We start from the raw sequence: 57,671 nt of genomic DNA, 5'->3' as shown, positions 1-57,671 counted from the left end.
TAGGACAATTTTTCTTCCCAGCCGTTTTCATCAATGATACTGAGGAAAACATTCAGGCTACCGAACGATTAATAAAAGAGCACAATATAGGTGGATTGACTTTTTTTCACAGTAGAGCTAGTGCTGCGACGAATTATGAAACTACAAAAAAAGTGGTCCTGAACGATGGTAGTTTTCAGCGTTTAAAAGAACTCATAATCAGATATCAAAATTGTGCTACGACTCCGTTATTGATGAGTATTGATGCCGAATGGGGATTGGCTATGCGCGTAGAAAAAACACCACAATATCCGTATGCAATTACCCTCGGCGCTTTGCCTGACAATAAAAAAAATCTGGTTTATGAAGTGGGCAAACAAATAGGTTTAGACTTAAAATCAGTTGGGATTCATTATAATTTAGCGCCATTGGCGGATATCAATAACAATCCGAATAATCCTGTAATTGGCTACCGTTCTTTTGGTCAAGACAAAGAAAAAGTAACTAATTTTGCACTGGAATATATCAGAGGACTTAATGATGCTGGTGTTTTAGGCTGTCTAAAACATTTTCCCGGACACGGAAATACTAATGTTGATTCGCATTTGGGATTACCTATTTTAAAAGAAACTCTCGAAGAATTAGTAGCCAATGAACTGGTTCCGTTTATAAAAGGAATTGAGAACAAAGTCGATTCGATTATGATTGGTCATTTGGCAGTTCCTGCTTTGAACGAAGGAAAAAACACTTCGGCAACGCTGTCAAAATCCGTGATTGAAACCCTTTTGCGCAAGCAATTGGGCTATGATGGTTTAGTGATTTCGGATGCTTTGAATATGCACAGCGTTTCTAAATTATACGATCAAAAAGGGCAACTGGAATGGGAAGCTTTTAATGCTGGTAATGATATTTTGTGCTTTGCCGAAAACGTACCCGAAGGAATACAGGAAATCCTAAAAAACGCAACTCCGGAACGGATTGAAGCTAGCTTTAACCGGTTGTGGAAATGCAAACAAAAAGCAGGTATTATAGACAGAACTTCTAAATTACCGCATCTTTCCCGGAATGCTTTTGATTTTAAAACTACTTCTGAATTAAACTCAAAAATTGCTCAAAATTGCATTACTAAAATAAAAGACACCCGCAATACCGTTACGCTTTTTGATGCAAAAAACAGAGCGAATCTAGCCAAAATAAGTCTGTATAAAAACACTGAAAATTCTTTTTTTAAAAATTTATCGGCTGCATTGCCTTGTCCTGAATTTTGCTATGAAAGAGGAGATACCATAGCCCTGAATGAATTAGATGAACTGCTACTTGATTTTGATACTATTCTTATTGCTTTGTTTGTTCCAAAAGCCAAACCAATGAATAATTTTGATATCGAGGATTTTGTATTGCAGTATTTAGAAAAATTATTTATTTCAAAAAAGTGTTTTTTATATGTCTTTGGAAACCCGTACGCATTACAGATAATTCCTAACTTAAGTGCTACTGCAGGAATCGTTCAAGTGTATCAGGATTTTTCGGAATTTCAAGAAACAGCAGCACACCAATTACTGGAAAACATGGAGTGTAAAGGAGCTCTACCGGTGCAAATATCAACTATTGAATAGACTCATAAAATATTTGATTTTCTCTAAAAAGGACTACGGATTGTGAAAAATAACCAAAAAATAAATTCCGAAATATTTTAAATACCGAATGATTTAATTTGAAAGTTCTACTAATAAAAGCTACAAAAAACCAAAAATGATACAGTACCCACTTTAGGATATAAGGCTTTTTTTTATCTATATTGCACATCCAAACACTATAGAATGGATGTGAAAATCAACAAAAATAAAGAATTATCAATAGGACAAGCGTTGGTTCCTGTTCTAGCGCTCATCATGCTGCTAGGTTTTAATGTATTCGTTTACGGTGATGATGCTTTGAGCGGAAGCAATCAATTTGTACTCTTGCTGGGTGGAGCTGTTGCAGCAATTATAGGTTTTTTTAATAAGGTTACCTATCAAAAAATGATTGATGAAGTGGCTGAGAACATCAAATCAACCGTAGGCGCTATCCTGATCTTACTTATGGTTGGAGCATTAGCGGGAACTTGGTTGGTAAGTGGCATTATTCCTTCGATGATTTATTATGGGTTACAAATTTTGAGTCCAACGGTATTTTTGCCTGCTACATTGCTAATTTGTTCTATAATTTCTATTGCTACCGGAAGCTCCTGGACCACCAGTGCTACGGTAGGTATAGCATTAATTGGTGTTGGTGGCGCATTGGGTTTTGATTTAGGAATGGTTGCAGGGGCCGTTATTTCCGGAGCCTATTTCGGAGACAAATTGTCGCCCATGTCAGACACAACAAACCTCGCCCCTGCTATGGCCGGAACCGATTTGTTTACGCACATCAGATATATGATGATAACAACAATTCCTACGTATATTATTACTCTAATTTTGTTTATTATTCTGGGTTTGACAGTGGATATTAAAGGAAATGTGGATATAAAAACACTGCTAAATGATATTGAAAGTTCTTTTACTGTTTCGGGATGGTTATTTATAGTTCCCGCTGTTGTTATTGGATTAATCATAAAAAAAACAGAACCGCTAATTGCTCTTTTAGCAGGAACTCTTCTGGCTGCTGTATTTGCAATTCTATTTCAACCTCACATCATCAATCAAATTTCTGGTGTCAACAACATGACTTTACAATCCGGTTACAGAGGAATAATGGATGCCATAACAACTACAGTAAGCATTCCTACTACAAATGAAACCCTTGCGGATTTATTTACTTCCGGAGGAATGCAAAAAATGCTGGGAACTATATGGTTGATTCTTTGCGCAATGGTTTTTGGTGGCATTATGGATGCAATTGGCGCATTGGCAACAATTAGTAAAGCCCTCTTAAAATTAGCACACACCACTTTTGGTTTATTTGCGTCTACCGTAGGAAGCTGTTTGGCATTAAACATTACAGCTTCGGATCAATATTTAGCCATTGTAGTTCCGGGTAAAATGTTTGCGAAAGCCTATAAAAATAAAGGTTTAGCCCCTGAAAACTTAAGTAGAACATTAGAAGACGCCGGGACTGTAACCTCGGTATTAATTCCTTGGAATACCTGCGGAGCGTACCAATCAGGAACATTAGGTGTGCCAACATTAGACTATCTTCCTTTTGCCTTTTTTAATCTTTTAAGCCCTTTTATGACTTTATTATTTGCTGCTTTCAATATAAAAATTAGGCAATTGGTTTCTGATAAAAATAAAATATCGGATTAAAACTTATATGTAGTAGCAAAGAAATATTAATTTTAGTAGCAACACTTTTTTTTGATGGATTTATAATAATAATAAATTATCACTTCATAGCAAATTATAATTAAAAGTCGCTTTGAAAAGCCGCGATTCGAAGTACTTTTGCACCATCAAACAATTACAACAAAAAATAAAAAATCATGTCATTAGTAGGTAAAAAATTCCCTAACATTGCAGTTGATGCAATGTCAGAAATGGGAGACAATTTAAAAATAAATATTTTAGAGGAGGCAACAAAAAACAATAAAAAAGTACTTTTGTTTTGGTACCCAAAAGACTTTACTTTCGTATGCCCCACAGAACTACATGCTTTTCAAGCTGCTCTACCAGAATTTTCAAAACGCAACACAATCGTTATTGGTGCTTCTTGCGACACTAACGAAGTACATTTTGCTTGGTTAAATACTCCTAGAGATAACGGTGGAATTGAAGGTGTTACATACCCAATTCTTGCCGATACTAACAGAAATTTATCTAATATCCTTGGGATCCTTGATATTGATTCTACAAGCTATAGTGATGAAACTGACTCCATAATCGTTGAGGGTTCTAACGTAACGTACAGAGCTACATATTTAATTGACGAAGAAGGAAGAATTTTTCACGAAAGTGTGAATGACATGCCGTTAGGCAGAAATGTAGATGAATATTTGCGTTTAGTGGATGCTTTTACCCATTTTCAACAAAAAGGAGAGGTTTGTCCAGCAAATTGGGAAGAAGGAAAAGATGCGATGACGGCTACAAGAGAAGGTGTTGCTTCATATTTAAGCAACTAAAACAGAAATTAACCTCTAATTTAATGATGAAATAAATTTTTAAAATTTATTTCATCATTAAATCTTAAAAAAAAACATTATGTTAATCGATTTAAACGAAGATACTTTACAAGATTTAATTACAAAAAACGAAAAAGTAGTAGTTCAATTTTCTGCTTCTTGGTGCGGAAATTGCAAAATCATGAAACCTAAATTCAAAAAAATGGCTGCTGAAAATGAAGCTATAACTTTTGTTTTTGTAGATGCTGAAAATTCACCTAATTCTAGAAAATTAGCTAATGTTTCTAATTTACCAACATTTGCAACATTTGTTGGAGGAAAATTATTGAATGAAACTCAAACGAATAAAGCCGATGTTTTAGCTGAATTAGTAATTGAAATTTCTACAAATTAAGCTACCATGAAATTACCGGTAATAAAACATTTAACTCAATTTATTGAGGAAAATGATCAAGATTATGTGATTGAAACTATTGAAGTTTTAGAGGCCCTAACAGAACTTCCATCGCTAAAAGATGAGGAATTAGATGTGATTGGTGAATTAATTTCAAACATGTATGGTGCCATTGAAGTCCATAAAATGATTCAAAACGGGACTGATAAAAAAGAGGCTTTAAATACCTTTATGAAACGAGTTTTAGGATCCATAGATAAATAAATTCGATCCGTCACAAAAGCGCTCATTATCCGAAAACATTTGGAATGAGCGTTTTTTTTATATCTTTTTTACAGTCGACTTTCTATTTAACTGCTCTAAAATCTTAAATCTTAAAACCTTATTCTTAAATAATTTTCATACTTTTGAACCACATTAAAAAACAATCATTATGGCATCAATAACATTAGGAGGAAATCCAATACACACTTCAGGAGAATTACCAAAAATCGGGACTAAATTAGCTGATTTTAAATTAGTTAAAACAGATCTCTCTATAGTTTCGCTTAGTGATTTTCAAGGTAAAAAACTAGTTTTAAACATTTTTCCAAGTATAGATACAGGAACTTGTGCAGCCTCCGTAAGAAAATTTAACGAAAGTGCCGGTACTTTAGAAAATACAACTGTATTATGTGTTTCTAGAGATTTGCCTTTTGCCCAAAAACGTTTTTGTGGTGCTGAAGGACTTGAAAATGTCATTAATTTATCTGATTTTCAAGGTGGTGAATTTGGCAAAGTAAATGGTTTAGAAATCACTGATGGCCCTCTGGCCGGATTGCATTCCAGAGTAATCATTGTTGTTGATCAAAACGGAATAGTTACCCATACGGAACAAGTGGCTGAAATTGCAGACGAGCCAAATTATGAAGCGGCTTTAGCTGTACTTTAATTTCTACTTGATGGAGTTTCAAAAAGATACCACTTTCATTACGGGAAGATTAAAAAGCGTCACTTATGCATTTAAGGGCGCTTTAAAATTGATCCGCACAGAACATAGTGTAATGGTCCAATTTTCAATAGCCATACTGCTGACTATTGCTGGATTTTATTTTAGTATTACTACAACAGAATGGCTGTTTCAAACGCTAGCAATAGGATTAGTTATTAGCATTGAGGGATTGAATACGGCTGTAGAAAAAGTAGCTGATTTTATCCATCCCAATTATAATGAAAAAATTGGGTTTATTAAAGATATTGCCGCAGGAGCGGTCTTTTTTGCTGCTTTAACAGCAATAACAATCGGTTTAATTATTTATACACCAAAATTCCTGTAAGAATTAGTACAACTCGAATGGCAAAAACAACAAAAATACCTCCTTTAAATAAAAAAAATGATTCTAAGACTCCCGAGCATAGTCCTTGGAGGGTGACTAAACAACATAAAATTGTTTTTGGCTCACTGTTAGTATTGTTTTCAATTGCTTTATTATTTGCTTTTGTTTCCTTTTACATTTACGGTCAAGAAGATCAAAGCGCAGTTCATTCGATTGCGGATCGTACGGAAATTGTTCAAAATTGGTTGGGGAAATTTGGCGCTTTTTTAGCTGATTTACTAATTTATAACGGTTTTGGAGTTGCTACATTTATATTTGTACGGTTATTTTTCTTAACTGGAATATATTTAATACTAGGATTACCTTTAAAAAAACTAAAAAGCATTTGGTTTTGGGATTTATTTGTGAGCGTCGTTTTGTCAGTTTTGTTTGGTTTTTTTGCTACTTCAGTACCTGAATTAGGAGGTGTAATTGGGTATGAATTGAATTCTTTTTCACAAGATTACATTGGAAAAACAGGCACTTTATTACTTTTATTATTTGGATTAATTATATATGTAATTTTCAAGATTAAAATTTCACCAGAAAAAATCCAATCCTTTTTTGATCAAACAAAACAAGAATTAAAGACTGATTTAGCAACAATAAGTCCTATTAAAAATGAGAATAGTAGTTATAATTTAGAAGAGTTTGCAGTAACCGAAGAAGAGGACAGTATTCATCTGAAAACTAATGGCAATCAATTTGAAATTAATAAAGAAGCATTAAAACCTACAATAAGCAACGCATCAAATATTAACCGGGAACCCGTTGCCAAACCTCTCGCTATGGAAATCACACCAGTAGCAAAATCAGAGGTATTAGCGGCACCCATCGATACTTTTGTAATAGAAACAGCTCCTGAAGAAGATATAATTGAAGAAAATTTAGCCTCGCGACTAGTTGCTGATTTTGGATTATTTGATCCAACTTTGGATTTGTCCAATTATAAATTTCCTACAATTGATTTATTAAAAGAATATTCAACAGGAGGAATCACTATCAATCAGGAAGAATTAGAAGAAAATAAAAATAAAATTGTAGATACGCTTCGCAATTACAAAATTGAAATTGCTCAAATAAAAGCAACTGTTGGTCCATCGGTTACTTTATATGAAATTGTTCCGGAAGCAGGAATTCGAATTTCAAAAATCAAGAGTCTAGAAGACGATATTGCGCTTTCACTTTCGGCATTAGGCATTCGGATCATTGCCCCTATTCCTGGGAAAGGAACCATAGGGATTGAAGTTCCTAACAAAAACCCCACGATGGTTTCGATGAAAAGTGTTATTGGTTCCGCTAAATTTCAAGAAGCCGAAATGGAATTACCTATAGCTCTTGGAAAAACCATTTCGAACGAAACTTTTGTAGTTGATTTAGCTAAAATGCCCCACCTATTAATGGCCGGTGCTACTGGACAAGGAAAATCTGTTGGATTAAATGCTGTTTTAACTTCCCTTTTGTACAAAAAACACCCCGCCGAAGTTAAATTTGTTTTGGTAGATCCTAAAAAAGTGGAGCTGACCCTTTTTAATAAGATTGAAAGACACTATTTAGCCAAACTTCCAGACATGGATGAAGCAATTATTACTGATAATGCAAAAGTAGTTAATACCTTAAACTCCCTGTGTGTAGAAATGGATAATCGCTATTCTTTGTTGAAAGACGCGATGGTGCGAAACATTAAAGAATACAACGATAAATTTAAAGCCCGAAAATTGAATCCAGAAAATGGCCACCGATTTTTACCGTATATCGTTCTTGTAGTAGATGAATTTGCCGATTTGATTATGACTACCGGAAAAGAAGTAGAAGTTCCTATTGCTCGCCTGGCACAATTAGCGCGTGCCATAGGAATCCATTTGATTATAGCGACGCAAAGACCTTCGGTAAATGTAATTACAGGTTTGATAAAAGCTAATTTCCCTGCCCGAATCGCCTTTAGAGTTACCTCAAAAATTGACTCCAGGACCATTCTTGACACACAAGGTGCCGACCAATTAATAGGCCGAGGCGATATGTTATACACAAACGGGAATGATGTAGTACGGGTACAATGTGCGTTTATAGACACTCCAGAAGTAGAAAAAATAACGGAATTCATTGGTGGTCAAAAAGCATATGCTACCGCTTATTTACTTCCAGAATTTATTGGAGAAGAAAGTGGCATTAATCTTGATATGGATATCTCTGATAGAGATACTTTGTTTAGAGAAGCAGCCGAAATAATTGTCAATGCACAACAAGGCTCCGCATCATTGTTACAAAGAAAACTAAAATTAGGGTACAATAGAGCGGGCCGATTGATTGATCAACTGGAATCCGCAGGAATTGTTGGGCCTTTTGAAGGAAGTAAAGCGCGTAGTGTAAACATTCTGGATATGAGTTCTCTTGATCAATTTTTCAACAATGAACAAAACAATTAACAACATGAAAACAAAGATTCAAAACTCAAGTAAAAGCAAACAAATGAAGCTATTCAAAAAAAGCAATCTAAAGAACTTGAGTAAAAGACTTATTTTTATTACCACTTTACTACTTTTTAGTTTTTCGATACAAGCTCAGGATAAAAAAGCGAAAAATCTTTTAGACCAAGTTACTGCAAAAGTAAAAAGCTACAATACTATCATAATTGATTTTAAGTATTCCTTGAATAATACAAAAGAAAACATTAATCAGGAAAGTAAAGGAAATGTTACCATGAAAGGGAATCAGTATGTTTTAAATTTTATGGGAGTGACTAAGATTTATGATGGAAAAAAAAACTACACTATCGTTCCTGAAGATGAAGAAATCACAATTTCAACGGTCAATGATAAAGATGACAATGCAATCACACCTTCTAAAATGTTAACATTTTTCAATACTGGTTATAAGTACAATATGGATGTTTTACAAAATGTCAGAGGTAGAAAAATTCAGTATATAAAGTTGATTCCGATTAATTCTAAAGACCAAAGAAAAGAGATCTTATTAGGGATTGACGTACAAACGAAACACATCTACAACTTAATTGAAATTGGTAAAAAAGGAACAAAAACAACATTAACGGTTAATTCTTTCAAAACCAACCAACCTTTGTCAAAAAATCAATTTACATTTGCAAGCAATAAATATCCAAATTACTACATCAACAAATTAGATTAATTTATTAGGTGAAAATTCTCGACAAATACTTATTAAAAACATTTCTGACTACATTTACCACAGTATTTGTAATTCTATTTTTTATATTTATACTTCAAACCGTTTGGTTATTCATAGCTGAATTAGCAGGAAAGGATTTAGATTTACTCATGATCATAAAATTCCTTGCATTTTCAATGCCGAGGATTGTGCCTTTAGTACTTCCCCTTTCGATACTACTGTCCTCTATAATGACATTTGGTAATTTAGCAGAAAATTATGAATTTGCTGCAATGAAATCTTCCGGAATTTCTTTGCAAAGAGCCATGAGAAGCTTAACTGTATTTATTGTTTTATTAAGTATAGTAGCCTTTCTGTTTTCGAATAATGTGATTCCTTATGCGGAGTATAAATTTATTAATTTCAGGAAAAATATTGCCCAGGTAAAACCAGCCTTGGCGATAGCCGAAGGACAATTTAATGATGTTGGTTTTTATAATATTAAGGTAAATAAAAAAACAGGTGACAACGGTAACATCCTTACGGGTGTGACTATTCATAAAAAATCAAACGTTGGTGACGGGAGTAAAACAGTCATTAAAGCCCGAGATGGCGAATTAATAAGTAGTGAACAATCTAGCATTTTACAATTAGTACTAAATGATGGCTTTTACTACGAAGACATAGTTCCAAAAAAATATGAGGATCGCAGTAAAATGCCTTTCATCAAAAGTTCGTTTAAAAAACATATTATCAACATTGATTTATCAGAACTTAATAGTGTAGACGTCAATGACGAAAGCGTCGCTAACACTAACACCATGCTTACTGTCAATGAATTAAACTATACGTTAGATTCATTAAACAAAAATTTAAAAAATGATATTATTTCATTTTCGGAAAATAGCAATGCCCGAATACGAATTCCTGACAATACTAAACCAAAGGAGTTCAAAATAGAAAAATCATTTCCTGAAGATATTTTATCCTTGTATACTAGAGAACAACAAATAGAAATTTTAAGAATAGCGACCAGTACTATTAGTAGTACCGTGTATTCAATTGATACCTCTAAAACTGAATTAGAAAATAAACAAAAAAATATCAATAAACACTTACTAGCTTTTTATGATAAATTTGTAATTGTATTTGCGTGTTTTCTAATGTTTTTTATTGGGGCGCCTTTGGGAGCAATTATTAGAAAAGGAGGACTGGGGCTGCCAATTGTTTTTGCAATTTTAATTTTTATAACCTTTCATTTCATAAATACTTTTGGTAAAAGAATAGCTCAAGAAAACGGAATGTCACCTTTTTTAGGTGCTTGGTTATCTTCGATATTGTTATCCCCATTAGCAATTATACTAACTTACAGGGCTACCAATGATATTGGATTGATAAATATGGATGTTATTCTGGCTCCATTTCAAAAAATATTAAAAAAAATATTTCCATCACAAAATTAACAAAACGAATGACTACAAATAATATACAACTCAACACAATTGAAGAAGCGATAGAAGCTATTCGTCAGGGAAAAATTATTATCGTAGTAGATGATGAAGATCGTGAAAATGAAGGTGATTTTTTAGCAGCAGCCGAGAAAGTAACACCTGAAATGATTAATTTCATGGCCACACACGGCCGAGGACTCATTTGCGCGCCATTAACAGAAAGCCGCTGCAAAGAGCTAGGTCTTCATGTAATGGTAAGTAATAACACCGACCCAATGGAAACTGCTTTTACTGTTTCGGTTGATTTAAGAGGAAACGGAGTGACCACCGGAATATCAGCAGCAGATAGATCAAAAACAGTTTTATCTTTAGCCAATTCTGATACCAAACCACATGATTTAGCAAGACCCGGGCACATCTTCCCATTGATTGCCAAACAAGGAGGCGTACTAAGAAGAACTGGTCATACGGAAGCCGCCATTGATTTTGCCAGATTAGCGGGTTTTAAATCCGCTGGAGTAATTGTAGAGATTATGAACGAAGATGGGACTATGGCTCGATTGCCTCAATTGGTAAAAGTAGCTAAGAAATTCGATCTAAAATTAGTTTCCATTGAAGCTCTTGTAGCTTATAGAATGCAGCACGACAGCCTAATTATCAAGAAAGATGATTTTGATATACAAACTCGTTTCGGTACTTTTCGTTTAAGAGCATACCAACAAACGACAAACAAACAAATCCATATTGCATTGACAAAAGGGACTTGGAATTTAGGGGACCCAATTTTAACCAGAATACACTCTTCACAAGTCAATAATGATCTGTTAGGAACTTTGACTGATAATGCAGACCAACAACTTGATGACATGTTTAAAGTAATTAACGAACATGGTAAGGGAGCTGTTGTGTTTATCAATCAAGATATGCAATCTGTTAATTTATTGAATCGCCTTGGAGAGCTTAAAATTTTACAGGCTGAAGGAAAAATAAAAGCCCCAAAAATTAAAATTGATAGTAAAGATTTTGGAATCGGAGCGCAGATACTTCATGATATAGATATTTCAAAAATCCGATTAGTATCAAATACAGCGCAAGGAAAACGAGTAGGCATGATAGGTTACGGACTAGAAATAACAGAATACGTCAGTTATTAAAAGAAATTAATTTATTTTAATAAATAAATTAAGTGGTAAAGCAAAGAAAATGAAACAATTAAAAATAAGTATATCTAATAGACCTTATTTTTTTAACAATAGATTTGTATAACCAAAAAAGGTTCCTATATTTGCACTCGCAATCATATATTGATTGTGACATATTGGAGAAATGGCAGAGCGGTCGAATGCGGCAGTCTTGAAAACTGTTGACTGTAACAGGTCCGGGGGTTCGAATCCCTCTTTCTCCGCCAGTAGAAAAACAAATGGTATCAAAACCCCGTAAATCTTATGATTTACGGGGTTTTTGCTTTTATGACATATTCAAATTATTCATCTAATCTCATCCTTAATGAGATAAAATCGAGACCCTAGAATTTTTCAAAGATCAGGGTCTCGCTAAATCAACTTAAACCTTTCAAACAAGCAGTTCAATCAATGTTCCTTGACGGGTTCATCATTTGGACATCTTGTTTGATTTGCTTTAGAAATCTAAATTGAATAATTAATTAAAAGGTTACCACTATGAAAACTAAAATCACATTGCACTTCTATGCGAAGAGCACAAAAGCTAATGCTGCAGGTCTACTTCCTATCTATGTAAGATTAACTGTCGATGGAAATCGAATGGAGTTCAGTACCAAAAAATTTATAGATTCCGCTAAATGGTCCCCTGAGATGTCAAAAATCAAAGGCAATACAGAGAATGCTCGTTCATTAAATGAATACCTTGATTTACTAAAATCAAAAATATTCGACATCCAAATGGAATTAATTCACCGCAATGAACCCCTCACAATTGAAGTTTTCAAAAATAGACTTCTCGGCGTCCAGGAGCGTGAACGTATGCTCATCCCAATTTTCGAAGAACATAACCGGAAAGTAGAAGAGCTTTTAGGCCTTGAATACGCACCCGGAACACTAGAGCGATACAAAACCTCACTGAAGCACACCAAAAACTTCCTACAGTGGAAATACAATCTATCTGATATAGAAATCAATAAAATAGACCACTCTTTTGTAACAGAATATGAATTCTATCTGAGAAGTGTCCGTAAGTGCGCCAACAATACTGCTGTCAAATACATTAAGAATTTCAAGAAAATAATCAAAATCTGTATTTCAAATGGATGGCTAGATAAGGATCCATTTGCAAACTATAAATCAAAAATTCGGGAAGTTGAAAGAGATTATCTGACGCAAGAAGAAGTTCAAGATATCTATTCCAAAGTATTCGTAACTGAGAGACTAAACCTAGTTAAAGATATTTTCGTTTTCAGCTGCTTTACAGGTCTGGCTTACATCGATGTGAAAAACTTAACAGTATCAAATATAAGTATAGGTATTGACGGTGGAAAATGGATATTCACCCATCGCCAGAAAACAGAAACTGCTTCAAGAATCCCCCTCCTCCCTATTCCAGAAGAATTAATCCTGAAATATGCCAATCATCCACAATGCATAAATGAAGATAAACTGTTACCTATTTTAAGCAATCAAAAAATGAATAGCTACTTAAAGGAAATTGCGGACGTTTGCGGTATTAAAAAAGATTTAACCTTCCACATTGCACGCCACACTTTTGCAACCACTGTAACGCTTACAAATGGTGTTCCCATAGAAAGCGTGAGCAAAATGTTAGGGCATAAAAGTTTAAGAACCACACAACACTACGCTAAAATATTGGATAAAAAAGTTAGTGAGGATATGATGATTTTACGAAACAAAATGTCAAACCGGAACAATGATGAAATTATAAAAAAGACCAATTAGAATTTTCACTAATCTAAATTTAGCATAACTAAGTTTAGAGTAAATAGTTCAGTTTAGGCAAAAAAATACAATTTTAAATTAATAGTTAATAAATGTAAACTCTGTAAATAGCTAGAATTCAAACATAAGTGGTAATTAAACGGCTTCTTTTTGCAATTTACAGTACATTTATAATAGTTTAGGAGTTTTATAAAAGTAGAATATCTTAAACTTTTATTATTTATTAAATAAAAATAATTCAAATGCCTAAAAAAACTCAATTTCAAATAATTTTTTGTTTGATAGTCATGGCAGTGATATCAATTATGTATTATTACAATCACCAAAAAACTTTAGCCTTGAAAAAAGAACTTGTAAAAATAGACCGAGAACTTTATTTGATAGAAGTCACTTTCGAAAGAAGGCAAAAAGAATATAAGGAACAAAGTAAGTTACGACAGGCAAAAATCGAACGCATCATAAAAGAGCTCAAATCAGATAAATAGAACTTATAAGCGATTCCGTTCAACACAGCTTTCATTGTTCATGCTGCGCACGCTAAGAAAACTTAGCTCTTAGCTGCTCTTTTGATCTTTCAGTTGTTTTAAGCTCAAATAAAAAATCGCCAATTCACTAGAAGCTGCAACTGCTAGTTTTGTATATATTTTGTCTAAACTCACAAATTCTGGAGAATGTCCATGCCCAGTTCCATATGAATTTCGTAATTCGGTTATTCCATGAACAATATTTGAAAAGCCACCTAAAATTTTTGCAACTGATGATTTTGCTAATTCAACATTTTCTACTTGAAAAGGCATTAAATCGATTTGCTTATTTGTTTCTTTTACCAATTTTGCAACATCCCACTCTTTATTGAGTTCTATACCTTCTTCACTAAGTATATGTTTACAGCAAGTTTCAATAAGTTCTTTCGAAATTCCTAAAGCCAAATGAGGATTATTTACAATAGAATTATTCATAAGCCTAATTTGTTTATGAACATATTCGTGTGTAAGTATTTTTGTTATTTCATCAGTTTTTTTCTCGGATTCTTTATTATGTTCATTTTTTAAATATGGTCTCCAACTAATATCTCGAATATAGTTTCCACTTGATTGTGCAGATTCACTGATTGCAGATTCAATTGCAGAAGTTTCTTTACTATATTCGGCAAGTTTACGATGTAATTTTAAAGGTACATTTACAATAACTTCGCTCATATAAGTCTCTATATCACTACCCATTGAAAATAAAGTGTCTATATAATTGTTTTCAATTTCACAATCGTTTAGAAAAATTGCTGCTTTATTTTCTTCTAATTCAATTAGCCAATCATAAATATGATCTTTAAACTTTTCCATGATGTTCTTTTCGTACTTTTTTTTAGAGTTGCAGCTAACGGTATAGATGCCTGTGGTCTGTTGTGGATTTTGTAACCTTTTAATTTTCGGCTTTCCAGAAAGTTGATGCGAAACGGTAATTCCACTAAACTCCAGCTAGCTCAATAGTTGTTGGGCACAGTATTATTGTTCTTCTGTTAATTCATAATCTACAAGTTCATCATAAATTGCTTTAATTTCGACATTTAGTTGAACTATATATTCAGTACAAATGTTTTGAAATAGATCTTTCCCTTCATCTTCAAGACTAAATTCAAAAATCCCTTTCTTTAATTCTTTCAATAAGCTATTGAACACTTGCTTGATGTTATTTGGATTGTCGTCAGTAAGAATTATTTCAAGTGGAGTTTCACCAACTTCTAAAACCAAAAATGTATTGGTTTCTTCTCTTCTTATTGTAGCCTTTTTAGTTTCCATATATTTTTCCTCTTTCTCCAAAGGCTTCTTTACCGCCTTCTAATGTTTTCATACTTATTTCTTTCCAATTTAATTCAGGCATTGAATTATAAATACACTTTAATGAATTTGAAAACGGATTTCCAGTTAAAGTAAAGTGTTGCCCTTGTTTATGCAATCTATATATCGAATTATAAGGTAAAGTTCTAACTGCAATATTTGCATCGTGTGTAGCTATAATAACTTTTTTACAAAGAAATGCCTTTTCTTTTAGTAGAGGAACGATGACATCATTGATATAGTCATTACCTAAACTTTTCTCGGGTTCGTCTATTAAATAAATGTCTCTATCTTCAGTCAATTCCATATGAAGGAGAATCATTGAAGATTCACCATTTGAAGGACTATAATAGTTTCCGTTAAGTGTAAAGTGTTTTTGCTTCTGTAAAAGATCACTCAATGAGTTTATAGTTTCAATACGATCTATATCATTTAATTCAGATATTTTTAAAAATAATTCACTTGAGTGAATATGTTTTGATATTGAAATTACTGCATTTACAAAGTATTTTTGAGGTGTTTTGTTTACATTTTTTACTGGAGAAAAGTCACCGTCTGTGAAAGTACCATTTTGAATAATTAGATTTGTTTTGCAGTGTAGTTGTCCTTTCTCTCCAAGGCTACCAACATATTCCTCTATTGGATCTATTTGTATTTTTATATTTTCAATAATTTTTTTTGCTGATCTCTCAATTTTCATTCGGTTTCGTGAATATTCTGCGAAACCTGTTTTTGTTGGTTTTGGTGGTTGTCCCGTTTTTTTTGATATTTCTGCCAAAAAAGTTGATATTATACTATTTAATAAATAAATACTTTTGTTTTCAATTATCTTTATCTCAGTTTCAGTTTTTAATTGATTAATTATTTTTTCAATTACTTCAATTAACTCTACAATTAGTGAATCTTGAATGTATTCTTTAAGTTCATCCGTTTCGTGAGCGTAATTTCGAAATGCTTTAAACTCAGAAAGAATATTTGTTATTTCAGTTAAACTTCTTTGAGTTAGGGTTTCATCTTCTTGATTTATGTTTTTTATTTTTAGTTTTTGAGATATTTTATTTGTCTCTTGAACTGAAAAATGAAGCATATATTTGTTCATACTTGTAACTTCTTCTTCACTTACTTCTTTGAGAAATTTTATAACATCCTCACACTTATCTATTCCAAAGTCAGAAACTTCACAATTGAATGTATTGCCATTAATATCAAAAATATCATTTAAATGATAATCATTGGATTTGTAAACAGTAGTTTTATGACCTTTAGCATTATAATATTTTGATAACGCTTCTAAAATATCAGTTTTACCAGTTCCTTTAGAACCAAATAAAATATTAATATCATTATAAATATCTAGTCGAACAATTTCTGCTAGATTCTTAAAAGGTGTTATTTCAATATTTTCCTTTACTTTTTTGTTTAATAAAGTATTTATGGTTGCTTCATCTTTTTCAAGTAAAAGGCAGAACTGTTCAAAACTTTCGACAGGTAAACGTAAATCAGGTAATGTTTTAGCAATTTCAATATAGTCATCCCAATTATGAACATCTGAACCATAAATAGAATTATGACCGTGACTTATGTATATTCCTGCGGAAATTGAATTAGTAGATTCTTTTAGAATTCTTTTAGGATTAGAAACTAAATCTGTAAGTATTTGTAATTCTTCATCATCAAGATCAGGTTTTTTTACAAAATAATGTGCAATGTAAATACAGTCAAGAGAGTCAAATTTTTCAACTGTTTCCTGTAGTGTTGTTGTAAAAGTATCGGGATTTTTGCTTGCTAAAATTTCATTGACTTTTACATTAAATTCAACGTGATTTTTAGGATTACAAATAACAATTAAATGTGCTCTTTTTTTTCCGCTTTCTTGAATATCAAGTTCAATACCAGGCCATATTTGACAAGTTGTACAAACGCCATCCCTAAATTCTTCATATTGTACTAAATCAAAATGATTATGATTTGTGATAGCCAGAATTTTTACATCTGTATCTTTTAAAATATCAATGAATTTATCTGTTTCAATATTACGAGTTGGAGCATCTCCTGATTTTATTTTCCTTGTATGTACGTGTATGTCAAGTTTCATTTTTCGTGTTTTTAGGAGATATTGTGCCCAACTAGCACATAATATCAATAAGTAATGCCCTTTTAAAGTATTACCACATATCAAGGTATATTTTCTTGTTCGTAAATAAAAGCTTAATAAGTTGCATCCACAATACCCACTTTTAGTGATATTTAACATAAAAAAAATATACCATAGAAAACTTTCTTCAGATAAATTAATAGGTAAGATAAAAAAGACGCCTCACATCCTTCCCCCAATCTAAACTCTACCATTTTTATCATAATCCCTACTAATCTAATAATTTTCTCCTTTCAGCTAAACACCTAAAAACCAAACTACAAAAAATCCTATTATTGGATACCTCAACTTATAGAACGCATCGAGAATTACTCTTTGCTTATGAAATTAAAAAACGATTTATCACTCACTTTTCTCTAAAAAACACCTATTCAATTCCCGAATTGCACACCATACTTTTAGCTTCGTATAATTTATTTAGATAGGTTTGCAAAGGTTTTTCCTTTTCTTCCTCCAGCAAATCACTTCAAATAATATAATTATGTCAGACCAATTTAATCAGGTCCGGATTAAACGTATTTACCAAATGCTGTTTGAAATGGCAAGTGGAAATATGACCATCCGCATCCAGGATAATAGCAATGATGAATTAAAAAGTATTGCTGTCGCATTAAATAAAATTGCGGAAGATCTCCAAAAAATAAATCTGGCATCAGGCTATATCAGTGCTTACTATCTGTACCAAAATCTAATTCAATTAACATTTGTATTGAATAATGATTTTATTTTACTGAGTTTTAATAATGAGGTGCCACTCACTCTTAAATATAAACCGGATACAATTGTCAATACCGATTTTGGAAAATTGATCGCTCAGCAATCGAAAGATCTTTGGAACGGCATTCTTGTTGAATTAGATAAAAACCCCCATTACAACACTACTTTGCAATTAATTTTAATTACTGGTGATAATCACCTGCTACCGTCATTTTGCACAGTATCTCGATTACTATATAGCGATGAAATAATTGTAAGTTCAGTATCAACCATACTTCAAGAGATGCTTGACATTAACGACCGTCTCTCTGGTTCAAAAATTCGCAAACACAATGAAGTGACTGCAGTACATAATTTACATGATTATATTTTAAGCCATCTGGATGAACCTTTACCCACTTTACATCACTTGGCACAAATGTTTGCTGTTGAAGAACACATATTAAAAAATGGTTTTAGAACCTTTTTTAAAACCAGTGTCTATAACTTTTATCAAGAAGAACGCTTGAAAAGAGCACATGTAATGATCCGGCAAACCTCCGTTTCTTTAAAAGAAATTGCATATCTGAATGGCTTTAAGGGCTATCTTAATTTCTACAAAGCCTTCAAAAAAAGATTTGGCTACAAGCCAAGTGACATTTCGAGACCTGAAGAAGATCTTCAACCCTAATACTTTTGCGTTATTTTATTTTTGAATAACGAAATGCCTGATTTGCATAATGTTATATGTTTTTTATTTACAATTTTACAGTATCAAACTAACATAAAATGAAATCAACAACAAATTTAAAGAATAATATCATTTTAGCAATTTGCTATTTGTACGCATTCCTTTTTACCTATGCTGCAATTAGTAAAATTCTGGATTACCATGATTTTAGAATTAAACTTGGTCAATCTCCATTACTGAGCGCATTTGCAGGTTATGTCGCTATTGGTGTACCCGTTTTAGAGTTGATAATAGTTCTAATGTTAATTTTTCCACGATGGAGGATTAGTGGGTTATTTGCTTCTTTCTGTCTAATGATTGCCTTTACAGCTTATATTTTCATCATCTTAAATTTTAGTTCAAATATCCCGTGTTCCTGTGGTGGAATTTTACAGGATCTTGGTTGGAATGAGCACCTGATATTCAATATAATATTTATTTTGTTAGCTCTTTTAGGACTTATACTCAGCTATCCAGACCAAAGATATTGGCTTACAAAAATGAAAACCCTACAATTTTCAATAACAGTAACTGTTGCTGCTGTTTTAAGTATAACTTCAGTAGTAGTGCTGTTTCTAATTTCTGAAGACATTATCCACAAACGAAATAATTTTATTCGCCGCTTTCCGTCCCACGCTGAAGCTGCATATAACAAATATGACCTCGAGATAAACTCGTATTATTTTGCAGGTTTTGATAAGGACACAATCTACTTGGGGAATTATAGTACACCGCTGTATATTACAAAAATTGATACTGCATTAAAATCAAAAAATCGCGTAAAAGTGAAGCTTGATCAACCTCAACTTCCTTTTAGGGATATAAAGTTAAAGATAGTTTCTCCATACTTTTTCGTGACAGATGGAACAGTACGTTCAATATTTAAAGGAAAAATGAAGGATTGGAAAGCCACAAGCCAGTTAGGAAAAATACCGTATTTTACAATAGCTGAACCAATAGATTCTTCAACTGTCGCATTAAGGCTTACTAGTTATATTAAAAAGAACAACAGGTTGGTGACGTACGGCTTGAATGAAAAAAGAATAATCGCGGAAAATAAAAACGTACTTAAAAAACAAGTGGACGGTATTTTTGATACCGACGGTATGCTGCACTACAACAACCAACTTGGCAAGTTAAACTATATCTTTTATTATAGAAATCAATATTTATCCATCAGTCCGACAATGAAATTGACTGCTCAGGGAAAAACGATTGACACAGTACAAGTCGCACAAATTCAGGTTTCTCAAATGACAAGTGGCGAAAAGCAAATGTCAAAACCACCTTTGATTATCAATAAAACCTCAGCAGTATATAATAATTTATTGTTCATCAAATCTCAGCGTATTGGCAGGTATGAGGACAACAGGATTTTAAAAGAAGCTTCAATTGTAGATGTTTACAACCTTACAAATGGAACCTACGTTGGTAGCATATACATTTATAATATCGACAACCACGAAATGACAAGCTTTCGGGTTAATGGTAATAAATTATATGCACTTTCCGGAAAGTACCTTTCTGTAAATAGAATTAGCAAAAAGATAACTGATACTTATGAAGTACCGTATAAAAATCAAAATAAACATAACTAAAAATATACCCGGCCGGTATCAGGGAAAAGGCTGAAAACCTGTAAACAGAGTAAGCCATAACCACAAATTTTATATATTATGAAAAAATTAATTGTACCAATGCTGGTAATTGTTGCGGCAGCAACCAGTGCATTCAGTACGGATGCATCAGCAAAAAGAAGTTCAGCTCTCGTACCGGGATTTATTCCTCACAATGCTCAAGGTACGGATTGTGAACAAAAAAATGATTGTAGTAACGTGAACAACGGTATTGTTTGTCGAGTGGGGCAAGTAAGTACCGGAGCACAATTAAAAATTATGGACGGTAATGACGAGTGTGTACTTACCGGATACAAACCATAAGCAGTTAAAAAAACAATGCAGTCCCAAGGGACTGCATTGTTACTATTTCCATATCGGAGCCTTCTTACCCTTAAGGTAATGATCGAACCATTCCTCAATTTTTGTGGTTAGGTCTATTGCATTTTCTTTCTTTTCCATACCATGTCCCTCATTAGGGTAGGCAAGCAGGATATGAATTTTACCCAATCGTCGCAACGCCATATAAAATTCAAAGCTTTGCCTCGGCTCTACCTGCGGATCATTTAACCCAGTCCAGGATAACAGCGGCGTGTTTACATTCGCAGCATGAATGACCGGCGAATTTTTCAGATACCATTCCATATTCTCGTACGGAGATAATTTCATCCTAGCCTGGCCATATTCCATTTTAAAAAAGTTTGGAATCTGTAAAATCTGGGAAACGGATAAGTAGGAACTTAAATAATTCGTGGTAGCGGATCCTGCTACCGCACAGGCAAACAGATTGCTTTGGGTGATAATAAAATCTGTTTCAGAGCCTCCGAAAGAGTGCCCAATTAAACCGATTTTTGCATCCTCAATTAGAGCTAAATTTTTCACCTCTTTTACTGCGGCTTCTACACATTCTAATGCTGAAAATCCAACGTTGCCAACTTCATAGGTAATATCTGGAAGCAAAACGAAATACCCTTTAGCAGTCAGATTACTGATATTGAAACCATCTTCGTTAATCATAGTGGGATTAACATAGGAATGCCGTTGGTACGATTGCTTTTCATAAAGGTGCACTATCATGGGATAGCGCTTATTTTTATCGTAACCTGATGGATAATACAAAAGTCCTTGTAGTGATTCTCCCTTTAAATTTTTATAATGTATTACCTGCAATTTGGTCCAGTGAAATTCTTTGTGCTGTTTATTGCTCTCAACTACAGCAGTAAATTTACCGCCAACTTTCCCAACCATGATACGTCGGGGCTGGTCTACATCTTCTTCCACCCATGCATAATTACCTCGTTCAGATTTCATTATTCCGGTCACACTTTTATTCACATAGCATATTTTTGTCATTCCCTTTCCTGGCTTCAATAAGTAAAACCCATTGAAGGAATAATCAACAGCTCTCGCACTTAAAAGCAGTGAGTTCTTAAGGTCAAATTCTGCATTAGTAAATATCCTGTCGGCTATAGTTGGTGTTTGCGCTTTACTTTGTGCTACAATCCTAAAAATGATTCCCTGCTCACGACCCTGTGTTAACCTTACGGGATTAGATCCGTCTGATTGAACTTTCCAGATATCGAATTGATCATACAACAAACATTCTCCTTCGACAGTCCATCCGGGATTACCGTAGCCATTCTCCTCTTTCTCAGTAAGACTTTGAACGCTTAAGGTATAAGGCAAATTACTACTGATTATTGTATGAGATCCCTGTGCAACATCATAAACATACCAATGCCCATCCTTAAAATAACTGATGTATTTTACATTTCGCGAAACTAGAAGATTGAATTCACCACCAACATGCCTGCGAAGCATTATTTTACTTTGTCCGGTATCAAGATTTTTAATATACACATCCTTGTCAGGTACCGACTTGCTCTGTGGTTCATAGTCTTTTGGATTAAATGTTAAAGCAAAGCTTTCGTCCCCAGCAGATGCGCCATAAGGCTGTATTGAATCCGTAAACTGTAAGAAGCGACCAGTATAGGGTTCCCACATGACCTGCTTCGGGTTCTTAGAATACCCCTCTGTTACAATATGACTGGGATAAATATTTTTGTCCGCTGCATTCCACACCTGTACGTCATTTTCTTTACGCACAATGTCAAGTTCCTTCCGTTGCTTTATTTTAAAGAAAACACGCTTGTTGTTCTTCGATATTGTTAGTTTCCTTGACGGTATTAAATTCATGGTTTTGGGGAAATCAATAGCATTGGTAGAATACGTTACAAGTCTTTTCTCAGCTAAATTGTAATAAAAAAGATTTGATTCCTTTTCATTGTAATTCATAAAAGCAATTGCTTTGCTGTCTTCTGACCAGCTAGGATTTAGGAAAGGTCCTCTTTTTTCACTTTCAGCTATGATTTTTTGCTTTTTAATATCTTCCATATTTACCAGCAGTTCTTGATAGGTATTTTCTCTTTTCACCGCCACTGCAATAAATTTAGTATCAGGACTAACAGAAAAAGATTCTACATCAGTATCAGTGCGCAATAAAACGCCATCTAAAGTATAAACGGATAACAAATTCCCAATTTTACTGTACTCCGATGCTACGATAAATGTCTTAAAAACCGTAAATGCCTTAACATTTCTCAATTTCCTTTCAACTCCATTCTTCAAAGAAACTATATGAACGATGCTGTCAGGGGTCTGGCAAACGAAATGATTCGCTATAAAAGCCATGTCTTTTCCCTTTGCAAAACTATAAAGTTTGGCAGACTTTCGGTGTTTAACAAATAAGGAATCAGTGGCATCATAATAGTTCCGGTAGCTAATCCAATTTCCATCATCAGAAATCGCTTCGGCATCCATATAATGCCACAAAGGATAATCTTCTCGCGTTACAGCTTTCTTTTGTAACCCCTGCCCCATCAAAGGGCAGGAAACCAATGCAAAAAAAAGAAACAAAAAACACGAAGGACGACATCTATCTAAAAAGGTACGTCCAATACTATAAAATAGAGCCTTCATTAATAACCAGAATTTTGAGGCCCAATGTTAGGGTTCAGGTTCAACTCGGTCTGTGGTAATGGTAACAAATTATCGGTGTTGTTCCAATCAGCTTTAACGCCTGATAGTGTCTGATCTAATACATCAAAACGTCTCAAGTCAAAGAAGCGGTGGCCAAACTCACTAAACAATTCCACTTGTCGTTCATGCATTATGGCATTTAATATTTCATCTTGGGTAACAGCGGTTGTGTTTCCAAGACCAGCAGTATTCCTGATTACATTAAGGTCATCTTTAGCATTGGTAAGTTCACCTTGTCTTGCTCGGGCTTCCGCACGAATAAGATACATTTCAGCAAGACGCAACACTACAGAAAATTCAAGTTGGGGGGTATTACTGCCTGTTTTCTTGTATTTATAAGCATGATACCAAGTGGTACTGCCTTTACTTATTGATCGAATCCATTTAGCCTTGCGTTGATCACCTGCCTCAAATGTATTCACCAAGGAGTTAGTCAATGCCACGGAATTTGGTGGACCCGCATTAAATATAAAAGTGGTTCCTTCATCGGTATTTCTTGTTGGTGTTCTTGGGGCATATTGCCAGATGGTCGCTGTGCTTCCTTTTAAAAATATATTATTTAGTTCAGTCACCCGTATATATGTATCAGTCTTATTCAGTACTGTAGACGCACTGTTGGCTGCCTCAGGCAACATTCCGGCATACAGATAGACTCTTGCCAATAAGGCTTGCGCTGCGTACAAATTCGGTCGAACTCGTGTCGGATTTGTATATTCTTCCGGCAACAACGTAATGGCAGATTCTAAATCTTCAATAATCTTTGCATATACTTCAGCAGCGGGCAAACGTTTAACGGTACTATTATACATATAATCAGTTCCGGTAACGTAAGGCACACTGCCCCAAAGTTGTAAAACATAAAAATGAACAAATGCTCTGGCAAATTTTGCCTCTCCTGTCAATTGATCCTTATCAACTTGCAAGAGTGTTGTCGATCCTGCTACACCCTCAATTACAGCATTGGCGGCGTAGATCTGGCTATAGCTGTTATTCCACCAGGTGGCTAAAGTGGGATGTGTCGGAATGAGCGTATTAGTGAAGAAATTAGCCGAACTCTGAGCACTGTTTCCATACCAGGTGAGTTCATCGGCATACAATCCCATTTCTTTCTGCATTCCAGTAGTTTTTCCGGTTAGCATTCCATTGTCGCGCATTTGCGCAAAAACATTTGCCATCGCACTATATGCGGTGTTCTTTTCTTCAAAAACAGCAGCGGTGTTTAGTTGTGATACTGGCGTATCAATCGCTGTAAAGTCATCGCAACTGGTAAACCAGAACATAATAAACAAAAGGGTCACGCCGGAAAGAATCCTATAAACCCTTGCTTTTTTGGTACAATACGGATTAAAAAAATTGTTGGTATTCATATCTCTTTCTTTAAAGGTTAAAAGTTAAATTGTAATCCCGCGGTGATAATGCGCAATGGCGGCAAAAATCCATAACCGGCAAATTCAGGATCAGCCCCTTTATAGCCAGTAATAGTGAACACGTTTTGCGCTTCAACAGTTGCCTTGCAGTTAACATTTTTAAGCCACCGCTCTGGAAATTCATAACTGATGGAAACATTCTTGAGTTTTATAAATGATGCATCTGTTATCCCTGCGTCACTGGCTGCATAATTGTAAAGGGCATTTTCAGCTGTGCCGTTTGCGCCCGAAGTATATATTTGTGAAGAAGCTATATCTCCCGGAGATTGCCAGCGGTCAACTATAGCGATGCTTTGGTTGTTCATCGTGCCGGCAACTCCCATCGTTCGTGGTACATTATAATTCTGTTGCTTTACAAAATTGAAGAGGAAATCAAATTGCCATCTTTGAAACCGCAACGTATTTTGAATTCCTCCAAAATAAGCCGGGTTTAAGTCTTTCACGGTCTGCTTGTCTGCGGGCTCTGTCAATATACCATCTCCATTTACATCCTCAAAAGTGTAAATACCCGTTGCAGGATCAATGCCGGTATAATGATATACTTTTACAATATTCAATGGCTGCCCAATCACATACGAATTACTATAGGTAGAACTTTCAAGGTTTGGAAACGAGAGCAGCTTGTTTTTTGAAGCCGAAAAATTGATTGTGGTACTCCAGTTAAAACCAGTAGTTTTCACATTTACAGTATGCAAGGTTAGTTCTACCCCGCGATTCTCAACTAAAGCATTAAGATTCGACTGTATTTCAGTAAAACCCGTAGTTCCCGGCAACGGTATTCCAACCAATTGATCGGAAGATCTGTTGCGGTACCATGCCGCGGTCAGAAAGATTCGCTCTTTCAAAAATCCGGTCTCTAACGCTACTTCAAGTTTTTTGTTGGTTTCCCACCCAAAACTAGCATTATACAAACGTGAGGGTTGCAGACCGATTACTCCGTCATAATTGGCATTTGATGGCGTGTACGTATTCAGGAATTGGTAATTCCCAATCTGGTCATTTCCTGTTGTCCCATAACTGGCACGAAGCTTTCCAAAACTCAGCACATTATTGTCCTGCAATAATTTCTCACGCGAAAAAAGCCACGCTGCTCCTACGGCTCCGAACCATGCAAAACGTTTACCAGCACCAAAACGGCTTGAACCGTCTCGCCTTCCCGTGAGGTTAATGATATAGCGTTCTTTTAGGTTAAAATTAGCACGGCCAAAAAACGATTGATACTTGTATACTGATTCGTCAAAGCCAAGAATCGAAGTATTTGTGGCCGCAGCGGGATTATAAATCATGCTGTTGTTGGAAAAGCCACTGCTCTGAACTGAAAGAGATCTATTATTTTGACGTTGGAAAGCGCTTCCTAGCAGCAACTCTGTTTTCACAGCCCCCAAGGTAGGTTTCCAGTTCAGTTGTGGTTCGATAATCCACGAGTTCCTTTTGGTATCGGTATAAAAAATACGGGAAGTTTCACTACCAATCCCAAAGGATGGGTTATACATCGTCGAGGGATAAGTACTGCTTTCATGATGGTTTAGGTCGGTATACCCAAAACTGCTTTTTATTTCAAGGTTGTCGAGTAAATTATAGGAAAGTGTTGTATTGGCAACAAGGTCATAGGTGTTAGATTTCGATAACCCTTTTAAGTAGCGCAGCGGATTTTCAAAAGTGTTGTTTTCCCAATTAAGGTTCCCTTCCGCATCATAAAGTGCTGGAGCATTGGGGGCAAGTCGCCAAGCCTCCGTGGTAAGATCGGTCGAGGGTTGGTTGTTATCCTGTATGCCGTAGCCCCCAGTAAAAGCAATCTTAAACCGTTGGTCAGCAGATGCGTGATTAATGCTTGTCCTCACATTAACCCGATTGTAACCAAAATCACCAGGTAGCACGGTTGTTTCCTTACCATAAGTTCCGGATACCATAAATTGGGTTTGCTCAGAACCTCCGGAGATAGAGCCGTTAATATTGGTGATTTTTGAAGTACCACCCATTAATTCTTTCTGCCAGTTGGTAGATCGGCTTTGATCCCATGTTCCATTAATGTCATAGGCACTTTCCGGATATTCCGTTATGCTGTCGTTCGCAAATGCTTCGGCACGCATAGCAAGGTATTGTTCCGTGTTCATCATTTTCATAAAATGTGGAACGCTTCCCGCTCCCTGTGCTACCGATGCGCTAAAACGGGTCTTGCCTTTCTTACCTTTTTTGGTGGTGATCAATACCACTCCGTTCGCCCCACGCGATCCATAGATGGCCGTTGCATCCGCATCTTTAAGAACTTCCAGACTTTCAATATCGGTTGGATTAATATTGTTTAGCGGATTAGTATTCATTGACATGACTGACATCGACATTCCGTTCCCAATTTCCTCACTTGAATATGGCACATTGTCAATAATATACAAAGGAGAGTTCCCTCCTCTTCTCACACTGTTCTGTCCGCGAATCTGGATGTTAAACCCACCTCCACCGGTTCCAGTCTGTTGCGTAATATTGACCCCGGCCATCCTGCCCTGCATCGCTGCGAGTACATTGGTTACAGGTTGCGTCTCAATATCCTTTGATGTGATTTTCGCAATACTTCCGGTGCGCTCGCTTTCTTTGACGCTATAATAACCCGCATTAATTCGTACTTCCTGCAGTTGGGTAGCATCTTCTTGTAGATTTACACTAATTACAGTACGTCCTGCTATAGGAATATTTAAGGTGGTATACCCTACGAAAGAAAAAACTAGAGTATCAGTGGCCGTGGCCGTTATGCTGTATTTACCTTGATAATCAGTAATGGTGACTGTTGATTTTCCGGCTACAGATACTGTAACTCCCGGCAGTACACCCTGACTGTCACTTACAGTTCCGGTAATTACAATAGATTGTGTCATCCCGAGCGCAGTCGAGGGAATTACTTTATGACTTTCGAATTTTGAATTTACGACACATATCGAACCGTAAGAAAATAGTGGTGTAAGAATAAGGTAAACCCATAGAAAAATAGGAATCCACCATTTACCCTTGTAAAATGAAAATTTATTCATAATATTGGTATAGTTAAATGAAACGTTAGTTTTGTTAGCATTGGTCCTCTATGCAGTTGTCCAGACGGTTGGAGGGCCTTTTTTTGTTATGTCATTGCGAGGCACGAAGCAATCTCATTTCGAGATACGACGAAAAGCAACTGCAATATTATTATTCTATCATAGGCATGATTTTAGTTAGATTTATATTTTTATTATTTACCCCAATTTAAAATTCAAAATTTAAAATAAAAATGACCTCTTTGCTCCTCACAATATGACTTTGGAAGATCTGTTTCTGTGAAACTATCTCAACCATAAAGCCACATAAACATCGTTGCTATAAAAAGTAAAATTATTCCTATTTGTATTTGTTTGTAGTATTTCATAGGCATTTTTTTAGTTATTGGTTAATGAGTTATGAGTTGATGTTGCGACTAAATTACCTGCACCTTTTAGTTACTAACTCAAATTAAGTTAACTAGGTTTTTTTATTCAAAGGACCCTTCGGTACAGGCATTAAGTAAATAGCATTTCTTATTTATTTCATAGGCATGCGGGTTTTAGCGGTTTAAACTGCTGCGAGACTATAAAAAAGGATAAAGCGGTGCTGAGAATCTAAGGAAAGTATGAGTCTATTAGAAATAAAAATGGCATGGAACTCATCTTAAACGCTTCAGAGGTACTGGTATACCCTACACACGAATAAGTGAGCCCACGCCATGGGACGTGAGCATCGTACTTATCATCTCGTGCGTTTAAAAATTACCAGTTTTCTGAAACGAGATTCAAAGCGAATGCTTCAAATATTTTATATGAAGAATCGCAAAAATACATTACTTTAATGTAATGGTAAACAAATATACTAAAAAACATTAACGTGGTAATATATTGCCACATTAATTTCTTTAAATTTAAAGAAATTGCCTAAAAGATAGGCTATGATTAATGAAACTACAAAAAGTGAATTTTTACTGCAATTTGGTAAAAGACTCGGCGAAATAAAAAAACAGAAAGGTTTAAGCTTTAGGAAGATTGCTGAAAATTGTGATCTCGACGCAAGTTTTATAAGTAAAATTGAAAAAGGTACTGAAAATGTAACTTTAGAAACAATACTTAATTTATCATATGGACTTAAAATACAACCTAAGGAGTTTTTTGATTTTAAAATAGACTTAGAAAAGGAATAAATATTTCATTTATTAACCATAAAACATTATCTAAGGAATGGTACGAAATAGTAATAGTGATACTTCTTATACCTGTTGGCGTTTACATTAGAGGGAAAATATATGAGTTTAGGAAAAACTATCATTACAATGATAGTTGGAAAAATAGACACAAGAAATAATGAAAGATGCTGTAAGGTGTCTTTTTTGTTTTACATTGTATTTTTTTTGATAATGTGGAAAACCGTAAAGGATAATAGAAATGGTTTTGTTTGTTTGGTACAGCACAGTAAAAAAACATTTTATAGTACAAATTCAGCTAAATTCTGGTAGATTGTAGCCATTTTGTGGCTACTATAAACAAATTACGCGCCAGTCAAAAAGAAATAAACGATGAAAGAAATTGATAAAATAGCATTAATAAAAATTGAAAATGGCCAAATTTTAAGCACAAAATCAAAAGGTAAAAACAAATATTATATTCCAGGAGGTAAAAGAGAAAATAATGAAACCGACCAACAAACTTTAATCAGAGAAATTCAAGAAGAATTAAGTGTTGAAATAATAAATGAATCTATTGAATATGTCGGAACGTTTAAAGCCCAATCAGACGGAGCTATTGAAGGAGTAATTGTAAAAATGACGTGTTATAAAGCTAATTACATAGGAGAACCGAAAGAGAATAATGAAATAGAAGAAATTAAATGGTTAAATTATACAGATTTAGATATAATATCGGAAGTTGATAAAATTATATTTAAACATCTGAAAGAAAATGGATTATTAACTTGAGTGGAAATGAAAAATTAACTTGAAAAATGACAGAATCACACACCATACTATTTGTAGCTAACTTAATAAAATTATAGGTTTGAGGTCATAATCAAAACTATAATCACAATGCCGTGGTATGAAATTCTAATAGCAATATCAGTTATAATTGTCGCTACTTATCTAAGGGGTAAAAATCTACTAACATACTAAGATCTGGTTCACAAATGATAATTGAAGAACTAAACAAAAGAAATGAAAAAGATGCTTAGGCATCTTTTTTTGTTTTATGGTGGTAAGTAATACTTATAAATTTGTGCTTTATATCTATAAAAAAGAGTCAATCAGTAAAAAACTACAGCCTTATTGTTTTCTATTATATCAAATCTAATGCAGAAATATTAATTAGTCGGTATCTAAATCAGAAAGTATCAAATCCTTATTACCAAGTATAGTTAATAAACTCTGATTACCTACCAAAGTCGACGCTATTAAAGTGTCAACTATAGAGCCACTTACTAAACGCAATACGGTCTCATCATATTTATCATGCATACTTTTGTATGCTTCACCTATTGTAATTTCAGTATTAAAGAATTCAACGATTGCATGAATTTCACAATCAATAAAATCGTTATGATAATCTGGATGTATTAAGACTGTATCGCGGTATCCAATAAATGAATAGCAACCATTCTCAATCAGTTCTGGACCTAATTTACTAGAACAACTGCACGCCGTTGAGTAAAATAAGGAACTTTTAAATGAGGGACAATTAGTGCTATCAACATAGGATTCGCTACTGGTTTGAAGACAATCTTCATCTCCATGTGAAAATGCGACAAATACAAATTTATCTGAATTATTCGCATTAATGCCATCTCGCACACCATCAAATGTGCACATACTGCCATCGAGGTAATTTGGTGCGATTTTTGGATTTTTTATTCTTGATGTTAGTTCTTCATAGCTTTTTTGAAAATAAGCACCAAGTGTATAATCTTGATCATCGTAAGAAATTAATGTTTTAATCATTGAATCTGATCTTTTGTTTGGTTAAAAGACTTACCGCCAATTTTAAAATATTCCTTTCAATATTTCGACCTAACGTTTCTCCTAATCGAATACTTTTAATTATTTGGTCTAATGTATATTCACCATCAGTATTCATAATAAAAGGTTTAGCTCTTTCTTCAACACTTAAAGTTGATATCCATTCTTCTAAAATTGTATCTACGCGAACTTCTAGTTGATGTTGAGCTTTTGTTACTAGCGGAAGAACTTTTCCGTAATCTGTAGTACTATGTTCTAGAGATAGAAAATCATTATTAACTAATTCTACTAAATTGTCCTTTGATAAGCTATTTACATCCTTAGCTGTCCAGATAATTATATAAACAAGTGATGTTTCTTTTCTGATTGCTCTGAAAACGTCTATTCCTTGTAGTTCATCCACATGGAGATCTAAGTCCAGAATTACAATCATTTTTTGAGTTCGATTTTTAAGTACATATTGCAGACCTTCCTCCGAATGCTCGATTAAGGTTACATTGTTTTTACCATGTTCTTCAATTAGTTCAATTATTAAAGGATCATTGTCTTTTAATGTATCGTGAATAACAACAATTTTAGTAGGGGATGGAATCATTTTTTAATTTTTTTTAAATGGTAAGGTAATTTTAAATGTTACTCCACGGTCCCCAAATTCACTATCTATAATCTCTACATTTCCATGTAAGGCTTCAATTCTCGTTTTTACAATGAAAAGGCCTAGTCCTGCACCGCCTTGTTCAGCAGTAGAAGTGTAATAAATCTCAAAAACTTTTTTCCATTTATCTTTTGAAATTCCGGTACCATTGTCAGAAAAATAAATTACAAACTGATCATCAATTATTTTACCAGTGCATTTAATGATTTTAGAATCGTTTGTTTCTAATGCTTTTATAGAGTTTGAAACGAAATTTTGAAAAATGTCTTCAAAGAATTTTTTATTTGCATTAATTATTAAGTCATCTTCAAATTCAATTAAAGCTGTTATTTTTTCAGATAAGAAGGTTTGTTTGTAAGATCTAAATAGCAAGTCATTTAGCATTTGTTTTATGCTAAAATCTTCAAAATCTATATTAGAACCGGCATAACTAAGCATGAAATCAATAACCTTATTAAGGGTTTCCATTTCATCATAAATAAGTAAAGCATATTCTTTAAATCTATCGTCAAAACGAGCGTTTGGAAACTTATTTTTAAAAAATTCTGCCATTCTTTTAGTTTTTCCTAAAGAAGTTCTAACTGCATGGGAAAGCCTAATGGCATAATCCTGTAAGGACATTAAACTTAAATAAATATTTTCTTTACGAACATATTCTTGCTTGGCTTCCTTTTGGGCAGTAATTCCGCGTTTTAAAGAATTGGAAACTTCGGCGGCTTGTTTTTTTAAGGGTTGTAAAGCTAGTTTTAAATCAGGTTTCTCTATTTCAAGCTTATGAATTGCCTCACTAAAACTTTGCACATTTTCTTCCGCTTTAACTAACGCATTATCTCCATCTTCCTGACGCAGTGATCTTTCGTATATTTTTATTTCAGAAAATATATTTAATTGTTCAATTATAAATTTTTTGAGTTCCCTATATTCATTATTGTCCACAAAATCCTGCCGATTAGTTGCATCAATAATTAATGGGTTTTCTTCTTTTGTAATTGCTACTAAACCTATAACCTCTCTTGTTGATATTCTGTTAAAAATATCGCGCCATAGTCTTTTATCTATTCCTAAAACATCCCGTTTGGTATCTGGATGATCGTTATATTCAGCGAATGGAGTTGTAACTAGACCATTTCTATATATTTTTAAACCATCTATCCGAGTTTCATCACCTTTAAACGCTTGGTTAAAAATTCGTTTCGCTTTTGTATTGAAGAAAAACAGGTTCATTGCTACTGGACCAAATGATTTAATGGGCACTTTTTCAGTGAAAATTTTGCCATTCAGAGGATCAAACTTTAATGTATCCTGTTCATTTTTTAAAATGTCAAAAGATATCTCAGCAGTATGAGATGCATATTTGACAATATCAACTTCAACTAATCTTTTTGTAAAATCAGTAAATTCATTTGAATTGACATAAATATTAAAGGGAGGGTTTAACGGATAAAAAGGTGATACAATTTTAGTAAGTTCCTTATATAGTCTCTCAATGTCCGATTTTGTCCATGGTTCATTTAAATTAGTTATGACTAACTCAGTTCCATGTTCTGTAATATTTCCATCCGAATATGTATATTCATTTTCAACGTCGGTAAATAACGTTAATTGTTGGTTTGCAGCTTTAATTTCATATTCGTCCCAGTCAATTTTCACATTTAACCACTCAACTTCATTTTCTTGTTTCGTGATAATTTTAACTTTTTCTCCTAATTTATCAACAGCAAATCGACCAATTCCTTTTTCCCCTACAAACCGTCTGTTAAATGGAGCATCAGAATAAAGTGTTTTTCTTTTACTATTAGTACCAACCACCATCCATTTGTCTCTAATATCTTCAAACGACATTCCGGTTCCGTTATCCTTAATGGAAATTATTGAGTTACTATTTTGATTGTTAACATTAGAAAAGCTAACGACCACTTCTGTTGCATTTGCATCATAAGCGTTTTTTACTAGCTCAAATACAGCAGTTATACGATCAGTAATCAATTCTCTTCCGAGAAGTCGAAACGTATTAACATCGAATCTCCACTTAAGGGGCTCGTAATTTTTTGGTGAATTATTCAAGATTTTCAATATGATTTTTAATACTCTTCGCTATCGCAATTCCTAACCCTACTGGAACGGCATTACCAATCTGTCTGGCAATAGTTTGAGTGGGAATTTTTGACGAAGGATCTGTAAATTGATAATTGATGGGGAAACTTTGTAATAGTGCTGCTTCTCGTAGAGTTATAGCTCGATCTTGTTCCGGATGTCCAAATCTTCCATTACCCAGTCCTGTGCAACAGGTGGTCATTGTAGGTCCTACTTCATCCCATTTCATTCGACCATATACACTTCCAAAAGCTTTTCCACTTTCTTTTTTATGACATTCTAACCATAGACTTTCATCCCAATCCCTCCAAAAACCTCCCTGTACCGAAGCTTGAATCCTTTTTTTATTTAAATCAGTCAGCTTACGGGCAATATGAATTGAGTCACTAGGGTGAGCAATTCCATCTTCAACTGCTGGTAAATGACCTATCGCATCACGCACTGAGAGATGATGTCCTTTTGGGGTAGTTTTTTCAATTAAATTAATAAATCCATGTTTTGAGCCTAAAAGCACTAGTCTTTTCCTTCTTTGAGGCACACCATAGTCTTGCGCATTTACGATACTGTAAGTTAATTTATACCCCTTTTTTTCTAATCGCTCTATAAAGTCATTGAAAACTTTACCTTCTTTAAATTTTAATAATTGGGGAACATTTTCCATAGAAATAATCTCTGGGTCCGTTTGTTCAATTAGATCTGCAAAAGAATACAGTAATTTCCATTTAGAGTCTTCTGAGATATTATCTTTATAAAGGTTTTTATTTTTTTGCAATGAGAAAGGCTGGCAAGGTGCGCATCCCACCAATATTTTGCGAGTGTTTTTTCTATAGCGTTTAAGTAAATCATCACCTTTGAGCAAGGTAACATCATCTAAATAAAATGAAGCATTATTATTTTTTTCAAAAGCGAATTTGCAAGTAGCATCAAAGTCTATACCAGCATCAATTTTAAAATTTTCTTTTACAAAACCATGCGTAAGACCTCCTATACCGCAAAATAGATCTATCAATGAGTAATTATTTATATTGTTTTTCTTTAATTTTTTTTGCGACATGTTTTAATTCTAAAAGGAATACTAATACTTACCTTAAGTATGTTGGATTATCCTTCAAAAATATGATATAAAATTATAATATTAAACTAAATTTTTGTTTTTTGTAATTTAATAATCCCGATCCGCAGAATTGCCCCTGCTAGCACGAGCGTCTCGCTCATATTCATTAAGTTATCTGATGGCGGAATTGCATTCCGAGACTGTCAAATTAGGGAATGCATCTCCTCTTAAAATGTAAGAAATATTTATTTCATAAAATCCAAGAGCACTGATCTTTCATCACTAAATTTTAATTGTTCAATTCTATAATCCAACCAAGATCTACGAGGCCTACTGTCCTCGAACAACTATCTATTATCCGAAATACCGCAATAAAAAATAAGCGGTGATTATTTCAATTTATCACCGCATTTTTGCGGTAAATACAAAGCTGGTTTACCGCAGTAGTACAAAAAACAAAGTATGCAATTCGGGAATTTCACTATTCAATTCAGGAATCGAACACCATACCATTTGCAACCCAAGCATCCATCAAATAGATTTGCCTACTGATTCAATTATTGAATCGGTCAAATTGTAAATCTAAAACAGCCCTAATGAAATTGTTTGCTGAATCCTTGATGTTAGAATTAGAACATCAATTAAAATTGATCCATCTGGAAACAGAAAATCAGGTACAGTTGGCCGAGCAGGCAATAAAGAATAGCATTGCTGCCTTAGAGAAACTAAAAACCTTTTTCCTAAAATACAAACAGCTAAATAAAAAAGAGGAAATAGAATTCTTCCGAGACATCAAGCCTAAGTTTGCGGCTAAACTGATTTACTATAACGAAATTTATACTATTGAAACCAACAAGCCATTCGGGTCTCAAAAAACAATGGATAAATATTATAAAGCAGAACTCAATAAATTAAAAGTCTTTTTCGTGGAGAATCAGGAGTTTTATCGTTACTACCGCACAGCTAACAACTTCCTCGATAATAAATATTTTATACGGGCAAAATACGATCTAAAACTAATGGTGGACAGTTTTTATTTCCAGGCAGATCATCGCTTCAATACCTCGCATGACTATAAAGTGGCTTGCATACTAGCCAACGATGATATAAAAGTTTTTCTGGAAGAGCAAATAGCAAAATTAAAGCGAAAGACAATAACAATACAATCGCCTTCCCCACTCTCTAAAGGTCCGAAATGGACGGGATCAAAAGTAGAACTGATTGAATTGATTTATGCACTCCATACAGAAGGCGTTTTTAATAACGGATCCTCAGGACTAAAAGAAGTCACAACCTTTTTCGAGTCAGCTTTTAATATTCATTTGGGACAATTCAACAGGGTTTTTCTGGAAATCCGAAATAGAAAATCCGAGAGAACAAAATTTCTGAATACACTCAAAAACAAACTTATGATCCGTATGGACGAAGCAGATGAAAATTAAAAAAGGCTGCTCAAATTGAACTGCCCCCAAATAATTAGACATTATCTGGGGGTATTTTTATGGAAAGAAAAGTCAGTTACAATTATGAATTTAAACTTCGCTGTGTAAATGAAGTTTTAAAAAATCGTCAATCACTAAGTGTTACAGCTAAAGAGAATGACATAGGCACAACCAGCCTTAAAGATTGGATTAGGTGGTATCTTAAATTTGGAAACGAAGGTCTTTTTCCTGTCCAAAAAAACGCAAATTATAGTTTACGCTTTAAGTTAAAAGTTCTACAAAGTATTGAAAACAAGTCATTATCTTTGAGTGAAGCCTGTTTAACATTCAATATTCCGACAAGTTCGATAATAAGACGTTGGCAAAGGGAATATGCAAAAGAAGGTTCGGCAGGTTTAAAACCTAAACCCAAAGGAAGACCAGCATCTATGAATTTTAAGAGAAAACAACGAAAAACAGACAAACCATTAACCCGGGAAGAAGAACTTTTAAAGGAACTGGAATATTTGCGAGCAGAGAACGAAATTTTAAAAAAGTTCAATGCCTTAATTCAAGCCGAACAAGCCAATCAAAACAAAAGGCTCAAACCATAATGGAATTAAGGCATAAATATGATTTAGAGGTTCTTCTCAATTGTATGAAAATGGTCAGAAGTAGTTATTATTACCATGAAAAAAGAAGTCAATTAATCGACAAATACAAAGACATTAAAGAATTGATTAAGCAGATTTACAACCACCATAAAGGCCGATTGGGTTACCGTCGTATTACTTTGGTAATCAAACAAAAAGGAATTGTAATTAATCACAAAACGGTATTGCGATTAATGAAGGTTCTAGGATTAAAAAGTTTAATACGATTAAAAAAATATAAATCATATAAAGGAGAACAAGGAAAGATAGCTCCTAATATATTACAGCGAAATTTTAAGGCAACAGCACCCAACCAAAAGTGGGCAACCGATATAACGGAGTTTAATATCTCTGGCAATAAATTGTATCTCTCGCCTATTATTGATTTATTTAACGGAGAAATAATAAGTTATGAATTATCGGAAAGACCCAATTTTAATCAAATATGCAATATGCTTAAAAAGTCTTTTAAATGTATACCTAATAATTCTAATCTAATATTGCACTCAGACCAAGGCTGGCAATATCAAATGAAACAATATCAAATGCTTTTAAAAGAAAAAGGATTAATACAAAGTATGTCTCGAAAAGGGAACTGTTTAGATAATGCAATTATTGAAAACTTCTTTGGAATATTAAAATCAGAACTGTTTTATATTATGAAATTCAAAGACATCAATCATTTAAAAATTGAAATTAAAGAGTATATCAAATATTACAATAATGAAAGAATAAAACTGAATTTAAACGGAATGAGCCCGACACAATATCGGGCTCATTATTATCAAAATTAATTATAAATTTGTCTAAACTTTTGGGTGCAGTCTAAATCGAGCAGCCTTTTATCATTGTTTGTAAAAAGTACCTAAAAAAAGACAATCAATCCTTTATCTAATCTTTACTGATACGCGACGGTACCTAGTTACAACCAGCAATTGCAAAGCATGAGGATACTATTCAATAGTTTCACTATCACCAATGAGATGCGTTACAAGTTTACGCCAGTCGGGATCAATTATAGCTGTCGATTCCGTTCTAGTCTCATAAGCCGAATGTCGGGCAAAAGATGTAGTAGTCAGGATAATTTGTTTATCAGTTTCAGTCATAATAGGATCAGTAAGAATACTCCTTTCGTACTGAACCACAAAATCATAAAGTGCCGCATAGCGATCTTCCTGCTTAAAAAGAAATAGAAAAGAATGGATAAAATCAGTAAGACTTAATTTCGCATACGCTGTCATACTAGAATTCGCAATAATATCCGAAAAAATGACAGTACTATCAAAAATGACATTGGTACCCTTGGCTACTGCCGCCGAATTATTTTCCTTTTTTTGCATTTTATTAAATGACGTTTTGGTGTAGGCTACAGATGCAACAGGACTACTGACGGAAGAAATTGCGTCTTGTAAACCATCCGATGCTTTATGATTTTTAAATAACTCATAATACATTCGCCCATCTGAATCATAAGGATTATCTGTATTGGTAGGCATTTCATCCACTTTTTTAGTGTTGTAATAAAGAACCTCCTTCTTCGATTCTACGCTTTCTGGAGTATCACTCGATACAATAGAAGGATCTGTACTACAAGAATCGAGTACAAACAAAAAAGAGAAGCAAATTAAAGTGCTAAGTCCTGAATAGAATTTTTTCATTTTGGTTAATGTTTTTAAATGTTACTGATTACTTTTTTCATCAGTTCATTTCTCCCGGGATAATCTGAACAATATGTTGGTTTTACTCATAATAAAACCGTTTGAATTCAGGGCAAAACTAGTGGGACGTTTCCTCCCCGGCAAGCCAACAACTGTTCAATTCGGGAATCTACTATATGCAATTCCCGAATTGAACACAGAACATTTCCCAATAAACAACAACTATCCAACGAGTTACACTCAAGAAAATGAAAGAATCCTTTATTAGGGTAATTCTTGCATCGATTAAGTAATTTTAGTTACATTTAGTGCATAGGAATAGAATACCGTAGTAACTAGTCCTTTATTTTCTAATCAGTAAGCCCCCAATCTCTTAGGAATATGACGAAAAACTACTTACTTATAATATGGGTATGCCTGTCTTATAATGCCTATGCACAACAAAATAATTTTGTCCTTCCGGACAGTCTTTCCACGAAAGACTATAAATATTTCAGCAACAACATACTTTATGAGGAAAAAGATAGCATTAAAGAAAGGCTGTTTGCACAGTCATGGTTAGCAAAAGCAAAACGGGAGAAAAACTTCGGTCAAATGGCGCATTCCTATAAAGCCTTAATTTATACGAGCAGTAAAAAGCTACAACTTATATATGTTGATAGTATGCTGGCAACGGCAAAAAGAACAGCTGATATTGAATTCATCGCATCGGGCTACATGACAAAAGGGGTTGTACAATACGATCGTAAAGAGCACATGAATGCCCTCGACAGCTACTTAAAAGCGGACGAATATATTTCAAAGACAAACAACCCCTACCTCAGTTATAAAGTAAAATATGTTATTGCTCAGATCAAATATTACCTTGGATTTTACGATGAGGCAACAGCACTATTTCAAGAATGTGTAAACTATTTCAAGGGAAAAAATGACCGTGCCTATCTAAATTCACTTCATTCTTTGGGGCTTTCTTACAACCGCATAGGTAAATATGAACTGTGTAGCCAGATGAACAAGACGGGGCTGAACGAGGGACTGCGCTTTAAAAATTTAGAAATGGAGCCGTACTTCATCCATTCCGAAGGCGTTAACCAGTATTTTAAACACAATTATAGAGATGCAATAAAAAAATTAAAAGAGGCACTTCCTGCAGTGATTCATGATAAAGACTTTGGAAATGAAACGACGGCCTATTTTTATATCGGTAAAAGTTATTGGGCTCAAGAGTTGCAGGAAAAGGCATTACCCTACTTAAAAAAAATAGATGAAGCTTTCCAAAAACAAAAGTACATACGTCCTGATTTACGGGAAGCCTATGAAATATTAATTGATTATTATCAGCAACGAAACAACAGAGAATTAGAGTTATATTACGTCAGCACGCTCTTAAAAGTAGACCAAGTGCTGCATAAGGATTTCAAATACCTTTCAGGAAAAATACACAAAGAATACGACACAAAAAATTTAATTCAAACTCAAAGAAACATTGAAAAATACTGGACCGTTATAATTACCATAATGACAGTAATCATTGCGGTATTGGTGTACAGACACTATAAAAATAAAAGATTATTTGAAGAGTTGATGAATCGCAAACCCGAAACGCACCAATCATTGGCTTCAAACAATACCAGTAAAGACACCGAACTCGATATCAATCCCGAAGTGATTGCCGCCATTCTTAAAAATCTCGAAAAATTTGAACGCAATAAAAAGTATCTCGAAAAAGACATGACTTTGGCAAAAATGGCTTTATTATTAAACACCAATACCAAATACGTTTCAAAAATTATTGCACGTTACCGCGACAAAGGAACAGTTGAATATATCACCTATTTAAAGATCGAACATATTATAGAACTACTCATAAACGAAAACAAATACCGCAATTACAAAAATAAGTCATTAAGTGACGAAGCTGGTTTTGGTTCCACACAAATCTTTACACGAGCGTTCAAAAATCAAACAGGCCTATCTCCCACCTACTTCATCAATAAATTAAGAAGTCAACAACAATCATAAATATAAACAAGACATCAACTCAGACACCCTTATAGTTAGCATTTAAAAAATTACGGTAAGAGCTCTAGTCTTGGCCGTAAGGAGTGATCCCAGAATCGACTACACAAGACAAAAGAAAAAGAATCTCTTAATAAACAAAAACAGTAATATCAAAAACAAACTTGTAATTACAACCTCTTCTAACCGCCCTTAAATAAAAAGCATAGCAAAACAACGAAGAAGTGAAGTGGCAGCAGTCCGCAAGTTGAGTACGAAGGACGAACGGCTCGGGCTGCGGAACGGAACTTCAAGGTAGTTTTCAAGCTTTTGATTTTCAGGCTTGATTTTTTTGTTACTTTTTTCATCAAGGAAAAAAGTAAAGATTTCTTCAAATAAAAAATCAGTACTTAGATAAACGTACTTCTTATATCCGCTCTTATATTTTTATAAAAAAAGTCAATAACCACAGCCACTTCAAAATAAAAACCCATTTTTTCTTTCACAACTTGTGAACCACTTGTGATATAAAAACAACCAATCCCACCAATTTTGCACCATAACAATATAAAACGAAAGTTATGGCAATCGAAATCCTCACTAAAGCAGACCTCTGTGAATTCCGTAAATCTCTTTTAGAAGATATTACAAAAATACTCAAAGGCACAAACGAGCAATCCAAAAAATGGCTAAAATCAACAGAAGTCAGGAAATTACTCAACATTTCTCCCGGAACACTGCAAAACCTCCGTGTCAACGGCACACTCACATACACCAAAATCGGTGGTATTATGTATTACGACCAAACTGATATTGAAAAACTTTTAAACGGAAATAAAGTAAATGCCGTCCCTACCCTTTTTAAGTAAAGTCATCGCTAGGAAGAGAGCAATCTAATTATAATTCCTCCTCCACTTTTTACTATCATCTCGAGCGCAGTCGAGAGACACTTTTCACCACTCACTTTTCACTAAAAAAAATGAATTACATCAAACACCTCACCGGATTTTTCAATAAAATCAATTATGAACCCAACCTTAATCCAACCCACATTTCGCTCTATTTGGCACTATTCCAATGTTGGAACGTGAATCGGTTTAAGAATCCAACGGGTATTAGTCGGGAAGAAATTATGAAAGCCAGCAAGATCCATTCAAAAGCGACATATCATAAGTGCATGAAAGAGTTAGAACTTTTAGGGTTCATGGTATACAACCCAACATTCAATCCCCACTCCTGTTCCAACATCGTTATGGTCAATTTTTCTGCAGAAGAAAAAACAATTTCAAAAATACCACAATCAACACGTTCAAAAAATGAACCCCTTCATAATTTGAACGAATCAAAAAATGAACAAGGTATTGAACAAGTTAATGAACAGGTCTATATATATAATAAAAAACAAACATCTAAAAACAATTTAAACAACATAAAATTAGATACAAAAACAATTTCAACAAAAGAACCTGTTCAAAATTTGAATCCTTTAATAAATCCAAAAGAAAAAAAAGAGAAAGAAAAAAGTTGCGCCAAAAAAGAAAAACTAGTTGAACTCGATTTATTTTTTGAAACTACCGTTCCATCGCTCGAAATGATTCTAGAATACTTTGCTTTCAAAGAAAGTTCCCAAATTGAAGCCAATAAATTCTTCAATTACTACTCCAGCATTGGTTGGCTTATAGGCGGTAAAACAAAAATGAAAGACTGGAAAGCAGCAGCAAGAAACTGGATGCTCAACACAGCTAAGTTTGCTGCTAACACCCAAAAAACCGATTACAATTCCCAACCAAAACCGATGCACCTGCACACGGCAACTCAAAAAAACTATGACGAACCATTATAAATCTGTCCGTGAAACCTACGTGGTCCACAAAGGTTTCAAAGTATATAATTTCCAAAAATGCTTGGAATATTTAGAAAACCTAGGAAAAACAACCTACGGTAGATCGTTTCATATCAGCGAAATGGATTATCCTACCATCTACAAATTGTTGATTTATATGATAAAAGATGAGAAAGCAGCCATGAACCAAAATATTGACTTATCAAAAGGAATTCTAGTATCAGGTTCAATAGGTTGCGGAAAAACATCCCTAATGAACTTAGTACGCCCTTTCGCCTACCATGCATTCGAATACAAAATCAAAACATGTAGGGAAGTCTCGTTTGAATTTGCTAAAAATGGATTTGAGGCCATCAACTGCTACACGCTAAAGCAAGCCAGTCAATCAAAACTAACTGGTTATTGCTTTGACGATTTGGGTGCCGAACAGCAAATTAAACACTTCGGAAATGATTGCAATGTCATGGCTGAGGTACTCATCAGTCGTTACGAACAGTTTGTTGAAAACAAATCGGTGACCCACATCACCACCAACCTTTCCGCCTCCGAAATCGAAAACAACTACGGCAACCGACTCCGCTCCAGAATGCGACAAATGTTCAATTTAATAACATTTGATAGTAGAACGAAAGACAAACGATAAAGTCATTGCGAGGAGTTGCGAGACACGAAGCAAAGCAACCTAATCACGAGCGTATCATCTCAAGCGTGTCATCTCGAGCGCAGTCGAGAGAAGCAACTCACCACTCACCACTCACTACTCACCACTCACCACAAAAAAAATGAAAAAAATCAACACCTTCTGGAACTGGTTCCAAGACAACAACCAAACCATCAAAAACCTCATCAACGAAACCCCTAAAAACCAAAAACACATAAGCTTTTGGATAAACAAAAACCTCAGCTACTATTGCAAAGAAATTGACTTTATGATTGTATTCCCAAAAAAGAATACGGATAAAACCGAACTCATCATAACCGCCAACGGCAACCCGGAATACTTTAACCAGGTAATAAATTTAGTCGACAATGCACCGCAATTGAAAATCTGGAAATTCACCGGATTCATCCAACCAACCGAAAGAATTGACGAAATTATGAATGGACTTGACGAACCGTATATCTTTCATGAGATTACATTAAAAGCCAGCGAACTCACATTTTTACCTCTGGAGTATCATGAAATAACGCATAAGTTCGACATTGTAGTTTTTTTAAAAAACTATAATTTGTATTGTAACACAAAGACGTTACAACAAGCAATTTTCATCATCATGCAAGACATTGTAGGCGAAAAATCCCTTTACCAAAACATCAATTTTGTACATTTGGCACAAGTACCGGACAACAAGGAGGGATTAATTCATTTGTACGATTTTCAATTGTTTCTAGACAATCTAAACGGTGCGGAATTAAATAATTATTTTCTCAAAATGTGGAAAACCGTAAGGTAATCCCATTTACTCCGCATAACTTTGAAAGATCAATCCTATTCTAACTTTGAAAGTAGTGTTATTTATCAACCTAATTTGTTAATAACAAAATTCTTACACTACTTTCAAATTGTGTATTTTTAGATTCTCAAACAAAAGCGTTACCAATGTCATTATTTCAGCCCTCCGTACTCAAAAAATACTTGAGCCAACAAGATTCTGCCTTAATCCAAAAAGCTTATAAAAAATACGTCAAGTATTTTCATAATGCGGCCATTCAGGAAAATATTCGCAACAGTAAGGAGGAACAATTCCAGGAAGGATTCTTGCGCGAATTATTTGTGGACATTTTGGGCTACACACTAAATCCGGCAGCTAACTTTAATCTGACAACGGAACTCAAAAACATAAAAGGGGCAAAAAAAGTAGATGGCGCCATTCTCAAAGACGGAAACGCCCTCGGTGTAATTGAACTAAAGGGAACCAATACAAAAGACCTCGAAAGCATCCGCCAGCAAGCCTTTGATTACAAAGCCAACCAAACGGGTTGCATCTATGTAATTACCTCCAATTTCGAAAAGTTGAGATTCTACATCAACAATGCGGTGGACTTTGAGGAATTCAACCTTTTTACCCTCACCCACTCTGAATTCGAAATCTTCTACCTCTGTCTGGCCAAAGAAAATATCCTGGCTAATAAGCCTCTCAGTATAAAAGAAGCTTCAGTAGTAGAAGAAGAAAACATCACTAAAAAATTCTATGGGGATTATTCCGTATTCAAACGCGAATTGTACCGGGATTTAGTCAAACAAAACCGATCTAACATCTTACTTAATGATTTACCCGAAAAGACTACTAAACTGATTCTTTTCCAAAAATCGCAAAAATTGATTGACCGTTTTCTGTTTATCCTCTTTGCAGAAGACCGTGGACTGCTGGCTCCAAACTCCATTAATACCGTGCTTAAAGAATGGAAAGCATTGGCTGATTTGGATGTAGAAATGCCACTTTACGATCGCTACAAACAATACTTTGGCTATCTCGATACGGGTCGAAAAGGCACAGATAAGAAAGAAGAAATCTTTGCTTACAATGGTGGGCTTTTTCAACCCGATGCGATTCTCGATGCAATTATCATAGACAATGACCTACTCTACCGTCATACCTTAAAACTTTCTACTTATGATTTCGAAAGTCAGGTAGATGTCAATATTTTAGGGCATATTTTTGAACATTCATTAAACGAAATCGAAAGTGTCAATGCCGAAATTGAAGGAACCGATTTCGACAAGCAAAAAACCAAACGCAAGAAAGACGGCGTTTTCTACACCCCAAAATACATTACCAAATACATAGTCGATAATACCATTGGGAAATTCTGTACCGATAAAAAACAGGAACTGGGAATCATCGACGAGGAATATGCCAAAGGCCGCAAGAACCGCCAAACCACCACCATTATAAAACTGGACCAGCAACTCAAGGACTACCGCGAATGGCTCTTGGAACTCACCATTTGCGACCCGGCTTGTGGCTCGGGAGCTTTCCTGAACCAAGCATTGGATTTCCTGATTAGGGAACACGCCTACTTGGACGAACTCAACAAACAACTCTTTGGAGGATTCTTTGTCTTTCCCGATATCGAAAACCAAATCCTGGAACACAATATTTATGGGGTCGATCTCAACGAGGAGAGTATCGAGATTGCAAAACTCTCATTGTGGCTCCGCACTGCCCAACCCAAACGAAAACTCACCAGCCTAAACAACAACATCAAATGCGGCAACTCACTTATCGAAAGCAAAGCCGTTGCGGGTGACAAAGCCTTCAATTGGAAGGAACAATTTCCGGAAGTATTTGCCAAAGGAGGGTTCGATGTGGTTATTGGAAATCCGCCTTATGTTCAATCTCACGCATTAGACGAAGGATCAAAGGAATATATCTACAAAAAATATTTAACAGCCGAATATCAAATCAACACTTATGCAGTATTTACTGAGAAAATTATAAATATAATAAAGCAAAAAGGAATCTATTCTATTATCATTCCTAATTATTGGTTGTCTACAAAGTATGATTCAAAATTAAGAACATTAGTATTCCTTTTAAATAACTGCTTAGAAATAGTCAATGTTTTTAGAGTATTTGAAGACGCTACTGTAGACACATTGATTTTAACCGGAAAAAAAGGTAACGCTGAAGAGTTTCCTAAAAAAACTCACATTTATTCAATAGACAAATCTTTAGATAGTATTGAAAAAAGATTAACAGCCTTGGATGGGCGAATATGGTCATTTAAAGAATTAATTGAATTCGAAAATTTGAATTCAGAAATTAATCTTTCGTTTGATAAAAAATTAAATCTAAATGGCAAAAAAGTAATTGGAGATTTTCTAAATGGATATAAAGGAATGCAACCTTATGAAAAAGGAAAAGGAACACCCCTTCAAACTAGAGAAATGATGGATGCCCGCATATATCATTCTGAAATTAAATTAGATGAAACATACTTTCAGTTAATCGGATCTGGCAATGTTCAACTATATAACCTCAAAATTGAAAACTCATTTATTAAATATGGCAAAAATTTAGCATCACCAAGACGTTTTGAAATTTTTACAAGACCACGAATTCTTGTTAATAGAATCTTTTCAAAAAAAACTATTGATGCAACATATGTAGAGGAAGTGATAATTAATAATACAGATGTTTTCAACTTTATTCCAAAAGATGAACATTTAAAATATTTAAAACCAATCCTTGCAATACTAACTACTAATGTCTGTTCAGTTTACTTTAAAACTTCAAACGTTAATTTGAATAGACAAGCCTTTCCTAAATTGAATGTCAACAACATACTTGAGTTTCCTTTACCTGATAAATTAAGCGACGAAACCTTGAATTACCTTTCTAAAAATGTTGATACAATATTATCATTAAACAAAGATTTACAAGGTGTAAATAGAAAATTTAGCAACTACTTTTCGGGTCAATACAAACTAGAAAAACTACCTAGAAAACTGGAAAACTGGAGCGAATTAACCTTTTCTGATTTCATTACAGAACTCAACAAAGCTATTAAAAAAACAGTACAAACTCCCCTCACGAAAAAAGACGAGTTTGAGTGGCTGGATCTATTTGAAGAAAACAAAACCAAAGCCCAAAACCTCAAATCACAAATAGAAACCACCGAAAAAGCTATTGATAAAATGGTGTATGAGTTGTATGGTTTGAGTGAGGAGGAAATAAATATTGTTGAAAATAGTTAAAAGATGAGTAAAAAAGATAAGAAACAAACAAATGAAAACTCAACCCAAAATGGTTGGGAAGAATATAGAAACGCTGTAACTGAAAATAAAAACAAGAGTCAAGATGATTTTGAAAAATACATCAATTTATTGGCTTCTGGAGGAATAATTATTTCGTTAACTTTTCTAGAAAAAATAACAGCAGTTGTAAAAATTGAGTATGTAATATTTTATTTGGTTGGATTGGTTTTATTGGTTTTTACACTAATTACAAACCTTTACTCTCATCATAAATCAATTGAAGATTCTGATTTGATTATTAAAGAAATTGATGAAGAAAAATATGAAGATATTTTTAAGAATATTGAAAGAAGAAATAAACCAATTAATCTATTAAATAAAACTTCCATTTGGAGTTTAATAGCAGGGACAATATTAATATTAACATTTGTATCAATAAATCTTGTCGCAATGAATGAAAATCAAAAACCATCACCAAGTGATAATCCTAGACAAAACCCTAAACCACTAACTGAAGAAAAAAGAGGTAGAGCAAATCCAACACCGCCACGAACTAATCCATCTTCAACACCTAAAAAATAAATACGTATGCATGAAGAAACAAGCAAAAAAACTAAAATTCTATTAGACTTAGCGGAGAAATTAACTGGCATAGAAACCAATCGCAATTTTGAACAAAAAATTACTGCAGGCCGTGTCAACCCAACACCATCTTTTTCATTAAATCCAAAACCTATTGTCAAACCTAAAAAAGAGGAGGATAAATAGAACTAATAATTAGTTATTTATTTTTAAGTATGGAGGAGATTGGGATAATAAAAAATAGTTAATACTTTATTATGGAAAGAAAATATATTTACATCAATGGAAAAAAATCAGTTGAAATTGAAACAATTAAGACTGTTGATGAAGATGAAATTGTTGATGTAATTAATTATAATGTTTATATCGATGGGGCTATACACAAGTTTGAAAAAGATGAAGATAATCCAAATAAGCTAGCGTATGCTTTGGCTACAAAGAGAAAGAAGTATGCAGAATTTTTAAACAATCAATTTGAAAATTTAATAATTCTAACTGGAGCAGGTTCATCTGTTGGTGTAGGTGAAAACATCCTTATCGAAGATATTTCAACGGAAAGAAAAGGAAGATTATTGGCTCAACTTTGGGATGATGTATCTATGGCAATTACCGAGACAATTCTGAATAGATTTTGTGTATTGGTAAAATATGATGACAAGTACAAAGAAAAAGAAGAAGATGTTGATTTAAAATATATTAAAAATTTAGAAAAGCTTTTATCTCTTGCAAATATTGCTAGAAATTATGTAACTGATGTTCCTTTAGAAAAAGAAACAGCATTAGATATTGAAGATATAATAAATCAAATTGAAAAAATCATTAAAGTCAATTGCACTTTAAGACTTCCAGAAAACGCAGCACATTCAGTTTTTATAGAAAAAATAACGAAAAGAAAAGTTACACTACCAAGGGTAAAAGTGTTTACATTGAATTATGATACTTTATTTGAGCAAGCTGGCAGAAAAAAGAACTTTACAATAATTGATGGTTTTTCATTTTCACATCCAAGAACATTCAGTGGAAGAAATTTTGATTTAGATATTGTTTCAAGAAATTCTAGTAGAGTAAAAGAGGAAGACAATTTTGTTCAAAAAGTTTTTCATTTATACAAGCCACACGGTTCGGTTGATTGGACTAAAGATGGAAATGAAATTATACAAAAAGATGGTGTTGAAAACCCATTAATGATTTTTCCAAAAGACAGCAAATATGAAAGCTCTTATGAGCAGCCATATTTCGAAATGATGTCCCGTTTTCAACAAAACTTAAGAAATGAGAATGTATTATTAATTTGTATTGGTTTTAGTTTCAGCGATAAGCATATAGTAACTGCTATAATTGAAGCATTAGAACAAAACCCGGGCTTTCAATTAATGGTAGTCAATAAAGACATTGACACAAAAACGGCAACATTTATTTCAATTTTTGAAGCATCAAAAAAACATAATAATATTGTTTTGGTTGATGAATTATTTGAAGATTTCGCCAATCACTTTCCTAATCTAAAATCATATAATCAAGAGGATGCTAAAAAGATTATTCTCAATTTAAACACAGGTAATAATGAGTAGTAATCCATTCAATCATAGTCATTTTATAGGTTACATAAACCAAGTTACACCGCAGTATGTAAAAGTTCATTTTCCATCTTCAGTATTAATGAAATCATTTACTTTTTATGGAGAAGAACTGAAAGGAGGTTTAGTTGGCAATTATGTTGTTATTGAAGGAGAAAAATATGGTTTTCTTGGCAAGATATTAGAATTGAGTTTGCCGGAAAAAGAAAGACTAGAATTAAGTGAGAAATCATTTAACACTAAAGAATTTCATCCAACTGGAAAAATAGAAATCTTGTTATCCTTTGAACTTTTTGAACCATCTAATATTGATAAAGGATTAAATTCTTTACCAATGATTGGAGCAAAAGTTTTTATTTGTTCCTCTCAATTTATCAAAGGATATTTTAAAGGATTTGGTGTAAAGAAAGAAAATTTAGGTACTGCACCAGTAATTAAATTAGGACATTTAACGTATGATAAAACTACCATTGTTGAATTATCGCAACAAGCTATTTTTGGAAGACATTGTGCTATAGTTGGAACTACTGGAGGAGGTAAAAGTTATACAGTTAGTAAATTAGTCGAAGGTATTATTGATAACAACAACAAAGCAATTGTTATTGACCCTACAGGTGAATATAAATCTTTTGACAAAAATTTAAAGACAAAGGAGGCTATTATTTCCCTAAGCTCTTATTTTCCATATCAAAAATTAACTATTTCTGATGTTTTTGTTCTTTTTAGACCTTCTGGTCAAGTTCAACAACCAATATTACTTGAAGCAATTAAATCATTAAAAATTTCACACTGTTTAATGAGGGATCAAGCTTTGTTTAATCCTATTATTAATGGAACAACAATAACATTAACAATAAGTGGTAAAAATATTATTCTTGAAGATGGTGTTATTGTGAAAGAATATAATGAAACATCACCATTCAAAAATGCTCACTTCAAATATAAGACTGAGATTGAAGATGATAATACCAGTTATTTTGATATAAATAAGCTTTCAAGGCAAATCATTAATGAATGTGTATATGATAACGGAGCGAATTGGGGAAAAAAAGACGAAAGAAATTTTGGAAATTGTACTAGCTTAATAATTAGAGTAAATAATTTACTTGCTGACGAAAGCTTCAAGAAAATGTTTGGATTTAATATTGATGAAGAATCTAATTTAATTGATGAAATTGAAGATTTTTTGAAAAATGATGAATTAAATGTTTTACGAATTGGATTTGAAGATGTTCCATATAATTTTCAAGCTAGAGAGATTTTGGCTAACGCAATCGGGAAATATTTATTAAATAAATCTAGAACACAATCATTTAAAGAGAAACCATTAGTTTTATTTATTGATGAAGCTCATCAATTTCTAAATAAAAAAGTTAAAGATGAATATTTTGAATCAACAGAATTAAATTCATTTGACAGTATTGCAAAAGAAAGCCGAAAATACGGTTTGTTTCTTTGTATCGCTACTCAAATGCCAAGAGATATTCCAAACGGCACATTAAGTCAAATAGGGACTTTTATAGCGCACAGATTAATCAACCATCAAGATAAAGAAGCTATTGCAAATGCTTGTTCCTCTGCAAATAGAGATACTCTTGCATTCTTACCTGTTTTAGGTTCTGGAGAAGCAATTTTAATGGGTGTTGATTTTCCAATGCCTGTTATGCTTAAAGTTGAAATGCCAACAATTAGACCAAATTCAGACACCCCTCTTTTTTAATTTAAAACTATAAATTTTTTATGGATAACTATAAAATAATACATTTTGAAAGCAACCCTATTAGGATAAAAAAAATCACCAATACACTTTTTTCAACTAATGCAAAGTTTAAAAATAAGCTTCACTCAATATGTGATATATATGTTAAGTCTAATTTTTATTTTAAACCAGATAATTCAGATATAGAAGTTTATAAATCTGATATGAACAAACCCATAATTATGCGAAATTGTGGGTTGAATTATATGAAAGGTTTAAGATTGGAAAATATTGAATTTGTTGAAACTGATTATATTTATCCTTCTGGGAAAATGGTTTCAAAAAAAGCTGAAGCCTATTATAATATGGTTTCAATAAAATATGTGATGCTAGAATATAATAAAGAAGAAAACATTGAATATGTCAAATTAATAAAACATAGCAGATTAGATGCGTATATCAAAGGAACTAATGTAAAAAAATACAACTTGAAAGTTAATAATGATAATTATAAAGTTATTATTAAAGAATAAATATATGGATGCCAATATCAGTTCTCACACTTTATTTCACTTTACAAGTAATAAAAATTCATTATTAAATATTTTGAAAAATGGATTTTATGTTAGGTATAGTCTTGAAAATTTTGAAAGTTTAATTAATGATAAAGCAGAGATTGTTTTTCCTATGACTTGCTTCTGTGATATACCTTTGTCGCAAGTAAGAAGACATACAAATACCTATGGCAAATATGCTATAGGTTTGACAAAAACTTGGGGTATGAAAAATCAAATTAACCCTATAATTTATACCTATCCCAATTCAGCTACTACTTCAATTCTAAATGAAATATTTAACAACATTGAAAACTTTTTTGATATAGACGAAATTGAATTAGAAAAAATTAAAATAAACAAAAGTGTTGAAACTTTATATGACAAATTTAATGATAGAGAGAATGAATTTTCGAAAAGAGTTGAAAGTGTAAATTCTAAACTGTCTCATTTTATCCGTTATATAAAACCTTATGAAGGAAAATTTTATAGAGACGGAAAATATCTTGATAATTTAGTAAGATTTTATGATGAAAGAGAATGGAGATTTACACCGTCACGAGAATTTCTTTTGAGCAAAGAAATGAAAGATAGTTATAAAAGTGAATACTTTATTGATCCAAGAAAAAGAAGAGCTTTAAATATAAAACTTGCAAAACACATAAAACTTGAATTTGAGCCAAATGATGTGAAATTTATAATAGTAAATCGAGACAAAGAAATTCCAGAAATGATTAAAAATCTAGAACAAATTTTTGGAGAAACTGCATCATCAAATGTTTTAAAACTTCTAGGAACAAGATTAATCTCTTTGGAACAAATTTTAGAGGATTTATAATTAAATTACTGAAACAATAATTTTATAAATTCTAAATTTAGAATAATGACTAATTACAATAAAATAGAAAATTACGTTTACGAATTCTTCTCAAATCGATTTGAACATTTTGACCACTTTTATAGAACAACTCATAGAGACAGGCAATACGGAATTTATAAGTTAAAATATGGAAATAAACTTATGGATTTTATAATTAGTATTCACAGTATAATCGAAGACCAATTAAATTTCAAAAATTTAATTCCTCACAAATTTGCCTCTCCTGAGGCCTTATTATCATCTTTAAACTCATTTAAAGACTTTTTAGAAAGCAATCAAAAATATATAGATGCAAATCTTGATGGTGAAGACACATCATATATAGTTTCTGAAACTCTTATAATGAAAAATGAAATTATCGAAATGATTAATTATGTCAAGAAAATTTATGATTTTGAAGATACCATAATACCATATCAGGAACTGAGATATAAATTGGTTTCAAGAAATATTGATGACTTTATAAAAATTTTAAAAAGTATTCTTGCATCAGTATCCTATTCAATTACAAAAACAAAAGAAGGATATTATCATTCAAATGTTCATCTTATTTTAAAACTATTGGGGTTTGAAATTATATCTGAAGAGCAAACAAGTGATGGTAGAATTGATTCTGTCATTAGATTTTCAGACACAATTTACATTATTGAATTTAAATTTAATCAAACTAAAGATTTGAGTGATGAAGCATTAAAACAAATAAAAGATAAAAATTATGCTATAAAATATTTGATTGAAAATAAAGATATTTATGCAATAGGTGTAAGTTTTGATGAAAATATTAGAAACATTAATGGATATAAATTTGAAAAATTGGTGTTTTAGCGTTATTAAAAAAACCTTAATAATTTGCAATTATAACCCAAGTCTAAAACATTTGAAATAATCCGGATTGGGACGTTAACTTACTTCGATACAATAAATAAAAAATAAATTGGCTTAGAAATAATAGTTAGATTATGAAAATCCCTGAAGAATATAAAAACTTCTATGATACTATTGAAAAAGTAGTAGTATTTGATGAATGGAAAACAATATCAAATACACCATTAACTCCAGAAACAGAAAACTTATGGAACGAAAACATAGTTACAGAAAGAAAAGTCTTTTCTTTTTTTATAAATGATGGTGTTTTAAAAACAGGCTATAATTTTACCGACTTCAAGGGTAGAAAAATTAATCCTAAACATTTTTCAGATTCTGAATTAGAATATTTAAAAAGAAGAACTGAAGCAACAAAAAACAATCTTTTAAAGGCCAAATACGCTCATTTGATTTGGCAAGAGCTTAAACACAACAGCTTTGCTGAAATAGCAATCAACTCTTATGCAGAAATATATAACGCTCAGAATATAGAGGATTTTCATGAGTTCAGTAAAATCGTTTCTGCTTTATTACATATTTCAACTAATTCAAAATACAGATTTGATGAAATCAAAAGTGAAATGCTTAACATCGCAATCAAATTAAAAGATTGGCAAAAAAGTAATTTTCTAAATTTATTTTTAAAAATCAATTGTTACAAGATTTCTGAATTAAAAGAATTGATCGAAGATATTCCAAATTGGATAAATGCGAACTATTTTTTCAATAAACAGTCATTAATTCTCGGTGTAGATTTATTTGGTAAGCTAAAACTCAAAACGGATTATCTATATGAATTATTAGCTAAAAATGAGGATTTAATTTTAGAACAACATCGTGATGATTCTGATTTCATTAAACTTACCAGTGTTGGTGATAAATGTATTTATCTTAAAAACACAACAAAAAAAGAGGAATTTCAAAGATGTTTAGAATGGTATAACCAATTAAAGAAGACTGTCAAATTACATAAAATAAGTTATAAAGCGGATCCTGAAATAAACGATTTATTAAACAAATATACTGACCAAAAAACCGAAGCAATCATTTCTTTATCAACAGAAGAAATTTTAGCTTTTTTTTGTTTGAATGAAGATATTCTTGTTGATCCTGCAGAATGTAACAAGCAAGCAATTGAGTTATTTAATAATTCTCTAAATAAAATGTTTTCACTGACAACTTTTGATATTAACATAAATTTTAAAAATCTAGATGAAAATCAAAAATTAGAAAAACAGATTTTTGAGCTATATACTTTGGAATGGAACATAAAAATTTACGTTTTATTTTATAAAGTGTTTCGGAAAGGAATAGTTGAAGGAAAGCTAACATATCAAAAAACGTATGACTTTTTAGAAACGTACACTTGGTATAATTTTAAATTTGACAGAGAGTTAAGGAAAAATGATATTGAAACAGAAACTAATTGGATAACTTTAATTGCTCCGGGTATTCATTCTTTTTTTACACAATTTGAATTATCAATGCTATTAAGCACAAACAAAGCAAATAATTACATTTTAGCCTTAGATTCATTAACTTTAAAATTTGAAGGTGCGCTGAGAGATTTCATAAGGTTAAATGGCGGAAGCACTACAAAAATAAATAAAGGAATGACTCAAGAACAATTATTAGAAGACTTAATAGATAACATAAAGATAAAAGAGTTATTCTCCGAGAAAGATATTGAACTCTTTAAGTTTGCTTTTACAAAAAAAGGGAAAGATATTAGAAATAATATTGCGCATTCCTTTTTTAGCTATTCTGATTACTCATTACAAAATGTAGCTTTAATTTTTCTTTGTATTTTAAGATTGGGAAAATATAAATTTTAAAGTAAACTCGATAGGCGGATTTATAATCTATGGACGCTACACGTTGCTAACCGTTACAAGGAATTGTAAATTTAATCTGCCCGGCAAAGTAGGTTCATGTTTATAATTCAATTTTTTTTATTTAATAATTCTAAAAATTTCTGTCTTTTTTTATAAATTTGTATTAAATATATGAGGGCGAGGGCTAGAAATGGCGTGAGCCCTCTCCTTTTTATAATTAGTTCTAAGACTTCTCCCAGGAACTATCAAAACCACTTATCCTTTATAATCTCGTAATTATAAAAACAAAAAAGGTGTTACCTTTGGAACAGCATTAAAATTTTAAAAATGGTAGATAAACAGTTAGACTTATTTGATAACCATGGATTGCCTTTATTCAATTCATTAAATGACTATTTTCCAAATAACGAATACGAAGAGTTAGAATATAAGGCAGCTTTAGGAGGGTTCCCTTCCGATTTTTGGAAAACCTATGTGGCTTTTGCAAATACCAACGGTGGCTTAGTGGTTTTTGGCGTGTCTGAGCGTAAAAACACCCTGAAAATTGAAGGTTTAGATCCTAAAAAAATCAATGAGTATAAAAAAATATTTTGGGATAAAATAAATAATCCGGATACGGTCAATATCAATTTACTCTCAGATGATGACGTAAAACAACTAAATGTAGAAGGTAAAACGGTACTTGTTTTTAAAATACCAAGTGCTAAACGCACACAAAAACCAGTATATCTTACAAGAAATCCATTTGGTAACACCTATAAACGAAATCATGAGGGTGATTATAAATGTACCCAAGAAGAGGTAAGAAGAATGTTAGCCGATGCGGATAGTAATATGCACCCTGATAGTCGTATTTTAGAGGGTTTTTCTATAGAGGATATAGATTTGAATAGTCTTAAAAAATACCGTCAATTATTTGCAGGAGCAAAAACTACACACCCTTGGCTTACCCTTGATGATATAGAATTTTTAGAAAAATTAGGGGGTTATAGAAAAGACAGAGTAACCAAAAAAGAAGGATTTACCGTGGCAGGTTTATTAATGTTTGGTAAAGAAAATAGCATTACCGACAAAGAATGTGTGCCCAATTTTTTTCCTGATTTTAGAGAAATGCTTTCAACAGATCCTGGTATCAGATGGACTGACCGGATTTATCCGGATGGTACGTGGGAAGCTAATTTATTCCAGTTTTATTTAAAAATATGGCCCCGTTTGTCTTCAAGTTTACCAAAACCATTTCAATTAAGAGAAGGAATACGTCAAGATGAAACACCTGCTCATATTGCCCTGCGGGAAGCATTTGTTAATGCTTTAATACATGCGGATTATTCAGCACCCGGAAACCTGGTAATTGAACACAAAACAGATGTTTTTAAATTTTCAAATCCCGGTACATTATTAGTTTCTTTACACCAATATTACCAAGGAGGTATAAGCGAATGCCGTAACCCCAGCCTTCAAAAAATGTTTCTAATGATTGGTAGTGCGGAAAAAGCAGGAAGTGGCGTCAACAAGATTATGGCTGGTTGGGAATATGCCCATTGGAGAAGCCCTTATTTACAAGTGCATTCACAACCGGATCGCTTAGTTCTTGAGCTTCCTATGTTTAGCATTCTTCCGGAAGAAACTTTAGAAGAGTTACATCGCATGTTTGGTGTCGAAATTGATACTTTAGGTAAAGATGAACTTACTATTTTAGCTACTTGCCAGATAGAAGGAGAAGTCTCGAATAGCAGATTACAATACATGATTGAACAACATCGAGCTGATATTACTAAAATTCTTCAAGACCTGTGTAAACAAGGATATTTGTTGTCAGAGAATAAGGGAAGATGGACTACATATCATTTAAACACACACTATTTGAGCGATAATCTTGATAACTCAAAAAATAATGTGGACACCTCATTACCTGCTATTGCTACTAACTTGATACCTAAACTTGACACCTCTAGCAGTAATATGGACACTTCTTCAAGCAATGTGGACACCTTAATTAGTATGGACACCTTACCACTAGTTACTGGCAAGTCAAGAATGAAAAAAGAAGATTTAGAACAAATTATTCTTAATGTATGTAAATCGGAACATAAAACATTAGATGAAATAGGACACTTAATAGACAAAGCTCCTAAATACCTAAAGAACAACATCATACCGTCTTTGGTTGCAAGTGGTAAGTTAGAAAGATTATTTCCAAATATTCCTAACCATCCAAACCAAGCATATAAATCCGCAGAATGAAAATATAACGTGTCCCATTTATAGTAAATATTTGGGACATTTTTTCATACAATTAAGCGATTACCCAACATGATTTCAAAAGAATAAATAAATTTCAAGACTACATTTTCGTTCATCATCACGCGCAATCCTTTAGTTTTGTCTATGCAATAAATTTGTAATTTTAAATCAACAACCCAACCGATTAAGTGAACCTACGCGCAATAAAAGTTAACGACTTATCGCTTGATTAGGACTTCATCGGTTTTTACTGAAAAAGCATCAGAGTAGTAATTCAGGCATAATGGCCTATTATCAAGGTTTCGATAGTTTTCAGTAGTTAGGTTGCTAATCTAAAAAAAGTTTTACTATGAACAAATTTACACATTTTCTTGGGATAGATATATCCAAAGAATACTTTGATGCTGTGATTATTTTAGAAGGAAAAAAAGAACTAAATAATCATAATCAATTCGCAAACAATGCCAAAGGGATAAGGGAATTACGGAAGTGGCTAAAGGAATTTAATGCTACCTCTGTAAATACATTAGTCTG

General features: G+C 33.3%; 47 protein-coding genes, 1 tRNA gene and 1 pseudogene (1 of these 49 running past the window's edge). 38 read left to right on the top strand and 11 right to left on the bottom strand.

All coding sequences use genetic code 11. The features are described from left to right. From EKM02_RS06300 to EKM02_RS14765, 14 genes are all read left to right on the top strand, one after another. On the top strand, positions 1-1,595 hold the 3' portion of the coding sequence (locus EKM02_RS06300; RefSeq protein WP_126453291.1) for a glycoside hydrolase family 3 protein. Its footprint begins 19 nt before the window's first position; only the last 1,595 of its 1,614 coding nucleotides appear in the window; its start codon lies beyond the left edge, outside the window; its stop codon occupies positions 1,593-1,595. Positions 1,596-1,799: 204 nt separating this feature from the next. Continuing rightward, positions 1,800-3,266 carry a Na+/H+ antiporter NhaC gene (gene nhaC / locus EKM02_RS06295; RefSeq protein WP_126453288.1) on the top strand — a complete coding sequence of 489 codons (1,467 nt, stop codon included), beginning with the start codon at positions 1,800-1,802 and terminating at the stop codon, positions 3,264-3,266. Positions 3,267-3,442: 176 nt separating this feature from the next. Then, entirely contained in the window at positions 3,443-4,078 is a 636-nt protein-coding gene (locus EKM02_RS06290; protein ID WP_126453285.1) for a peroxiredoxin, read from the top strand. Positions 4,079-4,157: 79 nt separating this feature from the next. Beyond that, positions 4,158-4,472 carry a thioredoxin family protein gene (locus EKM02_RS06285; RefSeq protein WP_126453282.1) on the top strand — a complete coding sequence of 105 codons (315 nt, stop codon included), beginning with the start codon at positions 4,158-4,160 and terminating at the stop codon, positions 4,470-4,472. A 6-nt stretch (positions 4,473-4,478) separates the two neighbouring features. After that, positions 4,479-4,736 (top strand): DUF6952 family protein, encoded by a 258-nt coding sequence (locus EKM02_RS06280; protein ID WP_126453279.1) that lies wholly within the window; start codon positions 4,479-4,481, stop codon positions 4,734-4,736. Positions 4,737-4,905: 169 nt separating this feature from the next. Beyond that, complete coding sequence (tpx, locus tag EKM02_RS06275; protein WP_126453276.1) at positions 4,906-5,403, top strand: thiol peroxidase; 498 nt, start codon at positions 4,906-4,908, stop codon at positions 5,401-5,403. Positions 5,404-5,413: 10 nt separating this feature from the next. Continuing rightward, a complete protein-coding gene (locus EKM02_RS06270) occupies positions 5,414-5,788 on the top strand; it encodes a diacylglycerol kinase family protein (protein ID WP_126453273.1) in 375 nt (124 codons plus the stop codon). A gap of 17 nt (positions 5,789-5,805) precedes the next feature. Beyond that, positions 5,806-8,253, top strand: a complete 2,448-nt coding sequence (locus EKM02_RS06265) for a DNA translocase FtsK (protein ID WP_126453270.1) — start codon at positions 5,806-5,808, stop codon at positions 8,251-8,253. Positions 8,254-8,296: 43 nt separating this feature from the next. Then, on the top strand, positions 8,297-8,974 hold the full coding sequence (locus tag EKM02_RS06260) for a LolA family protein (protein WP_233592249.1): 678 nt from the start codon (positions 8,297-8,299) through the stop codon (positions 8,972-8,974). A gap of 8 nt (positions 8,975-8,982) precedes the next feature. Further along, entirely contained in the window at positions 8,983-10,416 is a 1,434-nt protein-coding gene (locus EKM02_RS06255) for an LptF/LptG family permease (protein WP_126453265.1), read from the top strand. A gap of 8 nt (positions 10,417-10,424) precedes the next feature. Then, entirely contained in the window at positions 10,425-11,558 is a 1,134-nt protein-coding gene (ribB, locus tag EKM02_RS06250; RefSeq protein ID WP_126453262.1) for a 3,4-dihydroxy-2-butanone-4-phosphate synthase, read from the top strand. A gap of 166 nt (positions 11,559-11,724) precedes the next feature. Further along, a tRNA-Ser gene (locus EKM02_RS06245) sits at positions 11,725-11,812 on the top strand. Between the two features lie 271 nt (positions 11,813-12,083). Beyond that, positions 12,084-13,331, top strand: a complete 1,248-nt coding sequence (locus EKM02_RS06240; RefSeq protein ID WP_126453259.1) for a site-specific integrase — start codon at positions 12,084-12,086, stop codon at positions 13,329-13,331. 338 nt (positions 13,332-13,669) lie between these two features. After that, positions 13,670-13,816 (top strand): hypothetical protein, encoded by a 147-nt coding sequence (locus EKM02_RS14765; protein WP_158614727.1) that lies wholly within the window; start codon positions 13,670-13,672, stop codon positions 13,814-13,816. A 69-nt stretch (positions 13,817-13,885) separates the two neighbouring features. Here the strand turns inward: EKM02_RS14765 and EKM02_RS06235 are convergent, their stop codons facing one another. The 3 genes from EKM02_RS06235 to EKM02_RS06225 form a co-directional block, all read right to left on the bottom strand. Continuing rightward, a complete protein-coding gene (locus EKM02_RS06235; RefSeq protein WP_126453256.1) occupies positions 13,886-14,671 on the bottom strand; it encodes an abortive infection family protein in 786 nt (261 codons plus the stop codon). 162 nt (positions 14,672-14,833) lie between these two features. Beyond that, positions 14,834-15,127 (bottom strand): hypothetical protein, encoded by a 294-nt coding sequence (locus EKM02_RS06230; RefSeq protein ID WP_126453253.1) that lies wholly within the window; start codon positions 15,125-15,127, stop codon positions 14,834-14,836. Continuing rightward, positions 15,117-17,261 carry a hypothetical protein gene (locus EKM02_RS06225; RefSeq protein ID WP_126453250.1) on the bottom strand — a complete coding sequence of 715 codons (2,145 nt, stop codon included), beginning with the start codon at positions 17,259-17,261 and terminating at the stop codon, positions 15,117-15,119. The genes EKM02_RS06230 and EKM02_RS06225 overlap by 11 nt, the downstream gene beginning before the upstream one ends. A 541-nt stretch (positions 17,262-17,802) precedes the next feature. On the opposite strand from EKM02_RS06225, the gene EKM02_RS06220 reads away from it, so the two are divergent. From EKM02_RS06220 to EKM02_RS06210, 3 genes are all read left to right on the top strand, one after another. Further along, a complete protein-coding gene (locus EKM02_RS06220; protein ID WP_126453248.1) occupies positions 17,803-18,708 on the top strand; it encodes a helix-turn-helix domain-containing protein in 906 nt (301 codons plus the stop codon). 98 nt (positions 18,709-18,806) lie between these two features. Then, the gene (locus tag EKM02_RS06215) at positions 18,807-20,345 is read left to right on the top strand and encodes a MauE/DoxX family redox-associated membrane protein (protein ID WP_126453245.1); all 1,539 of its coding nucleotides are present in this window, start codon (positions 18,807-18,809) and stop codon (positions 20,343-20,345) included. A gap of 78 nt (positions 20,346-20,423) precedes the next feature. Next, positions 20,424-20,687, top strand: coding sequence for a DUF6520 family protein (locus tag EKM02_RS06210; protein ID WP_255416279.1), 264 nt, complete (start codon positions 20,424-20,426; stop codon positions 20,685-20,687). 42 nt (positions 20,688-20,729) lie between these two features. Here EKM02_RS06210 and EKM02_RS06205 read toward each other — a convergent pair whose 3' ends face one another. The 3 genes from EKM02_RS06205 to EKM02_RS06195 are packed head-to-tail and all read right to left on the bottom strand — an operon-like array spanning position 20,730 to position 27,852. Then, positions 20,730-23,342 (bottom strand): prolyl oligopeptidase family serine peptidase, encoded by a 2,613-nt coding sequence (locus EKM02_RS06205; protein WP_126453241.1) that lies wholly within the window; start codon positions 23,340-23,342, stop codon positions 20,730-20,732. After that, positions 23,342-24,769, bottom strand: coding sequence for a RagB/SusD family nutrient uptake outer membrane protein (locus EKM02_RS06200; RefSeq protein ID WP_234423158.1), 1,428 nt, complete (start codon positions 24,767-24,769; stop codon positions 23,342-23,344). Before EKM02_RS06200 ends, EKM02_RS06205 begins: the two co-directional genes overlap by 1 nt. Before the next feature lie 17 nt (positions 24,770-24,786). Next, on the bottom strand, positions 24,787-27,852 hold the full coding sequence (locus EKM02_RS06195) for a SusC/RagA family TonB-linked outer membrane protein (protein ID WP_126453238.1): 3,066 nt from the start codon (positions 27,850-27,852) through the stop codon (positions 24,787-24,789). A 920-nt stretch (positions 27,853-28,772) separates the two neighbouring features. Here EKM02_RS06195 and EKM02_RS06190 point away from each other — a divergent pair. Both EKM02_RS06190 and EKM02_RS06185 read left to right on the top strand, forming a co-directional pair. Beyond that, positions 28,773-29,021: a helix-turn-helix domain-containing protein gene (locus EKM02_RS06190; protein ID WP_126453235.1), complete on the top strand. Its 249-nt coding sequence runs from the start codon at positions 28,773-28,775 to the stop codon at positions 29,019-29,021. A 372-nt stretch (positions 29,022-29,393) separates the two neighbouring features. Continuing rightward, positions 29,394-29,792, top strand: a complete 399-nt coding sequence (locus tag EKM02_RS06185) for an NUDIX hydrolase (protein ID WP_126453233.1) — start codon at positions 29,394-29,396, stop codon at positions 29,790-29,792. 384 nt (positions 29,793-30,176) lie between these two features. On the opposite strand, the gene EKM02_RS06180 is transcribed toward EKM02_RS06185, so the two are convergent. Genes EKM02_RS06180 through EKM02_RS06165 form a run of 4 tightly spaced genes read right to left on the bottom strand, consistent with a single transcriptional unit; the run spans position 30,177 to position 34,627 of the window. Then, complete coding sequence (locus EKM02_RS06180; protein ID WP_126453230.1) at positions 30,177-30,806, bottom strand: hypothetical protein; 630 nt, start codon at positions 30,804-30,806, stop codon at positions 30,177-30,179. Beyond that, positions 30,799-31,419 (bottom strand): response regulator, encoded by a 621-nt coding sequence (locus EKM02_RS06175; RefSeq protein ID WP_126453228.1) that lies wholly within the window; start codon positions 31,417-31,419, stop codon positions 30,799-30,801. Before EKM02_RS06175 ends, EKM02_RS06180 begins: the two co-directional genes overlap by 8 nt. A gap of 3 nt (positions 31,420-31,422) precedes the next feature. Further along, positions 31,423-33,543, bottom strand: coding sequence for a sensor histidine kinase (locus EKM02_RS06170; protein WP_126453225.1), 2,121 nt, complete (start codon positions 33,541-33,543; stop codon positions 31,423-31,425). Then, entirely contained in the window at positions 33,536-34,627 is a 1,092-nt protein-coding gene (locus EKM02_RS06165; protein WP_126453222.1) for a DNA cytosine methyltransferase, read from the bottom strand. Before EKM02_RS06165 ends, EKM02_RS06170 begins: the two co-directional genes overlap by 8 nt. A 596-nt stretch (positions 34,628-35,223) precedes the next feature. Here EKM02_RS06165 and EKM02_RS06160 point away from each other — a divergent pair. The 3 genes from EKM02_RS06160 to EKM02_RS06150 are packed head-to-tail and all read left to right on the top strand — an operon-like array spanning position 35,224 to position 37,495. Next, positions 35,224-36,069 carry an RteC domain-containing protein gene (locus EKM02_RS06160; RefSeq protein WP_126453218.1) on the top strand — a complete coding sequence of 282 codons (846 nt, stop codon included), beginning with the start codon at positions 35,224-35,226 and terminating at the stop codon, positions 36,067-36,069. 59 nt (positions 36,070-36,128) lie between these two features. Further along, positions 36,129-36,662 (top strand): helix-turn-helix domain-containing protein, encoded by a 534-nt coding sequence (locus EKM02_RS06155; protein WP_199878463.1) that lies wholly within the window; start codon positions 36,129-36,131, stop codon positions 36,660-36,662. Beyond that, a complete protein-coding gene (locus EKM02_RS06150; protein ID WP_233584117.1) occupies positions 36,572-37,495 on the top strand; it encodes an IS3 family transposase in 924 nt (307 codons plus the stop codon). Before EKM02_RS06155 ends, EKM02_RS06150 begins: the two co-directional genes overlap by 91 nt. 159 nt (positions 37,496-37,654) lie before the next feature. Here the strand turns inward: EKM02_RS06150 and EKM02_RS06145 are convergent, their stop codons facing one another. Continuing rightward, a complete protein-coding gene (locus tag EKM02_RS06145; RefSeq protein WP_126453212.1) occupies positions 37,655-38,359 on the bottom strand; it encodes a hypothetical protein in 705 nt (234 codons plus the stop codon). Between the two features lie 381 nt (positions 38,360-38,740). Between EKM02_RS06145 and EKM02_RS06140 the strand changes: the two genes are divergently transcribed. From EKM02_RS06140 to EKM02_RS06065, 16 genes and pseudogenes are all read left to right on the top strand, one after another. After that, positions 38,741-40,381: an AraC family transcriptional regulator gene (locus tag EKM02_RS06140; RefSeq protein ID WP_126453210.1), complete on the top strand. Its 1,641-nt coding sequence runs from the start codon at positions 38,741-38,743 to the stop codon at positions 40,379-40,381. Between the two features lie 557 nt (positions 40,382-40,938). Beyond that, positions 40,939-41,226: a helix-turn-helix domain-containing protein gene (locus EKM02_RS06135; RefSeq protein WP_126453207.1), complete on the top strand. Its 288-nt coding sequence runs from the start codon at positions 40,939-40,941 to the stop codon at positions 41,224-41,226. Between the two features lie 110 nt (positions 41,227-41,336). Then, a complete protein-coding gene (locus tag EKM02_RS06130) occupies positions 41,337-42,200 on the top strand; it encodes a transcriptional regulator (RefSeq protein WP_126453204.1) in 864 nt (287 codons plus the stop codon). Then, a complete protein-coding gene (locus EKM02_RS06125; protein ID WP_126453202.1) occupies positions 42,184-42,843 on the top strand; it encodes an ATPase in 660 nt (219 codons plus the stop codon). Before EKM02_RS06130 ends, EKM02_RS06125 begins: the two co-directional genes overlap by 17 nt. A gap of 139 nt (positions 42,844-42,982) precedes the next feature. Next, entirely contained in the window at positions 42,983-43,654 is a 672-nt protein-coding gene (locus tag EKM02_RS06120; RefSeq protein WP_126453199.1) for a hypothetical protein, read from the top strand. A 146-nt stretch (positions 43,655-43,800) separates the two neighbouring features. Continuing rightward, complete coding sequence (locus EKM02_RS06115) at positions 43,801-46,902, top strand: Eco57I restriction-modification methylase domain-containing protein (RefSeq protein WP_126453196.1); 3,102 nt, start codon at positions 43,801-43,803, stop codon at positions 46,900-46,902. A gap of 3 nt (positions 46,903-46,905) precedes the next feature. Beyond that, positions 46,906-47,484 (top strand): hypothetical protein, encoded by a 579-nt coding sequence (locus EKM02_RS06110; RefSeq protein WP_126453193.1) that lies wholly within the window; start codon positions 46,906-46,908, stop codon positions 47,482-47,484. A 6-nt stretch (positions 47,485-47,490) separates the two neighbouring features. Further along, complete coding sequence (locus EKM02_RS06105) at positions 47,491-47,670, top strand: hypothetical protein (protein ID WP_126453190.1); 180 nt, start codon at positions 47,491-47,493, stop codon at positions 47,668-47,670. Between the two features lie 71 nt (positions 47,671-47,741). Continuing rightward, positions 47,742-49,055 (top strand): SIR2 family protein, encoded by a 1,314-nt coding sequence (locus tag EKM02_RS06100; RefSeq protein ID WP_126453187.1) that lies wholly within the window; start codon positions 47,742-47,744, stop codon positions 49,053-49,055. Then, positions 49,048-50,781, top strand: a complete 1,734-nt coding sequence (locus EKM02_RS06095) for an ATP-binding protein (RefSeq protein ID WP_126453184.1) — start codon at positions 49,048-49,050, stop codon at positions 50,779-50,781. The genes EKM02_RS06100 and EKM02_RS06095 overlap by 8 nt, the downstream gene beginning before the upstream one ends. Positions 50,782-50,801: 20 nt before the next feature. After that, a complete protein-coding gene (locus EKM02_RS06090; RefSeq protein WP_126453182.1) occupies positions 50,802-51,293 on the top strand; it encodes a hypothetical protein in 492 nt (163 codons plus the stop codon). A gap of 4 nt (positions 51,294-51,297) precedes the next feature. Continuing rightward, positions 51,298-52,152 (top strand): abortive infection system antitoxin AbiGi family protein, encoded by an 855-nt coding sequence (locus EKM02_RS06085; protein ID WP_158614726.1) that lies wholly within the window; start codon positions 51,298-51,300, stop codon positions 52,150-52,152. Between the two features lie 45 nt (positions 52,153-52,197). Next, positions 52,198-53,019 carry a PD-(D/E)XK nuclease domain-containing protein gene (locus tag EKM02_RS06080; RefSeq protein ID WP_126453176.1) on the top strand — a complete coding sequence of 274 codons (822 nt, stop codon included), beginning with the start codon at positions 52,198-52,200 and terminating at the stop codon, positions 53,017-53,019. A 134-nt stretch (positions 53,020-53,153) separates the two neighbouring features. Further along, a complete protein-coding gene (locus EKM02_RS06075; protein WP_126453173.1) occupies positions 53,154-54,893 on the top strand; it encodes a DUF4209 domain-containing protein in 1,740 nt (579 codons plus the stop codon). Between the two features lie 327 nt (positions 54,894-55,220). Then, positions 55,221-57,137 carry an RNA-binding domain-containing protein gene (locus EKM02_RS06070; RefSeq protein WP_126453170.1) on the top strand — a complete coding sequence of 639 codons (1,917 nt, stop codon included), beginning with the start codon at positions 55,221-55,223 and terminating at the stop codon, positions 57,135-57,137. Between the two features lie 349 nt (positions 57,138-57,486). Beyond that, positions 57,487-57,671 (top strand): annotated as a pseudogene (locus tag EKM02_RS06065) (IS110 family transposase); the annotation flags it as partial.

Source organism: Flavobacterium sp. RSP49, from assembly GCF_003968735.1.
Taxonomy (GTDB): Bacteria; Bacteroidota; Bacteroidia; order Flavobacteriales; family Flavobacteriaceae; genus Flavobacterium.
This window is presented reverse-complemented; position numbering and strand designations above follow the sequence as displayed.

What these genes read in the sequence shown, in the direction of transcription:
- nhaC (WP_126453288.1), top strand. Translation starts at nt 1,800, where the DNA reads ATGGATGTGAAAATCAACAAAAATAAAGAATTATCAATAGGACAAGCG.
- EKM02_RS06290 (WP_126453285.1), top strand. Translation starts at nt 3,443, where the DNA reads ATGTCATTAGTAGGTAAAAAATTCCCTAACATTGCAGTTGATGCAATG.
- EKM02_RS06285 (WP_126453282.1), top strand. Translation starts at nt 4,158, where the DNA reads ATGTTAATCGATTTAAACGAAGATACTTTACAAGATTTAATTACAAAA.
- EKM02_RS06280 (WP_126453279.1), top strand. Translation starts at nt 4,479, where the DNA reads ATGAAATTACCGGTAATAAAACATTTAACTCAATTTATTGAGGAAAAT.
- tpx (WP_126453276.1), top strand. Translation starts at nt 4,906, where the DNA reads ATGGCATCAATAACATTAGGAGGAAATCCAATACACACTTCAGGAGAA.
- EKM02_RS06270 (WP_126453273.1), top strand. Translation starts at nt 5,414, where the DNA reads ATGGAGTTTCAAAAAGATACCACTTTCATTACGGGAAGATTAAAAAGC.
- EKM02_RS06265 (WP_126453270.1), top strand. Translation starts at nt 5,806, where the DNA reads ATGGCAAAAACAACAAAAATACCTCCTTTAAATAAAAAAAATGATTCT.
- EKM02_RS06260 (WP_233592249.1), top strand. Translation starts at nt 8,297, where the DNA reads ATGAAGCTATTCAAAAAAAGCAATCTAAAGAACTTGAGTAAAAGACTT.
- ribB (WP_126453262.1), top strand. Translation starts at nt 10,425, where the DNA reads ATGACTACAAATAATATACAACTCAACACAATTGAAGAAGCGATAGAA.
- EKM02_RS06240 (WP_126453259.1), top strand. Translation starts at nt 12,084, where the DNA reads ATGAAAACTAAAATCACATTGCACTTCTATGCGAAGAGCACAAAAGCT.
- EKM02_RS06235 (WP_126453256.1), bottom strand. Translation starts at nt 14,671, where the DNA reads ATGGAAAAGTTTAAAGATCATATTTATGATTGGCTAATTGAATTAGAA.
- EKM02_RS06230 (WP_126453253.1), bottom strand. Translation starts at nt 15,127, where the DNA reads ATGGAAACTAAAAAGGCTACAATAAGAAGAGAAGAAACCAATACATTT.
- EKM02_RS06225 (WP_126453250.1), bottom strand. Translation starts at nt 17,261, where the DNA reads ATGAAACTTGACATACACGTACATACAAGGAAAATAAAATCAGGAGAT.
- EKM02_RS06220 (WP_126453248.1), top strand. Translation starts at nt 17,803, where the DNA reads ATGTCAGACCAATTTAATCAGGTCCGGATTAAACGTATTTACCAAATG.
- EKM02_RS06215 (WP_126453245.1), top strand. Translation starts at nt 18,807, where the DNA reads ATGAAATCAACAACAAATTTAAAGAATAATATCATTTTAGCAATTTGC.
- EKM02_RS06210 (WP_255416279.1), top strand. Translation starts at nt 20,424, where the DNA reads ATGAAAAAATTAATTGTACCAATGCTGGTAATTGTTGCGGCAGCAACC.
- EKM02_RS06205 (WP_126453241.1), bottom strand. Translation starts at nt 23,342, where the DNA reads ATGAAGGCTCTATTTTATAGTATTGGACGTACCTTTTTAGATAGATGT.
- EKM02_RS06200 (WP_234423158.1), bottom strand. Translation starts at nt 24,769, where the DNA reads ATGAATACCAACAATTTTTTTAATCCGTATTGTACCAAAAAAGCAAGG.
- EKM02_RS06195 (WP_126453238.1), bottom strand. Translation starts at nt 27,852, where the DNA reads ATGAATAAATTTTCATTTTACAAGGGTAAATGGTGGATTCCTATTTTT.
- EKM02_RS06190 (WP_126453235.1), top strand. Translation starts at nt 28,773, where the DNA reads ATGATTAATGAAACTACAAAAAGTGAATTTTTACTGCAATTTGGTAAA.
- EKM02_RS06185 (WP_126453233.1), top strand. Translation starts at nt 29,394, where the DNA reads ATGAAAGAAATTGATAAAATAGCATTAATAAAAATTGAAAATGGCCAA.
- EKM02_RS06180 (WP_126453230.1), bottom strand. Translation starts at nt 30,806, where the DNA reads ATGATTAAAACATTAATTTCTTACGATGATCAAGATTATACACTTGGT.
- EKM02_RS06175 (WP_126453228.1), bottom strand. Translation starts at nt 31,419, where the DNA reads ATGATTCCATCCCCTACTAAAATTGTTGTTATTCACGATACATTAAAA.
- EKM02_RS06165 (WP_126453222.1), bottom strand. Translation starts at nt 34,627, where the DNA reads ATGTCGCAAAAAAAATTAAAGAAAAACAATATAAATAATTACTCATTG.
- EKM02_RS06160 (WP_126453218.1), top strand. Translation starts at nt 35,224, where the DNA reads ATGAAATTGTTTGCTGAATCCTTGATGTTAGAATTAGAACATCAATTA.
- EKM02_RS06155 (WP_199878463.1), top strand. Translation starts at nt 36,129, where the DNA reads ATGGAAAGAAAAGTCAGTTACAATTATGAATTTAAACTTCGCTGTGTA.
- EKM02_RS06145 (WP_126453212.1), bottom strand. Translation starts at nt 38,359, where the DNA reads ATGAAAAAATTCTATTCAGGACTTAGCACTTTAATTTGCTTCTCTTTT.
- EKM02_RS06140 (WP_126453210.1), top strand. Translation starts at nt 38,741, where the DNA reads ATGACGAAAAACTACTTACTTATAATATGGGTATGCCTGTCTTATAAT.
- EKM02_RS06135 (WP_126453207.1), top strand. Translation starts at nt 40,939, where the DNA reads ATGGCAATCGAAATCCTCACTAAAGCAGACCTCTGTGAATTCCGTAAA.
- EKM02_RS06130 (WP_126453204.1), top strand. Translation starts at nt 41,337, where the DNA reads ATGAATTACATCAAACACCTCACCGGATTTTTCAATAAAATCAATTAT.
- EKM02_RS06125 (WP_126453202.1), top strand. Translation starts at nt 42,184, where the DNA reads ATGACGAACCATTATAAATCTGTCCGTGAAACCTACGTGGTCCACAAA.
- EKM02_RS06120 (WP_126453199.1), top strand. Translation starts at nt 42,983, where the DNA reads ATGAAAAAAATCAACACCTTCTGGAACTGGTTCCAAGACAACAACCAA.
- EKM02_RS06115 (WP_126453196.1), top strand. Translation starts at nt 43,801, where the DNA reads ATGTCATTATTTCAGCCCTCCGTACTCAAAAAATACTTGAGCCAACAA.
- EKM02_RS06110 (WP_126453193.1), top strand. Translation starts at nt 46,906, where the DNA reads ATGAGTAAAAAAGATAAGAAACAAACAAATGAAAACTCAACCCAAAAT.
- EKM02_RS06105 (WP_126453190.1), top strand. Translation starts at nt 47,491, where the DNA reads ATGCATGAAGAAACAAGCAAAAAAACTAAAATTCTATTAGACTTAGCG.
- EKM02_RS06100 (WP_126453187.1), top strand. Translation starts at nt 47,742, where the DNA reads ATGGAAAGAAAATATATTTACATCAATGGAAAAAAATCAGTTGAAATT.
- EKM02_RS06095 (WP_126453184.1), top strand. Translation starts at nt 49,048, where the DNA reads ATGAGTAGTAATCCATTCAATCATAGTCATTTTATAGGTTACATAAAC.
- EKM02_RS06090 (WP_126453182.1), top strand. Translation starts at nt 50,802, where the DNA reads ATGGATAACTATAAAATAATACATTTTGAAAGCAACCCTATTAGGATA.
- EKM02_RS06085 (WP_158614726.1), top strand. Translation starts at nt 51,298, where the DNA reads ATGGATGCCAATATCAGTTCTCACACTTTATTTCACTTTACAAGTAAT.
- EKM02_RS06080 (WP_126453176.1), top strand. Translation starts at nt 52,198, where the DNA reads ATGACTAATTACAATAAAATAGAAAATTACGTTTACGAATTCTTCTCA.
- EKM02_RS06075 (WP_126453173.1), top strand. Translation starts at nt 53,154, where the DNA reads ATGAAAATCCCTGAAGAATATAAAAACTTCTATGATACTATTGAAAAA.
- EKM02_RS06070 (WP_126453170.1), top strand. Translation starts at nt 55,221, where the DNA reads ATGGTAGATAAACAGTTAGACTTATTTGATAACCATGGATTGCCTTTA.